General features: G+C 72.6%; 55 protein-coding genes (1 of these 55 running past the window's edge). 30 read left to right on the top strand and 25 right to left on the bottom strand.

Going from position 1 to position 55,385, the window contains the following annotated elements; all coding sequences use genetic code 11:
- From ACFW2G_RS18745 to ACFW2G_RS18735, 3 genes are all read left to right on the top strand, one after another.
- Nucleotides 1-491, top strand: partial view of a DUF2252 domain-containing protein gene (locus ACFW2G_RS18745; RefSeq protein ID WP_384448087.1) — the 3' portion only. It extends 937 nt beyond the left edge of the window; only the last 491 of its 1,428 coding nucleotides appear in the window; its start codon lies off the left edge, out of view; the stop codon is at nt 489-491.
- Nucleotides 492-567: 76 nt separating this feature from the next.
- On the top strand, nt 568-1,431 hold the full coding sequence (locus ACFW2G_RS18740; protein ID WP_384448090.1) for a hypothetical protein: 864 nt from the start codon (nt 568-570) through the stop codon (nt 1,429-1,431).
- Nucleotides 1,432-1,515: 84 nt separating this feature from the next.
- The gene (locus ACFW2G_RS18735; RefSeq protein ID WP_037920524.1) at nt 1,516-1,860 is read left to right on the top strand and encodes a rhodanese-like domain-containing protein; all 345 of its coding nucleotides are present in this window, start codon (nt 1,516-1,518) and stop codon (nt 1,858-1,860) included.
- Nucleotides 1,861-1,900: 40 nt separating this feature from the next.
- Here ACFW2G_RS18735 and ACFW2G_RS18730 read toward each other — a convergent pair whose 3' ends face one another.
- The 6 genes from ACFW2G_RS18730 to paaA all read right to left on the bottom strand — a co-directional run bounded on the left by ACFW2G_RS18730 (nt 1,901) and on the right by paaA (nt 6,771).
- Nucleotides 1,901-3,043, bottom strand: a complete 1,143-nt coding sequence (locus ACFW2G_RS18730; protein ID WP_384448093.1) for an acyl-CoA dehydrogenase family protein — start codon at nt 3,041-3,043, stop codon at nt 1,901-1,903.
- 131 nt (nt 3,044-3,174) lie between these two features.
- Nucleotides 3,175-4,281: a 2Fe-2S iron-sulfur cluster-binding protein gene (locus ACFW2G_RS18725; protein WP_384584726.1), complete on the bottom strand. Its 1,107-nt coding sequence runs from the start codon at nt 4,279-4,281 to the stop codon at nt 3,175-3,177.
- Nucleotides 4,282-4,788, bottom strand: coding sequence for a 1,2-phenylacetyl-CoA epoxidase subunit PaaD (gene paaD, locus ACFW2G_RS18720; protein WP_037920531.1), 507 nt, complete (start codon nt 4,786-4,788; stop codon nt 4,282-4,284).
- Entirely contained in the window at nt 4,782-5,513 is a 732-nt protein-coding gene (paaC, locus tag ACFW2G_RS18715; protein ID WP_384584729.1) for a 1,2-phenylacetyl-CoA epoxidase subunit PaaC, read from the bottom strand. Before paaC ends, paaD begins: the two co-directional genes overlap by 7 nt.
- The gene (gene paaB / locus ACFW2G_RS18710; protein ID WP_030026914.1) at nt 5,510-5,794 is read right to left on the bottom strand and encodes a 1,2-phenylacetyl-CoA epoxidase subunit PaaB; all 285 of its coding nucleotides are present in this window, start codon (nt 5,792-5,794) and stop codon (nt 5,510-5,512) included. Before paaB ends, paaC begins: the two co-directional genes overlap by 4 nt.
- A complete protein-coding gene (gene paaA / locus ACFW2G_RS18705; protein ID WP_384584732.1) occupies nt 5,791-6,771 on the bottom strand; it encodes a 1,2-phenylacetyl-CoA epoxidase subunit PaaA in 981 nt (326 codons plus the stop codon). The genes paaB and paaA overlap by 4 nt, the downstream gene beginning before the upstream one ends.
- Nucleotides 6,772-6,976: 205 nt before the next feature.
- On the opposite strand from paaA, the gene ACFW2G_RS18700 reads away from it, so the two are divergent.
- From ACFW2G_RS18700 to ACFW2G_RS18690, 3 genes are all read left to right on the top strand, one after another.
- On the top strand, nt 6,977-7,639 hold the full coding sequence (locus ACFW2G_RS18700) for a DUF5819 family protein (protein ID WP_384448104.1): 663 nt from the start codon (nt 6,977-6,979) through the stop codon (nt 7,637-7,639).
- The gene (locus ACFW2G_RS18695) at nt 7,636-8,862 is read left to right on the top strand and encodes an HTTM domain-containing protein (RefSeq protein ID WP_052030357.1); all 1,227 of its coding nucleotides are present in this window, start codon (nt 7,636-7,638) and stop codon (nt 8,860-8,862) included. The genes ACFW2G_RS18700 and ACFW2G_RS18695 overlap by 4 nt, the downstream gene beginning before the upstream one ends.
- A 93-nt stretch (nt 8,863-8,955) precedes the next feature.
- Nucleotides 8,956-9,741 (top strand): TrmH family RNA methyltransferase, encoded by a 786-nt coding sequence (locus ACFW2G_RS18690; protein ID WP_384584735.1) that lies wholly within the window; start codon nt 8,956-8,958, stop codon nt 9,739-9,741.
- A gap of 108 nt (nt 9,742-9,849) precedes the next feature.
- On the opposite strand, the gene paaN is transcribed toward ACFW2G_RS18690, so the two are convergent.
- A complete protein-coding gene (gene paaN, locus ACFW2G_RS18685; protein WP_384584738.1) occupies nt 9,850-11,532 on the bottom strand; it encodes a phenylacetic acid degradation protein PaaN in 1,683 nt (560 codons plus the stop codon).
- 124 nt (nt 11,533-11,656) lie between these two features.
- Between paaN and ACFW2G_RS18680 the strand changes: the two genes are divergently transcribed.
- Both ACFW2G_RS18680 and ACFW2G_RS18675 read left to right on the top strand, forming a co-directional pair.
- The gene (locus ACFW2G_RS18680; protein WP_384448116.1) at nt 11,657-13,168 is read left to right on the top strand and encodes a 3-hydroxyacyl-CoA dehydrogenase; all 1,512 of its coding nucleotides are present in this window, start codon (nt 11,657-11,659) and stop codon (nt 13,166-13,168) included.
- Nucleotides 13,165-13,752: a TetR/AcrR family transcriptional regulator gene (locus ACFW2G_RS18675; RefSeq protein WP_384584741.1), complete on the top strand. Its 588-nt coding sequence runs from the start codon at nt 13,165-13,167 to the stop codon at nt 13,750-13,752. Before ACFW2G_RS18680 ends, ACFW2G_RS18675 begins: the two co-directional genes overlap by 4 nt.
- Before the next feature lie 110 nt (nt 13,753-13,862).
- Here the strand turns inward: ACFW2G_RS18675 and ACFW2G_RS18670 are convergent, their stop codons facing one another.
- Nucleotides 13,863-14,432, bottom strand: a complete 570-nt coding sequence (locus ACFW2G_RS18670; RefSeq protein ID WP_370466495.1) for an Lrp/AsnC family transcriptional regulator — start codon at nt 14,430-14,432, stop codon at nt 13,863-13,865.
- Nucleotides 14,433-14,610: 178 nt separating this feature from the next.
- On the opposite strand from ACFW2G_RS18670, the gene pdhA (ACFW2G_RS18665) reads away from it, so the two are divergent.
- From pdhA (ACFW2G_RS18665) to ACFW2G_RS18655, 3 genes are read left to right on the top strand one after another with little or no spacing between them, the layout of a single operon-like run.
- A complete protein-coding gene (gene pdhA / locus ACFW2G_RS18665; RefSeq protein WP_037921358.1) occupies nt 14,611-15,747 on the top strand; it encodes a pyruvate dehydrogenase (acetyl-transferring) E1 component subunit alpha in 1,137 nt (378 codons plus the stop codon).
- Between the two features lie 47 nt (nt 15,748-15,794).
- Nucleotides 15,795-16,763, top strand: coding sequence for an alpha-ketoacid dehydrogenase subunit beta (locus ACFW2G_RS18660; protein WP_172671323.1), 969 nt, complete (start codon nt 15,795-15,797; stop codon nt 16,761-16,763).
- Complete coding sequence (locus tag ACFW2G_RS18655; RefSeq protein WP_384584744.1) at nt 16,763-18,157, top strand: dihydrolipoamide acetyltransferase family protein; 1,395 nt, start codon at nt 16,763-16,765, stop codon at nt 18,155-18,157. Before ACFW2G_RS18660 ends, ACFW2G_RS18655 begins: the two co-directional genes overlap by 1 nt.
- A gap of 140 nt (nt 18,158-18,297) precedes the next feature.
- Here ACFW2G_RS18655 and ACFW2G_RS18650 read toward each other — a convergent pair whose 3' ends face one another.
- The 10 genes from ACFW2G_RS18650 to ACFW2G_RS18605 form a co-directional block, all read right to left on the bottom strand.
- Nucleotides 18,298-19,275: an NAD(P)H-quinone oxidoreductase gene (locus ACFW2G_RS18650; RefSeq protein WP_384584747.1), complete on the bottom strand. Its 978-nt coding sequence runs from the start codon at nt 19,273-19,275 to the stop codon at nt 18,298-18,300.
- Nucleotides 19,276-19,301: 26 nt separating this feature from the next.
- Nucleotides 19,302-20,402 carry a TrkA family potassium uptake protein gene (locus ACFW2G_RS18645; protein WP_037921362.1) on the bottom strand — a complete coding sequence of 367 codons (1,101 nt, stop codon included), beginning with the start codon at nt 20,400-20,402 and terminating at the stop codon, nt 19,302-19,304.
- On the bottom strand, nt 20,390-21,685 hold the full coding sequence (locus ACFW2G_RS18640; protein WP_384584750.1) for a molybdopterin molybdotransferase MoeA: 1,296 nt from the start codon (nt 21,683-21,685) through the stop codon (nt 20,390-20,392). Before ACFW2G_RS18640 ends, ACFW2G_RS18645 begins: the two co-directional genes overlap by 13 nt.
- A complete protein-coding gene (locus ACFW2G_RS18635; protein ID WP_037921366.1) occupies nt 21,682-22,560 on the bottom strand; it encodes an NTP transferase domain-containing protein in 879 nt (292 codons plus the stop codon). The genes ACFW2G_RS18640 and ACFW2G_RS18635 overlap by 4 nt, the downstream gene beginning before the upstream one ends.
- A gap of 158 nt (nt 22,561-22,718) precedes the next feature.
- Nucleotides 22,719-23,258: a bacterial proteasome activator family protein gene (locus ACFW2G_RS18630; protein ID WP_037920550.1), complete on the bottom strand. Its 540-nt coding sequence runs from the start codon at nt 23,256-23,258 to the stop codon at nt 22,719-22,721.
- A gap of 102 nt (nt 23,259-23,360) precedes the next feature.
- Nucleotides 23,361-26,117 carry an ABC transporter permease gene (locus ACFW2G_RS18625; protein ID WP_384584986.1) on the bottom strand — a complete coding sequence of 919 codons (2,757 nt, stop codon included), beginning with the start codon at nt 26,115-26,117 and terminating at the stop codon, nt 23,361-23,363.
- A 101-nt stretch (nt 26,118-26,218) separates the two neighbouring features.
- On the bottom strand, nt 26,219-26,965 hold the full coding sequence (locus ACFW2G_RS18620; protein WP_384448128.1) for an ABC transporter ATP-binding protein: 747 nt from the start codon (nt 26,963-26,965) through the stop codon (nt 26,219-26,221).
- A gap of 25 nt (nt 26,966-26,990) precedes the next feature.
- Nucleotides 26,991-27,638: a PadR family transcriptional regulator gene (locus tag ACFW2G_RS18615; RefSeq protein ID WP_384448131.1), complete on the bottom strand. Its 648-nt coding sequence runs from the start codon at nt 27,636-27,638 to the stop codon at nt 26,991-26,993.
- An 85-nt stretch (nt 27,639-27,723) separates the two neighbouring features.
- Nucleotides 27,724-28,284 carry a hypothetical protein gene (locus tag ACFW2G_RS18610; RefSeq protein ID WP_052030359.1) on the bottom strand — a complete coding sequence of 187 codons (561 nt, stop codon included), beginning with the start codon at nt 28,282-28,284 and terminating at the stop codon, nt 27,724-27,726.
- 159 nt (nt 28,285-28,443) lie between these two features.
- Entirely contained in the window at nt 28,444-30,120 is a 1,677-nt protein-coding gene (locus ACFW2G_RS18605; RefSeq protein ID WP_384584983.1) for a protein kinase, read from the bottom strand.
- Between the two features lie 231 nt (nt 30,121-30,351).
- Between ACFW2G_RS18605 and ACFW2G_RS18600 the strand changes: the two genes are divergently transcribed.
- The gene (locus ACFW2G_RS18600; protein WP_384448140.1) at nt 30,352-31,950 is read left to right on the top strand and encodes a protein kinase; all 1,599 of its coding nucleotides are present in this window, start codon (nt 30,352-30,354) and stop codon (nt 31,948-31,950) included.
- A 245-nt stretch (nt 31,951-32,195) separates the two neighbouring features.
- Here ACFW2G_RS18600 and ACFW2G_RS18595 read toward each other — a convergent pair whose 3' ends face one another.
- Complete coding sequence (locus ACFW2G_RS18595; protein ID WP_037920560.1) at nt 32,196-32,855, bottom strand: response regulator transcription factor; 660 nt, start codon at nt 32,853-32,855, stop codon at nt 32,196-32,198.
- Between the two features lie 326 nt (nt 32,856-33,181).
- Here ACFW2G_RS18595 and pdhA (ACFW2G_RS18590) point away from each other — a divergent pair, with 326 nt between their 5' ends.
- The 5 genes from pdhA (ACFW2G_RS18590) (at nt 33,182) to ACFW2G_RS18570 (ending at nt 38,746) form a co-directional block, all read left to right on the top strand.
- Nucleotides 33,182-34,390 carry a pyruvate dehydrogenase (acetyl-transferring) E1 component subunit alpha gene (gene pdhA, locus ACFW2G_RS18590; RefSeq protein WP_037920562.1) on the top strand — a complete coding sequence of 403 codons (1,209 nt, stop codon included), beginning with the start codon at nt 33,182-33,184 and terminating at the stop codon, nt 34,388-34,390.
- The gene (locus ACFW2G_RS18585; protein WP_384584980.1) at nt 34,390-35,370 is read left to right on the top strand and encodes an alpha-ketoacid dehydrogenase subunit beta; all 981 of its coding nucleotides are present in this window, start codon (nt 34,390-34,392) and stop codon (nt 35,368-35,370) included. Before pdhA (ACFW2G_RS18590) ends, ACFW2G_RS18585 begins: the two co-directional genes overlap by 1 nt.
- A gap of 13 nt (nt 35,371-35,383) precedes the next feature.
- The gene (locus ACFW2G_RS18580) at nt 35,384-36,829 is read left to right on the top strand and encodes a dihydrolipoamide acetyltransferase family protein (RefSeq protein WP_384584977.1); all 1,446 of its coding nucleotides are present in this window, start codon (nt 35,384-35,386) and stop codon (nt 36,827-36,829) included.
- A gap of 125 nt (nt 36,830-36,954) precedes the next feature.
- On the top strand, nt 36,955-37,890 hold the full coding sequence (locus ACFW2G_RS18575) for a GNAT family N-acetyltransferase (protein ID WP_384584974.1): 936 nt from the start codon (nt 36,955-36,957) through the stop codon (nt 37,888-37,890).
- A 91-nt stretch (nt 37,891-37,981) separates the two neighbouring features.
- Nucleotides 37,982-38,746, top strand: a complete 765-nt coding sequence (locus tag ACFW2G_RS18570) for a hypothetical protein (protein WP_384584972.1) — start codon at nt 37,982-37,984, stop codon at nt 38,744-38,746.
- A 59-nt stretch (nt 38,747-38,805) separates the two neighbouring features.
- On the opposite strand, the gene ACFW2G_RS18565 is transcribed toward ACFW2G_RS18570, so the two are convergent.
- Both ACFW2G_RS18565 and ACFW2G_RS18560 read right to left on the bottom strand, forming a co-directional pair.
- Nucleotides 38,806-39,222 carry a PPOX class F420-dependent oxidoreductase gene (locus ACFW2G_RS18565; protein ID WP_384448153.1) on the bottom strand — a complete coding sequence of 139 codons (417 nt, stop codon included), beginning with the start codon at nt 39,220-39,222 and terminating at the stop codon, nt 38,806-38,808.
- A gap of 73 nt (nt 39,223-39,295) precedes the next feature.
- A complete protein-coding gene (locus ACFW2G_RS18560) occupies nt 39,296-40,501 on the bottom strand; it encodes a DUF1266 domain-containing protein (RefSeq protein ID WP_037920574.1) in 1,206 nt (401 codons plus the stop codon).
- Between the two features lie 104 nt (nt 40,502-40,605).
- Between ACFW2G_RS18560 and ACFW2G_RS18555 the strand changes: the two genes are divergently transcribed.
- The 3 genes from ACFW2G_RS18555 (at nt 40,606) to ACFW2G_RS18545 (ending at nt 43,253) form a co-directional block, all read left to right on the top strand.
- The gene (locus ACFW2G_RS18555; protein WP_052030360.1) at nt 40,606-40,878 is read left to right on the top strand and encodes a glutaredoxin domain-containing protein; all 273 of its coding nucleotides are present in this window, start codon (nt 40,606-40,608) and stop codon (nt 40,876-40,878) included.
- A gap of 158 nt (nt 40,879-41,036) precedes the next feature.
- Nucleotides 41,037-42,914, top strand: coding sequence for a C1 family peptidase (locus ACFW2G_RS18550; RefSeq protein ID WP_236647596.1), 1,878 nt, complete (start codon nt 41,037-41,039; stop codon nt 42,912-42,914).
- 15 nt (nt 42,915-42,929) lie between these two features.
- On the top strand, nt 42,930-43,253 hold the full coding sequence (locus ACFW2G_RS18545; protein ID WP_384448158.1) for a hypothetical protein: 324 nt from the start codon (nt 42,930-42,932) through the stop codon (nt 43,251-43,253).
- On the opposite strand, the gene ACFW2G_RS18540 is transcribed toward ACFW2G_RS18545, so the two are convergent.
- Nucleotides 43,225-44,415 (bottom strand): DUF418 domain-containing protein, encoded by a 1,191-nt coding sequence (locus ACFW2G_RS18540; protein WP_384584969.1) that lies wholly within the window; start codon nt 44,413-44,415, stop codon nt 43,225-43,227. The genes ACFW2G_RS18545 and ACFW2G_RS18540 overlap by 29 nt on opposite strands.
- Before the next feature lie 229 nt (nt 44,416-44,644).
- Between ACFW2G_RS18540 and ACFW2G_RS18535 the strand changes: the two genes are divergently transcribed.
- Complete coding sequence (locus tag ACFW2G_RS18535; RefSeq protein WP_384448163.1) at nt 44,645-45,295, top strand: GntR family transcriptional regulator; 651 nt, start codon at nt 44,645-44,647, stop codon at nt 45,293-45,295.
- Nucleotides 45,292-46,695 (top strand): nitrate/nitrite transporter, encoded by a 1,404-nt coding sequence (locus tag ACFW2G_RS18530; RefSeq protein ID WP_384584966.1) that lies wholly within the window; start codon nt 45,292-45,294, stop codon nt 46,693-46,695. The genes ACFW2G_RS18535 and ACFW2G_RS18530 overlap by 4 nt, the downstream gene beginning before the upstream one ends.
- An 85-nt stretch (nt 46,696-46,780) precedes the next feature.
- Here the strand turns inward: ACFW2G_RS18530 and ACFW2G_RS18525 are convergent, their stop codons facing one another.
- Nucleotides 46,781-47,611, bottom strand: coding sequence for a maleylpyruvate isomerase family mycothiol-dependent enzyme (locus ACFW2G_RS18525; RefSeq protein WP_384448168.1), 831 nt, complete (start codon nt 47,609-47,611; stop codon nt 46,781-46,783).
- A gap of 162 nt (nt 47,612-47,773) precedes the next feature.
- Between ACFW2G_RS18525 and ACFW2G_RS18520 the strand changes: the two genes are divergently transcribed.
- Nucleotides 47,774-48,553 (top strand): carbon-nitrogen family hydrolase, encoded by a 780-nt coding sequence (locus ACFW2G_RS18520; RefSeq protein WP_037920586.1) that lies wholly within the window; start codon nt 47,774-47,776, stop codon nt 48,551-48,553.
- Between the two features lie 16 nt (nt 48,554-48,569).
- Here ACFW2G_RS18520 and ACFW2G_RS18515 read toward each other — a convergent pair whose 3' ends face one another.
- Nucleotides 48,570-48,944: a hypothetical protein gene (locus ACFW2G_RS18515; RefSeq protein WP_384448171.1), complete on the bottom strand. Its 375-nt coding sequence runs from the start codon at nt 48,942-48,944 to the stop codon at nt 48,570-48,572.
- Nucleotides 48,945-49,059: 115 nt separating this feature from the next.
- Nucleotides 49,060-49,563, bottom strand: a complete 504-nt coding sequence (locus ACFW2G_RS18510) for an LURP-one-related/scramblase family protein (protein WP_384448174.1) — start codon at nt 49,561-49,563, stop codon at nt 49,060-49,062.
- Between the two features lie 32 nt (nt 49,564-49,595).
- Here ACFW2G_RS18510 and ACFW2G_RS18505 point away from each other — a divergent pair, with 32 nt between their 5' ends.
- From ACFW2G_RS18505 to ACFW2G_RS18475, 7 genes are all read left to right on the top strand, one after another.
- Nucleotides 49,596-50,396: a hypothetical protein gene (locus ACFW2G_RS18505; RefSeq protein WP_384584963.1), complete on the top strand. Its 801-nt coding sequence runs from the start codon at nt 49,596-49,598 to the stop codon at nt 50,394-50,396.
- 29 nt (nt 50,397-50,425) lie between these two features.
- The gene (locus tag ACFW2G_RS18500) at nt 50,426-50,983 is read left to right on the top strand and encodes a DUF4240 domain-containing protein (RefSeq protein ID WP_384584960.1); all 558 of its coding nucleotides are present in this window, start codon (nt 50,426-50,428) and stop codon (nt 50,981-50,983) included.
- Nucleotides 50,984-51,432: 449 nt separating this feature from the next.
- The gene (locus tag ACFW2G_RS18495; protein ID WP_384448179.1) at nt 51,433-52,998 is read left to right on the top strand and encodes a recombinase family protein; all 1,566 of its coding nucleotides are present in this window, start codon (nt 51,433-51,435) and stop codon (nt 52,996-52,998) included.
- A 467-nt stretch (nt 52,999-53,465) separates the two neighbouring features.
- Nucleotides 53,466-53,708 (top strand): hypothetical protein, encoded by a 243-nt coding sequence (locus ACFW2G_RS18490; protein ID WP_223766064.1) that lies wholly within the window; start codon nt 53,466-53,468, stop codon nt 53,706-53,708.
- A 10-nt stretch (nt 53,709-53,718) separates the two neighbouring features.
- Nucleotides 53,719-54,237: a DUF6879 family protein gene (locus tag ACFW2G_RS18485; RefSeq protein ID WP_384448182.1), complete on the top strand. Its 519-nt coding sequence runs from the start codon at nt 53,719-53,721 to the stop codon at nt 54,235-54,237.
- 12 nt (nt 54,238-54,249) lie between these two features.
- Entirely contained in the window at nt 54,250-55,098 is an 849-nt protein-coding gene (locus ACFW2G_RS18480) for a helix-turn-helix domain-containing protein (protein ID WP_384448185.1), read from the top strand.
- Nucleotides 55,099-55,161: 63 nt separating this feature from the next.
- Nucleotides 55,162-55,385, top strand: a 224-nt coding sequence (locus tag ACFW2G_RS18475) for a hypothetical protein (protein WP_384584957.1), incomplete at its 3' end; no start/stop codon positions are given.

Here is a 55,385-nt window from a genome sequence, read left to right as displayed (position 1 = left end):
TGGTCCTGCTGCTGGACCACCGGGGAGAGCCGCTGGTCCTCCAGGTGAAAGAGGCCCGGCCCTCGGTGTTGCTCCCGCACCTGCCGGGACTGGGCTTCACCTCGCCCCCGGAGGCGCACGAGGGCCGCCGGGTGGTGACGGGGCAGAAGCGGATGCAGGTGGTCTCCGACATCATGCTGGGCTGGACCACGGTGGAGGGGCGCCCGTACCAGGTCCGTCAGTTCCGCAACCGCAAGGGCAGCGTGGACCCGGCGGCGCTGGCCCCCGACCAGATCGACGACTACGGGCGGATGACCGGTGCCCTGCTGGCCCGGGCGCACGCGCACAGCGTCGATCCCCGGCTGCTGGCGGGGTATTGCGGGAAGAACGAGGAACTGGACGAGGCGATGGCGGACTTCGCCGTGGCCTACGCCGACCGGACCGAGGCCGATCACGCCGATCTGGTCGCCGCGGTGCGAACCGGCCGGATCGCCGCGGAGAGCGGAGTGTAGGGCGCGCGGGACGCTGCGCAACGGGCGATGTTTCACGTGAAACATCGCCCGCGCGGACGGGCCGTACCCTGGCCGGGTGAGCGAGCAGACCGAGCAGCCTGAGCAGACAGTCCCCGGTGGATCCGGCGACTCCTCCGCCACCGGTGGGGAGAGCGCCGAGGAGCGCCCCGAGGCGCGCCTGGAGCGGGCCGTGCGGGCCGCCGAACAGGCGCTGATCGAGTTCGAGATCGCGGTGGAGACCTTCCGCGTGGAGGTGGAGAACTTCTCCCGCCTGCACCACCAGAAGCTCGGCCCCATGTACACCCGGCTCGACGAGCTGGACGCGCTGATCGCCGAGGCGAGGGCGGCGCGCACCGGTGATGCCGAGGACCTCCGGCGGGCCCAGGACGCGCGCTCGCTGGTCATGCCGATGCCCGGGGTGGACGAGCTGTTCCACGACTGGATGGGATCCGAGGGCATCTCCGACGATGCAGCTGCCATGCTCACCGACCGGCCCGTGCGGCCGCCGGAGCGGGTGCGGCCCTCCGAGGAGGTCCGCCGCCTCTACCGCGAGCTGGTCCGCCAGGCCCATCCCGACCTGGCCCAGGAGGAGGGGGAGCGGGAGCGCCGCGACGCCTTCATCGCGCGGGTCAACGCCGCGTACGGCCGGAGCGACGAAGGGCTGCTGCGCGAGCTGGCCGAGGAGTGGGCGGCCGGGCCGGCGCCCGAGGCGGCCGCGCCCGGCGAGAGCGAGGAGCTGTACGCCCGGCTGGAGTGGCTGGCGCGCCGCAAGGAACTGTTGTCGCTCGTGGCGAAGGAACTGGAGGAGAGCGCGATCGGGTCGATGCTGCGCATGGCTCCCGACGACCCGGACCGGTTGCTGGAGGAGATCGCGGAGCAGCTGCTGGCGCAGGTCTCGGAGCGCGAGGCACAGCTGGCGGCCGAACGCGCCGCCGGGTGAGGGCTGGGCTCGCCGCACGGACGTGGCCGGGGCCGCGGGTCGGATAGGTTGGCAGCAGACCGGTGAAGAGAGAAGGCGACAGTTATGAACTTCGGACCGCTTCCCTCGGTGGATGCCGCCGCGGTGCCCTCCGAAGGCTTTGTCCTCGACGTCCGTGAGGACGACGAATGGGCGGCCGGGCACGTCGAGGGCGCTCTGCACATCCCGATGAGCGACTTCGTGGCCCGCTTCGGCGAGTTGACGGAGGCCGTCGAGGACGGCCGCCGCGTGTACGTGATGTGCCGGGTCGGCGGGCGTTCCGCGCAGGTGACCCAGTATCTGGTGCGTCAGGACATCGACGCCGTGAACGTCGACGGCGGGATGCAGGCCTGGGACGGTGCCGGGCGCCCGCTGGTGACGGACAGCGGAAGCCCGGCCTTCGTTCTCTGAGACCCGCGCGGGAGCCGGGCGGGAGTCCGGGGCCGGGGTTTCAGGCGAGGGGGTATGCGGCGAGCAGATCGCCGAGGGCCTCCTCGTGTGCGGCAGCCGGGCCCAGCTGGAGCTCCAGCTGCTTGGCCCAGGCGTGATAGCGGTGCAGCGGGTAGTCGGTGTCGGCTCCGAAGCCGCCGTGCAGGTGCTGGGCCGTCTGGACGACCCTGCGCACGCCCTCCGAGGCCCAGATCTTGGCGACCGCCACGTCACCTGCGCTCGGCAGCGGACCGCCGGCGGCGCCCGTGGCGGCATCGAGCCGCCAGGCGGCCTGCCACAGGGTGACCTCCATGGCGCGCAGGTCGATGTAGCGGTCGGCGGCCTGGACGGCGACCGCCTGGAAGGTGGCCACCGGGAAACCGAACTGCTCGCGCTTTCCGGTGTATTGGCTCGTCATGCCGAGGACGCGCTCGCCCAGCCCGAGGGCCAGGGCGCAGGTGCCGGTGGTGAGGAGCTGGCGGAGCCGCTCCCAGGCCTGCGGATCGTCGATCAAGTGGGTCGGCTCCACCCGGACGCCATCCAGGGCGAGTTCGGCGAACCGCTCCCCGCTGGTGGAGACCTGCTCGGCGAGGGCGAGTCCCCCGGCGGTGCGCGGGATCACCGCGAGGACGGCCTCGCCCTCACCGGTGTGGGCCGGTACGGCGATCCAGTCGGCGGTGTGCGCCCAGGGGACGGCGGTCTGGGTGCCCTCCAGGAGCCAGGCATCGCCGTCGGGCCGTGCGGTGACGGCGAGTTCGGCCGGATCGTGGCCGGAGCGGCCGTGTGCGGCCGCGGTGAGGACCAGCGTGCCGCGCCCGGCGCCGGGCAGCAGGGCGGCGGTCAGTTCGGGGCTGCCGTGGGCCTGGACGGCCATGGCGGTGGCGCAGTGCTCCAGGAGCGGGACCCGGGCCAGTACCCGGGCGGCCTCGCGCAGCACGAGACACAGGGCGATGGCGTCCAGGCCCGCGCCCCCGTGCTCCTCGGCGAGGACGAGGCCGAGCAGGTCGGAGCCGGCGAGCCTGGCCCACAGCGGACGGTCGAAGTCGTCGGCGACGGAGCCCGGGGTGAGGGCGGGGCTGGGCACGCTGTCGGGCGCGACATCCGCGAACGCGGCCCGGGCCGCCTCGACGACGGCGCGCTGCTCCTCGGTGAAGGTGAAGTCCACTGCCTGTCCTCCCGTTCTGTCCTGACGGGGCGTCAAGATAGAACACGTTCCTGGAAATGGACAGGGAGGGCGGCAAGGCGGTCGTGTGGTCGGCGGGCTCGGGGGCACCCCTCGGCGTCGAGGGGCATCCCTCAGCGGTCGAAGTCGATCTCCACTTCCTCGGTGACCGGGTGCGACTGGCAGGCCAGGACGAAACCGGCGTCGGTCTCCTCGACCTCCAGGGCGAAGTTGCGGTCCATCCGGACCTCGCCCGACACCACGAACGCCCGGCAGGTGCCGCACACGCCGCCCTTGCAGGCGTACGGGGCGTCCGCACGGTTGCGGAGCACCGCGTCCAGCAGCGACTCGCCGTCCTGGACGGGCCAGGTGCCGGAGCGGCCGTCGAGCCGTGCGGTGACCCGGCTGTGCGCGGCCGCCGCCGACGCCGCCGTGCGGGCCGGTGCGGGGGTGCTGTCCTCGACGTGGAAGATCTCCTCGTGGACCCGGGTGCGGGCGACGCCGAGCGAGCCCAGCGCGCGCTCCGCCCCCTGCACCAGGCCGTAGGGCCCGCACAGGAACCAGCCCGTGACCTCCGCCACCGGCAGCAGCGCGGGCAGCAGGGAGGACAGCCGCTCCTCGTCCAGCCGGCCGGAGGGCAGACCCGCCTCCTGCTCCTCCCGGGAGAGGACGGTGACCAGCTGGAACCGCGACGGGTAGCGGTCCTTGAGGTCGGCGACCTCCTCCAGGAACATCGTGGAGGCGGCCGTACGGTCGCTGCGCACGAGGCAGAAGCGGGCGTCGGCCCGCGCGGCCAGCAGGCTCGCCGCGATGGACAGGACGGGGGTGATCCCGCTCCCGCCGACGATCGCGGCGTAGTGCCCGGAGGCGGGGGCCGTGGCGGGGTCCAGCACGAAGCGCCCGGCCGGGACCATGACGTCCAGCACGTCACCGGCCGCGATCTCCTTGTGCGCGAAGGTGGAGAACTCGCCTCCCTCCACCAGCCGCACGCCGACCCGCAGCAGGGCGGGGCCCGGTCCGTCGGCCGCAGGCGCGGGCGAGCAGATCGAGTAGGTGCGGCGGACCTCGGTGCCGCCCTCGCGGGCGGTGCGGCGCAGTGTCAGGTGCTGGCCGGGGGCGTGCCGGTAGTCCTCGCGCAACTCATGGGGAACGCGCAGGGTCAGCGCCACCGAGTCGTCGGTGAGCCGGTCGACTTCCGCCACCGTCAGCGGGTGGAACGCGCCGTGGCGGGGGGCGGCCATCTACAGCTCCTTGAAGTGGTCGAACGGTTCGCGGCAGGCGGTGCAGCGGCGCAGCGCCTTGCACGCGGTGGAGGAGAAGCGGCTCAGCAGCTCCGTCTCGGTCGATCCGCAGTTCGGGCAGCGGACGGACAGCGTCACCGGGACGGGACCGCCGGCCGCGTGCGGCCGGGGCGGGGCGATGCCGAACTCGGCCAGCTTGCGGCGGCCCTCGGCACTGATGTCGTCCGTGGACCAGGCAGGCGCCAGCACGGTGGTCACCCGCACCTCGGGGATGCCGTGGCCGCTCAAGACCCGTTCGATGTCAGCGGACATGGCCTCGATCGCGGGGCAGCCGGTGTAGGTCGGGGTGAGGGTGACCTCGGCGTGGCCGTCCTCGTGCACCCGTACCCCGCGCACCACGCCGAGCTCGCCGAGGGTGAGCACCGGCAGCTCGGGGTCCGGGACGGATCCGGCCAGCTCGGCCAGCTCCGCCTCCAGCCGGGTCGTCGTGACGTCGGCGGTCACCATGACGCCCCCGGATGGCTGCGGTGCAGGTGCTGCATCTCGGCCAGCATCCGGCCGAAGGACTCGGTGTGCAGGCCCTGGCGGCCGGCTCCGGCTGCCCAGGCCCCGGTGCGCGGCCCTTCGGGCAGGGTGAGCCTGGCCCGCCCGACGACGTCGGCCAGCGCGGCCAGCCACCGCTCCTCCAGGGCGGCCCAGTCCACACCGTCGAGTCCCTCCACCGGCTGGAAGAGCTCCCCGGTGTACTTCCACAGGGCCGTCAGCGCGGCCTGCATGCGGGCGCCGCTCTCCTCGGTGCCGTCGCCGAGCCGCAGCGTCCACTGCTCGGCGTGGTCGCGGTGATACGCCGTCTCCTTGACGGCCTTGGCCGCGAGCGGTGCGAACGGGCCGTCCCCGCGGGCGAGTTCCGCGTAGAGCTCGTGCTGGTGGACGGAGAAGTAGAGCTGGCGGGCGATGGTGTGGGCGAAGTCGCCGTTCGGCTGCTCGACCAGCTGGAGGTTGCGGAAGGACCGCTCCTCGCGCAGGAAGGCCAGCTCGTCCTCGTCTCCGACCATGGAGAGCAGGACGCGGGCCTGGCCGAGCAGATCGAGCGCGATGTTGGCGAGGGCGACCTCCTCCTCCAGGACGGGGGCGTGTCCCGCCCATTCGCCGAGGCGGTGGGAGAGGATCAGTGCGTCGTCGCCGAGGGCGAGGGCCGCCGCGTTGACGGTAGCGGTGTCGGTGCCGGTCACAGGTGGCTCACTCCCTCCGGGATGTCGTAGAAGGTGGGGTGCCGGTACGGCTTGTCGGCGGACGGTGCGAAGAAGGGGTCCCGCTCGTCCGGCGAGGAAGCGGTGATCGCGGTGGAGGGGACCACCCAGATCGAGATGCCCTCGTTGCGCCGGGTGTAGAGGTCGCGGGCGTTGCGCAGGGCCATCTCCGCGTCGGGGGCGTGCAGGCTTCCCGCGTGCGTGTGCGAGAGGCCGCGGCGTGAGCGCACGAACACCTCCCACAGGGGCCAGTTCTGCGTCATACCCGTGCCTCCTCGTCCTGTCCGGCGGACTTCGCCGATTGCTGTGCCGCCTGCTTCCCTGCGTACGCGGCGGCCGCGTCGCGCACCCAGGCGCCTTCCTCGTGGGCCCGGCGCCGCTGGCCGATCCGCTGCTCGTTGCAGGGGCCGTTGCCCTTGAGCACGTCCCAGAACTCAGCCCAGTCGATGGCGCCGAAGTCGTGGTGGCCGCGCTCCTCGTTCCACTTCAGGTCCGGGTCGGGCAGGGTCAGGCCGAGGGACTCGGCCTGAGGGACGGCGATGTCCACGAACCGCTGGCGCAGCTCGTCGTTCGAGTGGCGCTTGATGCGCCAGGCCATGGACTGCGCCGAGTGCGCCGACTCGTCGTCCGGCGGGCCGAACATCATCAGCGATGGCCACCACCACCGGTCGACCGCGTCCTGCGCCATGGCGTGCTGGGCCTCAGTGCCCTGGGAGAGGGCCATGAGGAGCTCGAAGCCCTGCCGCTGGTGGAAGGACTCCTCCTTGCAGATCCGTACCATGGCGCGGGCGTAGGGGCCGTAGGAGCAGCGGCAGATCGGCACCTGGTTGGTGATCGCCGCGCCGTCCACGAGCCAGCCGATGGCGCCGACGTCCGCCCAGGTCAGGGTGGGGTAGTTGAAGATCGAGGAGTACTTCTGCTTCCCCGAGTGGAGCTTGTCGAGGAGCTCGTCGCGGCTGGTGCCGAGGGTCTCGGCCGCGCTGTAGAGGTACAGGCCGTGACCCGCCTCGTCCTGCACCTTGGCCATCAGGATCGCCTTGCGGCGCAGCGAGGGCGCACGGGTGATCCAGTTCGCCTCGGGCTGCATGCCGATGATCTCCGAGTGGGCGTGCTGCGCCATCTGCCGGACCAAGGAGGCGCGGTACTGCTCGGGCATCCAGTCGCGCGGCTCCACGCGCTCGTCCGCCGCCACCGCGGCATCGAACGCAGCCGCGAGCTGTGCGCCCAGGTCAGCCGTCATGCCCGTTCCGCCCGTCCCGTCTGTCCCCAGGGCCGTGTCCGGGCCCGTCTCCGGGGTCACTGCCACCATGTACGGCCCCTTGTGAGAGTCTGCCGTCCGCCCGACCGACCGATCGTTCGGTTCTGTCGCTTCAATGGTGAGACTGCGGCCCGTAGGGTGTCAACCTCTGTGGTCAACCCTGTGGACGCCGGACGATCGGGGCGGGATGGATTCGAACGGGCACGAGCTCGCCGAAGAGGCCGCTCCGCCACTCCCGAGGCCGCCCGGAATCGCCGGTCTGTCCACCCCGTATCGGGTCGTGACCGCCCTGGCGCTGGGCGCCGCCGGTCTTGCCGCGTGCACGCACCTCGCGCTGGTCTTCCTGCACGTGGCCCCCTCCAACACGCTGAGCAAGCAGCACGCCCGGACGGTCGACGGCTGGATTTACCCCGAATTCGAACAGAACTGGAAGCTCTTCGCGCCCAACCCGCTCCAACAGAACATCGCCGTGGAGGCGCGCGCCGAGGTGCGGACCGCCGGCGACGAGCTGATCACCACCGGATGGCGGGACCTGAGCGCCGAGGACGCCGCCGCGATCCGGCACAGCCTGCTGCCGAGCCACACCGCCCAGAACGAGCTGCGCCGGGCCTGGGACTTCTACACGGGCTCCCACGACGAGAACGAACAGCCCGTCGGCGAGCGTGGCGAGCTCTCCGAGGAGTACCTGCGGCGGATCACCGTGAACCGGATCGCCCCGCACCACGCGGGCGGGCGCATCCTGCGGATCCAGCTGCGCTCGGCAACGACCGCCGTGCCGGCGCCGAAGTGGAGCACCGAGACCACCGACACCCAGACCTACTACCGGGAGCTGCCGTGGTGGAAGGTGTGAGACGGGTCCGCGCCGCGCTGGCCCGGGCCGTCGCCGCGGTCAGCGGGCAGGCACTGGGCCCCTACCAGAGCGCCGTCGTGCGCATCGGCTTCGCCGGCACCTGGCTCTTCTTCCTGCTGCGAGAGTTCCCCCACCGCGCCGAGCTCTACGGTCCGGACGGGCCGTGGAGCCAGGAGCTGGCACAGCGGCTGATCGACTCCAACGGCGCGTTCACCGTCCTGACGTGGTCCGGGTCGGCCCTGTGGTTCGAGACCGTCTACGCCGTGGCCGTGCTGGCGAGCGCCGGCCTGCTGCTGGGCTGGCGGACCCGGGCGACGTCCGTGGTGTTCATGATCGGCGTGCTGTCCCTGCAGAACCGCAGCGTGTTCATGGGGGACGGCGGGGACAACGTCATCCACCTGGTCGCGATCTACCTGGTGCTCACCCGGTGCGCGCAGGTGTGGTCGCTGGACGCCCGCCGGGCGCGCAGGCGGGGCACCGCGACGGCGGGAGCGGCCGGGCCCCTGCTGTGGGGGGCGCTCGGGGCGGTCTTCGGCTACGGGGCGGCCGCCGGGCGGTTCAGCGACGGCTGGCTCGCAGCGTTCGCCGCGCTGTGGGTGTGCTGCGGTCTGTGGTGGCTGGCCGACCGATACCTGCCCGGGGGCGAGGGGCGGGCGGTCCTGGACGTCCTGGCGAACCTCGTGCACAACGCCACCATGGTGGTGATCATGGCGGAGGTCTGCCTGATCTACGCGACCGCCGGCTGGTACAAGATCCAGGGCTCGCGGTGGCAGGACGGGACGGCGCTCTACTACCCCCTGGGGCTGGACTACTTCACTCCCTGGCCTGCGCTGTCCGAGCTGCTGGCGGGCAGCGGGACGCTGGTGATGCTGCTGTCGTACGGCACGGTGGCGGTACAGGTGGCCTTTCCGTTCACGCTCTTCAACCGGCGGATCAAGAACGTGCTGCTGGCCGTGATGATGGTGGAGCACGCGGGGATCGCGGTGCTGCTGGGGCTGCCGTTCTTCTCGCTGGCGATGATCGCCGCCGATGCCGTCTTCCTGCCGACCGGGTTCCTGGTGTGGCTCGGCGCGCGGGTTGCCTCCCGGAGCCGCGCTGCCGGGCGCGGCCTCGGGGTCCGCCCGCCCGGTGCGGTGCCGGGAGCCCGCGCCGAGCCGGAGCCGCGGGCCGAGCCGGAGCCGCGGGCCGAGCCCGAGCCGGAGGCTGGTGCGGCGCCGCGCTGAGCGTGCCGTGCGGCACCGCCTCCGTGCACCGGCCCCCGCACCCCGGACCCCGGCGGGGCCGGGACCGGGCGTCGCGGGCCGTAGGGTCGGGGGATGGACGAGTGGGCAGGTGCGGACGAGACGGTGCGGCAGTGGCGGGAGGACGCCGGGCGAGAGGGCCTGGTGCTCCTCGACGGGTTCCACGCGCTGAAGCACGCGCTGCGCTTCGGGGCCGATGTGCGCAGGGTGGTCGCCGACGACCCCGGCGCCGTACGGGAACTGGCCCGCGGGCTGGCTCCCGACGTCGAGGCCGACGTGGTCCGCCTGGCGCGGCCGGCCGTGCTCAGGGATCTGCTGCCCCGCGTCCACCCCACCGGCGTCGCAGCGCTGGCGGTACGGCCCGACCGGGCGGCGGGCCTGGCGGACCTCGGCCGGCTGCCCAGGCCCGCGCCCGTCGTCGTCCTCGACAACCCCCGCAACCTCGGCAACGTCGGAGCCGTCGTCCGCCTCGCGGCCGGCTTCGGCGCTACCGGCGTGGTGACCCGCGGCGACCTCGACCCCTGGCACCCGAACGTGGTCCGGGCCGGGGCCGGGCTGCACTACGCCACCACCGTCGAGCGCCTCGCGCTGGAAGAACTGCCGCCGGGGCCGCTCTACGCGCTCGACCCGGAGGGCGAGGACATCCGCGGCCTCACCCTCCCGGACGACGCACTGCTGGCCTTCGGCTCGGAGCGGCACGGGATCTCTCCCGAGCTGCGCGCGCGGGCCGACCACCTGGTGTCGCTGCCGATGCGCCCCCAGGTCTCCAGCTACAACCTCGCCACCAGCGTGGCCATGGCCCTCTTCCACTGGGGCGGCCCCCGGGCGGTCGCCCCCGGACAGGACGGCGCCACGCCTTAGCGGTTGCGCCGTGACGGCCCGGCCCCGGCCGACGTGGTCTTGACGTCCTGCGCGGACGGCTCGCGCGGACGCCGCCGGGTGACGACGCCCGGCGGCCACGCACGGCGACTACGCCTGGCGGCGGACCTCCACCACGCGGAAGCGGTTCGAGACGAAGGCGCCGTCGCACAGCGCGGCGTTGGCCGCGGGGTTGCCACCGGAGCCGTGGAAGTCGGAGAAGGCCGCCGTCTGGTTGACGTAGACCCCGCCGGTCAGGTTCAGGGAGAGCTGCGCGGACTCCTCCAGGCAGACCTCCTCGACGGCCCGCTCGGTGTCCGCGGAGGTGGTGTAGGCGCCTACGGTCATGGCGCCCTTCTCGCGCACGGTCCGGCGCAGCAGCTCCAGCCCGTCCGCGGTGGAGTCCACGGCCACCGCGAAGGAGACCGGGCCGAAGCACTCCGAGAGGAACGGCGCCTCCGGGTCCGGCTTGGCGGCGTCCAACTTGACCATCACCGGCGTACGGACGACCGCGTCGGGGAACTCGGGGTTGGTGACTTCGCGGGAGGCCAGCGCGACCTCGCCGAGCCCGGCCGCCGCCTCCAGGCGGGCCTTGACGTCCGGGTTGACCAGCGCGCCCAGCAGCGCATTGGCCCGGGCGTCGTCGCCCAGCAGGCCGCCGACCGAGGCCGCGAGGTCGGCGACGACCTCGTCGTAGGACTTGTGGCCGGCGTCCGTGGCGATGCCGTCACGCGGGATCAGCAGGTTCTGCGGGGTGGTGCACATCTGGCCGCTGTAGAGCGACAGGGAGAAGGCCAGGTTGGCCAGCATCCCCTTGTAGTTGTCGGTGGAGTCCAGGATGACGGTGTTGACGCCCGCCTTCTCCGTGTAGACCTGCGCCTGCCGGGCGTTGGCCTCCAGCCAGTCTCCGAATTCAGTGGAGCCGGTGTAGTCGATCAGCTTGATCTCGGGGCGGACGGCGAGGTCCTTGGCGATGCCCTCGCCCGGACGCTCGACCGCGAGCGCGACCAGGTTCGGGTCGAAGCCGGTCTCGGCGAGGACCTCCCGCGCCACCTGGACGGTCAGGGCGAGCGGCAGGACGGCCCGCGGGTGCGGCTTGACCAGCACCGGGTTGCCGGTGGCCAGCGAGGCGAACAGGCCCGGGTAGCCGTTCCAGGTCGGGAAGGTGTTGCAGCCGATCATGAGGGCGATGCCCCGCGGGACCGCGGTGAAGGTCTTGCCGAGCTCCAGCGGGTCCTTCTTGCCCTGCGGCTTCGACCAGTCGGCCTGCCCCGGGACGCGGGTCTGCTCCTCGTAGGCGTAGGCCACGGCCTCCAGGCCGCGGTCCTGCGCGTGGGGGCCGCCCGCCTGGAAGGCCATCATGAAGGCCTGGCCGCTGGTGTGCATGACCGCGTGCGCGAACTCGTGGGTGCGGGCCGAGATGCGGGCCAGGATCTCGATGCAGACCAGGGCGCGCGCCTCCGGCCCGGCGTCGCGCCAGGCGGCCATGCCGGCCTTCATCGCGGGCAGCAGCACGTCCGGGTCCACATGCGGGTACTCCACGCCCAGCTCCGGGCCGTACGGGGACTTTTCGGCGCCCGTCCAGCCGTCGGTGCCGGGCTGGCCGAGGTCGATACGGGTACCGCGGAGCGCCTCGAAGGCGGCGAGCCCGTCGGCCGGGGCGGTCTCGCCGTACGCCTTGGGGTGCTCGGGATGCGGGGACCAGTAGGCACGGCTGCGGATCGCCGACAGGGCCTGGTCCAAGGTGGGCCGGTGCTTGGCGGACAGCTGGGGGACGGTGAGCTCGGCGGCCATCAGGGACCAACTCCTCGTTGAGCCGGGCGAAGGAGAGCAGACTGGAGTTAGAGTAACCGAACGATCGGTCGGGACAAGAGGGCCCGGCGGACCTGTGGACAAGTCGGTGCGGGAGGATCAGGACATGACAGCAATCGAGCGGTCCCGCACTGTGGCGGTCGTCGGCGCGGGCACCATGGGCCAGGGCATCGCCCAGGTCGCCCTTCTCGCAGGTCACCGCGTGCTGATCTACGACATCGACGCCGCACTCGCCGCCGACGGCGTCGGCATGGTGCAGGACCGTGTCGAGCGGATGGCCGCGAAGGGCCGTCTGGCTCCGGCCGAGGCCGAGGAGACGGTTGGCCGGATCACGGCCGCGGGCGCCCTCGCGGACCTCGCTGGGGCCGCCCTCGTCATCGAGGCGGTCGTGGAGAACGTCGGGATCAAGCAGACGCTCTTCGCCGCCCTCGAAGAGGTGGTCGGGCCGGACGCGCTGCTCGCCACGAACACCTCCTCCCTCTCCGTCACCGAGCTCGCCGCCGGGCTCGCGCACCCCGGCCGCTTCCTCGGCCTGCACTTCTTCAACCCGGCTCCGCTGCTCCCGCTCGTCGAGGTGGTCAGTGGCTCCGCGACCGACCCGGATGCCGCCGAGCGCGCCCACCGTACGGTCCTCGGCTGGGGGAAGACGCCCGTCCGGTGCGCCGACACCCCGGGTTTCATCGTCAACCGGATCGCCCGCCCCTTCTACGCCGAGGCCTTCGCGGTGTACGAGGAGCAGGGCGCCGACCCGGCCACCATCGACGCCGTGCTCCGCGAGAGCGGCGGCTTCAAGATGGGCCCCTTCGCCCTGACCGACCTGATCGGCCAGGACGTCAACGAGGCCGTGACCCGCTCGGTGTGGGAGTCCTTCTTCCGCAGCCCCAAGTTCACGCCGTCCCTGGCGCAGCGGCGGCTGGTGCAGTCGGGCCGGCTGGGCCGCAAGTCGGGGCACGGCTGGTACCCGTACGGCCCGGACGCGCCCGTCGCTCAGCCGCACACCGCCGGGCCCGAGGAGGCCCCGGACAAGGTGACCGTCGTCGGTGACCTCGGTCCGGCCGCCGAGCTCGCCGACCTGCTGGAGGAGGCCGGGATCGCGGTCACGGCCACCGAGCACGGCGGCCCGTACCTCCAGTTGCCCGGCGAGGGCCAGCTGGTCCTCGCCGACGGCAAGACCTCCGTCGAGTTCACGGACGTCGTCTACTTCGACCTCGCGCTCGACTACCGGGGCGCCACCCGGATCGCCCTGTCCGCCAGCGCGGACACCAGCGAGCGCACCCTCGCCGAGGCGATCGGCCTCTTCCAGAAGCTGGGCAAGCAGGTCTCCGTGATCGGTGACGTCCCCGGCATGATCGTCGCCCGGACCGTCGCCATGCTGATCGACCTCACCGCCGACGCCGTCGCCCGCGGAGTGGCCTCCGCCGAGGACATCGACACCGCGATGCGGCTCGGCGTCAACTACCCGCTGGGCCCTTCCGAATGGCACGGCCGACTCGGCCCGGACTGGGCCTACGACCTGCTGCACCACCTCGACGAGCGCTGCCCCGGCGGCCGGTACGCGCCCTCGCTGGCGCTGTTCAAGCTGGGATACGCGGCGGGCGACCAGGAGGGCGCGCGGTGACCACGGCCAAACGTGACACCTACACCCCCGAGACCCTGCTGTCCGTGGCCGTCCAGGTCTTCAACGAGCGCGGCTACGACGGCACCTCGATGGAGCACCTCTCCAAGGCGGCCGGCATCTCGAAGTCCTCGATCTACCACCACGTCACGGGCAAGGAGGAGCTCCTGCGGCGGGCGGTCAGCCGCGCCCTCGACGGTCTCTTCGCGGTGCTGGAGGAGCCGGGGGCGACCCGCGGCCGGGCCGTCGAAAGCGTCGAGTACGTCACGCGACGCACCGTCGAGGTCCTGGTGTCCGAGCTGCCCTACGTGACGCTGCTGCTGCGGGTGCGGGGCAACACCCGCACCGAGCGCTGGGCACTTGAGCGCCGCCGCGAGTTCGACCACCAGGTCGCGGACCTGCTCAAGGCCGCCGCCGAGGACGGCGACCTGCGGGCGGACGTGGACATCCGGCTCGCCACCCGACTCCTGTTCGGCATGGTGAACTCGTTGGTCGAGTGGTACCGGCCGCACTCGGGCACGGGTCCCGGGCAACTGGCCGACGCCGTCGTCCACATGGCCTTCGACGGCCTGCGCACGGCCCGCTGACCCGACACCGGCCCACCGAGCGCCGGGCGCGGTGCCGGCGCCCCGGGACGGTCCGCACGGGCTCCCCGGGGCGCCGTCGCGTCACCGGGCACCCCGCTCACCCGTAGGGCCTACTCCTCCGCGATCGCGGGGCCCCCGGCCGGGCCGGGGCCCGGGTCGAGCAGGTCCGTCTCCTCGAAGACCAGCAGGGTGCGCGTGGAGAGGACTTCCGGGATGGCCTGCAGGCGGGTGAGGACCAGTTCGCGCAGGGTCCGGTTGTCCGGGGTGTGCACCAGGAGCAGCACGTCGAAGTCTCCGCTGACCAGGGCGATGTGCGCGGCGCCGGGGAGTTCGCGCAGCTGCTCGCGGACCGTGCGCCAGGAGTTCTGGACGATCTTCAGGGTGATGTAGGCCGAGGCGCCCTGGCCCGCCCGCTCGTGGTTGACGCGGGCCGTGAACCCGCGGATCACCCCGTCGTCGATGAGCCGGTTGATCCGCGCGTACGCGTTCGCGCGCGAGACGTGCACCTGCTCGGCCACCGACCGCACGGACGCCCGGCCGTCCGCCTGGAGCAGCCGCATGATCGACCGGTCGATCGGGTCCAGGGGGCGCGGTGCGACGGGCGGGACCGCGGGGGCTCCCGGTGCGGCACCCGGTGGGACCGGTGCGGAACCCGCTGCGGCCATTTGTTCATCTGGCATGGCCCGATGCCTCCCTCTCCTGGACGTCCTGCGTCCATCCCAGGTCCCCGGCGCCAGTTTGTCCACAGCCTGGAGTCGCATGTAGCCAAATTGCGCGGACAACCGAACAATCGGTAGGTGAGGGGCCTCACACCCGGGGCACCCCCTGCCCGCTTCCCACGAGGAGGTGTACGCCGCCATGACGGTCCAAGAGCTGCCCGGTGCCGGTGCGTCCCACCGTTCCACCCCGCCGCCCGCCTGGAGGCCCCGCACGGACGCCGCGCCGCTGCTCCCGGACGCCGAGCCCTACCGGGTGCTGGGCACCGAGGCGGCCGACCGGCTCGACCCCGCGCTGATGCTGCGGTGCTACGCCGAACTGGTGCGCGGACGTCGCTACAACGCCCAGGCCACGGCGCTCACCAAGCAGGGCCGGCTCGCCGTCTACCCCTCCACGGTCGGCCAGGAGGCCTGCGAGATCGCGGCGGCCATGGTCCTTGAGGAGCAGGACTGGCTCTTCCCGAGCTACCGCGACACCCTGGCGGCAGTGGCGCGCGGACTGGACCCCGTACAGGCGCTCACCCTGCTGCGCGGCGATTGGCACACCGGCTACGACCCGCGTGAGCACCGGATAGCCCCGCTCTCGACCCCGCTCGCCACCCAGCTGCCGCACGCGGTGGGCCTGGCGCACGCGGCGCGGCTGCGCGGCGACGACGTCGTCGCACTCGCCATGGTCGGTGACGGCGGCACCAGTGAGGGCGACTTCCACGAGGCGCTGAACTTCGCCGCCGTCTGGCAGGCCCCGGTGGTCTTCCTCGTGCAGAACAACGGCTTCGCGATCTCCGTCCCGCTCGCCAAGCAGACCGCCGCCCCGACGCTGGCCCACAAGGGCGTCGGGTACGGCATCCCGGGTCGGCTGGTCGACGGCAACGACATCGCGGCGATGCACGAGGTGCTGGCCGAGGCCGTCCGGCGGGCCCGGGCCGGCGGCGGCCCGACCCTGATCGAGGCCGTCACCTACCGCATGGAGGCGCACACCAACGCCGACGACGCGACGCGCTACCGCGGTGACGCCGAGGTCGAGGCGTGGAAGGCGCACGACCCGATCGACCTGCTGGAGCGCGAGCTGACCGCGCGCGGGATCCTCGACGAGGCGGGCATCACGGCCGCGCGCGACGAGGCCGAGGCGATGGCGGCGTCCCTGCGCGACGGGATGAACGCCGATCCGGTGGTGGACCCGATGGACCTGTTCGCGCACGTCTACGCGGAGCAGACCGGCCGCCTGCGCGAGCAGGCGGAGATGCTCCGTGCCGAGCTGGAAGCCGAGGACCAGGCGTGACGACGGTGGCGGCGAAGTCCGCGAAGACGGGGGCCAAGCCCGCGACGATGGCGCAGGCCCTGACCCGGGCGATGCGCGACGCGATGGCGGAGGACCCGACGGTCCACGTGATGGGCGAGGACGTCGGGACGCTCGGCGGTGTCTTCCGGATCACGGACGGCCTCGCGAAGGAGTTCGGCGAGGACCGCTGCACGGACACCCCGCTCGCGGAGGCCGGGATCCTGGGCACGGCCGTCGGCATGGCCATGTACGGGCTGCGGCCCGTCGTGGAGATGCAGTTCGACGCCTTCGCCTACCCGGCCTTCGAGCAGCTGATCTCGCACGTGGCGAAGATGCGCAACCGCACCCGCGGCGCCATGCCGCTGCCGATCACCATCCGCGTGCCCTACGGCGGCGGGATCGGCGGTGTGGAGCACCACTGCGACTCCTCGGAGGCCTACTACGTGGCCACCCCGGGCCTGACGGTGGTCACTCCGGCGACCGTCGAGGACGCGTACGGGCTGCTGCGCGCGTCGATCGCGAGCGACGACCCGGTGGTCTTCCTGGAGCCGAAGCGGCTGTACTGGTCGAAGGCGGACTGGTCGCCCGAGGCGCCGGCCACCGTCCCGGGCATCGGGAAGGCTCTGGTCCGGCGCACGGGCACGAGCGCCACCCTGATCACCTACGGGCCTTCGCTGCCGGTCTGCCTGGAGGCGGCCGAGGCGGCCCGCGAGGAGGGCTGGGACCTGGAGGTCGTGGACCTGCGCTCCCTGGTCCCCTTCGACGAGGAGACGGTCGTGGAATCCGTACGCCGCACCGGTCGAGCGGTCGTCGTCCACGAGGCCGGCGGCTTCGGCGGGCCGGGTGCGGAGATCGCCGCCCGCGTCACGGAGCGGTGCTTCCACCACCTGGAGGCCCCGGTGCTCCGGGTCACGGGCTTCGACATCCCCTATCCGCCGCCGATGCTGGAGAAGCACCACCTGCCCGGAGTGGAACGGATCCTGGACGCCGTGGCCCGCCTGCAGTGGGAGAACTGATGGCGCAGGTAATGGAATTCAAGCTGCCCGACCTCGGCGAGGGCCTGACCGAGGCCGAGATCGTGCGGTGGCTGGTGGCGGTGGGCGACGTCGTCGCCATCGACCAGCCGGTCGTCGAGGTCGAGACGGCCAAGGCGATGGTGGAGGTGCCCTGCCCGTACGGCGGTGTGGTCACCGCCCGCTTCGGCGAGGAGGGCGAGGAGCTGCCGGTCGGCGCCCCGCTGATCACCGTCGCGGTGGGCGCGCAGTCGCTGCCCGCCGGGGCCGCGGAGGGTGCGGAGGGAGCGGAGGCCGAGGGTTCCGGCGAGGCGCCCCGGCCGCTGATCGGCTACGGCTCGGACCACTCGCGCCCGGCGCGTCGGCGGCGGGTGCGACCCGTCACCGCCGCGGTGTCGGCGCCCGCCCCGGCCTCCGCCCCGGCCTCCGCCCCGGCCTCCGCCCCCGCCCCCGCCCCCGCCCCGGCTCCGGCCTCTGCCCCGGCTCCGGTCGCGGTGGCTCCGGCCGCTCCCGCGGCCCCCGCCGGGCCGGTGCCGGTCATCTCGCCGCTGGTGCGCAAGCTGGCCAGGGACGGCGGGGTGGACCTGCGCGCGCTGCACGGTTCGGGGCCGGAGGGCCTGATCCTGCGGGCCGACGTCGAGGCGGCCCTCGCGGCGCTGCGGGCGCCCGCCCCGGCTGCCGCCCCCGCGACGGCTCCGGTGGCGGCGCAGGGCGAGCGGATCCCGCTGAAGGGGCTGCGCGGTGCGGTCGCCGAGAAGCTGTCGCGCAGCCGCGCCGAGATCCCGGACGCCACCTGCTGGGTCGACGCCGACGCCACCGAGCTGATGGCCGCCCGGGCCGCGATGAACGCCGTGGGCGGACCCAAGATCTCCGTGCTCGCGCTGCTGGCGCGGATCTGCACGGCCGCGCTGGCCAGGTACCCGGAGCTGAACTCCACCGTGGACCTCGCGGCCAGGGAGATCGTCCGGCTGCCGGCGGTGCACCTGGGCTTCGCCGCACAGACCGAACGGGGCCTGGTGGTTCCGGTCGTCCGGGACGCGCAGGACCGCAACCCGGAGTCCCTGTCGGCGGAGTTCGCGCGGCTGACCGAGCTCGCCCGCGCGGGCAGGCTGGCCCCGGCCGACCTGACGGGCGGCACCTTCACCCTGAACAACTACGGGGTGTTCGGGGTCGACGGCTCCACGCCGATCATCAACCACCCCGAGGCGGCGATGCTCGGTGTCGGCCGGATCATCGACAAGCCGTGGGTCCACGAAGGCCAGTTGGCGGTCCGCAAGGTGGTCCAGCTGTCGCTGACCTTCGACCACCGGGTCTGCGACGGCGGTACGGCGGGCGGCTTCCTGCGCTACGTCGCCGACTGCGTGGAAGCCCCGGCGGTGCTGCTGCGCAGCCTGTAGGGAGTGGGCCGGGGGCGGGCTCGAAGATCGGGGATCCGGCCCCCGCGTCCCCGCCCCCCCGGCCTCCCGCCCCCGGCCCCGGTCCGCGAACCCCGGAGGGGCCGGGAGACGGGCCCGCCGGCGTTCGCGGCGCGCGGGGTTCACACCGTGAGCAACAGCTTGCCCACGTGGGTGCTGGATTCCATGACCCGGTGGGCCTCGGCGGCCTGCGCCATCGGGAACGACGCGTGCACCACCGGCCGGACGCGCCCCGCGGCCACCAGCGGCCACACGTGCTCCCGGACGGCGGCGACGATCGCCGCCTTCTCCTCCAGTGGCCGTGCCCGCAGCGAGGTGGCGGTGATCGCGCCCCGCTTCGCCAGCAGTGCGGCGAGGTTCAGTTCGGCCTTGATCCCGCCCTGCAGGCCGATCACCGCGAGCCGGCCGTTGACGGCCAGGGCGTCCACGTTCCGGGCGAGGTACTTGGCGCCCATGATGTCGAGGATCACGTCCGCCCCGGCCCCGCCCGTGGCGGCCCGCAGCGCCTCCACGAAGTCCTGCTCGCGGTAGTCGATGAGGATGTCCGCGCCCAGCTCCTTGCAGCGGGCCAGCTTTTCCGGGCCACCGGCCGTGACGGCGACCGTCGCGCCGACGGCCTTGCCGAGCTGGATCGCCATGGTTCCGATGCCGCTGGACCCGCCGTGCACCAGCAGGGTTTCGCCGGGGCGCAGTCCGGCCACCATGAACACGTTGGACCACACCGTCGTGACGACCTCCGGCAGCGCGGCCGCCGTCACCAGGTCCACTCCGGCCGGAACCGGCAGCAGCTGGCCGGCCGGTACGGCGACCCGCTGCGCATATCCGCCGCCGGCCAGCAGGGCGCAGACCTCGTCGCCCACCGACCAGCCGGACACCCCTGCCCCGAGCGCGGCGATCCGCCCGGAGCACTCCAGGCCCGGATGACGTGAGGCGCCGGGCGGCGGATCGTAGAAGCCCTGCCGCTGGAGCACGTCGGCGCGGTTCACGGCGCTCGCCGCGACCTCGACGAGGACCTCGCCCTCGCCCGGTACCGGATCGGGGACGTCGGCCCAGACGAGGGCCTCGGGGCCGCCGGGCTGCTCGATGGTGATCGCATGCATGGCCCGGAGGCTACGCCACGGCGCGGCTACTCGGCAGGACCCAACGTCGACTTCGGAGCGGTGGGCGGAATCGCTCGCACGATGGTGATGAGACGGTCCGTCAGCTGGAGCGGGCTCGCGTGCGGATCGTCGTACGGGAGCAGCCGGTGGCCGCGCAGCACGTTCACGACGAGGTCGTCGGTGTCGCGCACCGACTTGCCGACCTCCGACTTGCGGACGGGCCGTTCGATCAGGTCCAGGCCGCTGCCCTGCTGGATCAGGTCCTCCATCACGGTGCCCGCGCTCGGGCTGAGCACCGACAGGCCCAGCAGCCGGCCGGCCGCGCTGGCGCTCGTGATGACCGCATCCGCCCCGGACTGGCGCAGCAGCGGGGCGTTCTCCTCCTCGCGCACCGCGGCGACGATCTTCGCTCCGCGGTTGAGCTGCCGGGCCGTCAGAGTGACCAGGACCGCCGTGTCGTCGCGCTGGGTGGCGATGACGACCTGACGGGCCTTCTGGAGCTCGGCACGGAGCAGTACGTCCGAGCGGGTGGCGTCGCCGACCACGCCCGTGAACCCCTCGGCGTTGGCCATGTCGATGACCTTGGCGCTGGGGTCGACGATGACCACCTGCTCCCTGGAGACGCCGGTGGCCAGCAGTGTCTGGAGGGCCGAGCGGCCCTTCGTGCCGAAGCCGACGACGACCGTGTGTTCGCGCAAGTTCTTCCTCCAGCGCTTCAGCCGCCACTCTTCCCTCGTCCGTTCCGTCAGGACTTCGAGGGTGGTACCGACGAGGATGATCAGGAACAGCACGCGCAGCGGTGTGATCAGCAGGATGTTGATCAGCCGCGCGCTGTCGCTGTAGGGGACGATGTCGCCATAGCCGGTCGTCGACAGCGTCACCGTCGCGTAGTAGAAGCAGTCGAGGAGATCGACCGTCTCGTTGGCGTTGTCGTGGTAGCCGTCGCGGTCCAGCCACACGATGAAGACCGTGAGGAAGAGCACGAACAAGGCCATCAGGAGACGCTTGGCGACCTGCCGCAGCGGATGCTCGACGATGCGTTTGGGCAGCTTGATGCGCCGCGAGACGAGCTTCTCGTCCGCGCCGCGGGCCATGGCGTCCTGTCCGGGCAGTTTCACGTGAAACATCCTCCAGCGGCCCACGGCAGATCGAGGACCTCAAGCTCCTGTCCGGACCGGGCGCCCCCCGGTGGTACGACGGCCAGCGCGTCCGCGGCCGCCACGCCGCGCAGCATCGCGGGGCCGTGGTAGCGCAGCGGTACGGCCTGCTCGTCGTCGAGCCGGACCGGGACCAGCCGGGTGTCGTAGGGGTGCCCCTGTACGGCGCCCTGCACGGTCGCCGTGTAGCGCGGACGCGGGCGGCGCCCCGCGAGGGCGCGCAGCAGCGGCTCGGCGAGGGTCAGCAGCCCGGATACGGCGGCGAGGGGGTTTCCGGGCAGCCCGACCACGTGCCGCCCGTCCGCCCGGTCGCCGATCCGTGCCAGCAGCATGGGGTGCCCGGGCCGCACCGCCACTCCGTCGACGAGCAGCCGGGCTCCGGCCTTCTCCAGTACGGGGCGGACGTGGTCGACGGGTCCGGATGCGGTACCGCCGGTGGTGACCAGGACGTCGGCGGTGGTGGTGGTGACGGCCTTCAGCAGGGCGGCCGCACCGGCCGGGTCGTCGCCGAGCGTCCGGGTGCCGATGACCTCGGCCCCCAGGCGCGTGAGCCAGGGGGCCAGCATCGGGCTCAGGGCGTCACGGATCAGCCCGTCGTGCGGGCGGCCCTCGGTGAGCAGTTCGTCGCCGAGTACCAGGATCTCCACGCGGGGGCGGGGCCGAGTGGTCAGCTCGTCGTAGCCCGCGGCCGCGGCGAGTCCGAGCACCGCGGGCGTGACCAGCGAGCCGGCGGGCAGCAGCAGGTCACCCGAGCGGCACTCCTGCCCGCGCGGGCGGATGTCCTGGCCGGTGACGACGGGCCGGCCGGCGAAGAGCTGTCCGCCCGCCTCGCGGCAGTGCTCGCTGCGGATGACGGCGGTGGTGTCGGCGGGGATCCGGGCACCGGTGGCGATCCGGACGGCCTCGCCGTCGGCGAGGGGCTCTGGAAGGCCGGAGCCGGCCAGTACGCCGTCGCCCTCGCTGACGTGCCACGGGCCGGGGCCGGCCACGGCCCAGCCGTCCATGGCGGAGGTGTCGAAGGACGGCAGGTCGGTCAGCGCCTCCAGGGAGGCGGTGAGGACCTCGCCGAGGGCGTCCGCGAGGGGGACGTCATGGCTGCGGGCGCGCATCTCGGCCCCGGCGTGGGCGGCGGTGTCCCGGGCGCGCGGCCAGGCGGCGGCCCGGTGGCTGCCGCCGGCGCCGCCCCCGGGGGCGCGGCTGACCAGGGCCAGGGCCTCCTCCAGGGCCTGTTCGGCGGAGTTCGCGGGGGTCATGCCGAGCCGTTCTCTCGGGGGGCGGCGCCATCGGCCTCCGCCTCGGCTGCCCAGCGCAGCGCCAGGTCCGCGGCCCTGCGGGAGGCCTCGGCCACGGCCTGCGCGGGGTCGGCGCCGGTGGCGGCCGCGTGGGCGGCGGCGTACCCGACCAGGAAGGTGGTCAGGGGCGCGGCGGGCCGGGCGACGCCGTGGGCCGCGTCCCGGGCGAGGTCGAGCAGGGTCGTGGTGTCGACGGCAAGGTCGATGCCCAGCTCGTTCTTGACTGCGGTGATCCATTGGTCCAGCACGGTTCCATGCTCCCTGATCCGGGCGCGGGCGGCGGCGAGATCCTCCCAGGTGTCGCAGTCGAACGCGGCGAGTGGCTGGGCCGCGACGGGAGCCAGCCGCAGTTCCGCAGTGAGCGCGCGCAGCGGGAGCCCGGCGAGGCCGCCGTGTTCGGCGGCGAGCAGCGCGACCTCGCGGCGCAGGGGTTCGGCCCGGTAGGCGGCGACCAGTGGCTGGTCGCGCCCACCGGGGTCCCGCAGCATCGCCCCGTCCGTGCCGTGTTCGTCGGGCGCGGCCAGCAGGGCCGCCACGGTCTCCCGGTCCAGGAACGGCAGGTCCGCGGAGAGTACGAGGACCAGCCCCGCGGTGGTCCCGCGCAGGCCGGCGTCCAGCGCGGCCACCGGGCCGCTCCCGGGCGGGTCCTCGCGGGCCCACTGCACGGGACGCGCGGTGGGCCTCCTGCCACCGACCACGACGGTGCGCAGGGCATCCGGGCAGGCGTCGAGGACGCGGTCGAGGAGCGCTCGCCCGCCGACGCTCAGCGCGGGCTTGTCCGCCCCGCCGAGTCGCCGCGCGGCGCCGCCGGCCAGCACGATCGCGTCGTAGCTCATGCCCATGAGTATGCGCGGACGGTGTTTCCGACGAGGAGCCGCCCTTGCCCGGTGCTTGTTTCCGCCGGTGCTTCGTCCTGGCGGCGCCGGGGAAACGGGCGGGCCCGCGCCCCTGGGGGCGCGGGCCCGGACCCGTGGTTCGTGCGGACGGTCGGAGGCTAGAGGTAGGGGCCCGAACGGATCGCGCCGTGGCCGCCGTCATCGTCGTCGTCGTGCGGACCCCCCGCAGGGAGGGCGCGGCGCATCTGCTCCAACTGGGCCCGCGCTGCCATCTGCTGCGCGAACAGTGCGGTCTGGATGCCGTGGAAGAGGCCCTCAAGCCAGCCCACCAACTGGGCTTGTGCGATCCGCAGTTCCGCCTCGGAGGGGATGGTCTCCTCGGTGAACGGCAGGGACAGGCGCTCCAGTTCCTCCACGAGCTCCGGGGCCAGGCCGTCCTCCAGCTCCTTCACGGAGGCTGCGTGGATGTCCTTGAGCCGGACCCGGCTCGCCTCGTCGAGGGGCGCGGCGCGTACCTCTTCAAGGAGTTGCTTGATCATGCTGCCGATCCGCATGACCTTGGCGGGCTGTTCGACCATTTCCGTCACCGGGACCTCGCGCGACTCGTCATCGGCGTCGCCGACCGCCGACCCGTCCTGTCCCACGATCAGGACGTGCGGGGGACTGTCCTGCGACCGTTCACTCCTCGGCATCTCCATGCCGTCATTCTCTCGCACACCTTCGTTCTCACACGGTGTGCCCCCGTACCGTCGTGATCCACCCTGTACGGGGGCACCGGACCGGGGAAATCCCCCCCCTGCTCAGCCCGCGGCCCGGCGGGCCAGCGCGCCGCTGGAGCGGGTGACCAGCGCCGCCAGGAGGGCCGCGCCCAGCGGGACGATGACGAGCAGTCCGGCGAGGGTCTCCCACGGCACGGCGATCGGCACGAACGGCACGGACTCGCCCGCCGCGGAGTAGCCCTCCTCGACGGCGCGCTGGGCGAGCGCCTCCAGTTCCCGTCGCTGCGTCAGACGCAGGCCGATCGCGGGCAGGATCCCGGCGGCCGAGCCCAGGACGACGCCCATCAGGGCCACCACCCCGCACTGGAAGCCGCTCAGCGTCCGGCGCACCCGCGGCGGGGCGCCCACCGCTGCCAGCGTCTTCAGGTCGGCTTCGGCGTCGGCCTGGGACAGTCCGGTGGCGATGCCGGCCGCGCCGATGGTGACCAGGCCGGCGAACACGGACAGGGCGAGCAGGGCCAGGCTGTCGTTGCCCTGGTAGCCCGCTTCGATCCGCAGAGAGGCGTCCACACCCATCCGGTCGATGTCCGCGGCGATCCTCTGCAGCTGCTCGGAGGCCGGCGTCCCGTCGAGGGCGAAGTACGAGCCGACCGGGGCCGTGGTCAGCCCCGTGGCCTGCACCGCAGCCGGGGGCAGGACCAGTTCGATGCCCCATCCCTCGGTGCCCTCCGGGACCAGGTGGACGGGGATGACCTTGTCCACGCCGACCGGTTCCCTCGCCGGACCGGCGATGCCCTCGGCCTCGTCCGGCCCGGTGATGATCCGCAGGGTGAGTGTGCCGTCCTTGACCTGCCTCTTGTCGAAGGCGACCGCCCGGCCCTGCCGGAGAGCGGACACGGAGCCCGGGTCGGTGACCGCGAGCACGCTCAGCAGCTTCTCGTCAGCGACGACCGTGGAGTACTGGGTGCCCCGCGTGGCGCCCTGGCAGCGCCAGTCCTGGCGCAGTCGGCGGGCCTCCTCCGCGCTGAAGGCCTCGGGGTCGGGGCTTTCGTAGAGCGGGCACCGCTGGTCCTTGGGGGTGATGATCTCGGCGCGGCCGCAGGCCGGGTCCCGGGAGAACGGCTCGCAGCCCGGCTTGCCGACGACCAGCCGGTCGACGTCCGCCCGGCGGGCGACCGGGAGCTGCTTGGTGAGGGACTCGCGCAGGGCGGGCACGTCCCGGTAGGCGCCGTTCTCGGAGGTCAGCAGCGAGCCGGTGCCGTGCGGGAGGTCGGCGACGTACTCGTGCCGGCTCTGGATGTCGCTGCTGTGCTGGTACGTGGCCACCGCCACGGTGCCGGCGACGGCGGCCAGCACCGCTGCCACGGCGGGCGCCGTACGGCCCCGGTTGCGCACGGCGTCGCGCAGCGCGAGCCGCGGGGAGAGCGGCAGCCGGCGGCCGAGCCGTCCGAAGACGCCGACCAGGACCGGGGTGAGGGCGACGATGCCGAGCTCGGCGAGCGCGCTGCCGCCCGCCACGACGGTGGAGCCCAGGTCCGACACGCTGCCGTAGAGGGCGATCCCGGCACCGGCGGCGACGGCGACCAGGCCGACCACCGGCAGCACCCGGTTGGACCTGCGCACACCGCGGCGGCCGGTCAGTGAGGCCAACACCGTCTGCCGGGAGGCGGTGACCGCGGGGACGATCGCGGACAGCAGTCCGGTCACCACCGCGAGCAGGGCGATGCCGACCAGTTCGAGCGGGCGGAAGTCCAGGTCGCCGAAGCGGTTGCCGAGCTGCTCCTCCAGCACCGGCTGGAGGGCGACGGTCAGGGCGATGCCGATCGCGGTACCGGAGACGGCGGCCGCGGCGCCGATGACCAGACCGCCGGAGAGCACGATGGAACGGACGTGACGGCGGTCCCCGCCATTGGCCCCCACCAGGCCGAGCTGGCGGCGCGAGCGGCGGGCACCGACGGCGAAGGCCGGTCCGGCGAGCAGGCAGATCTCCAGCATGGCGAGGCCCACGACCGTGGCCAGGATGGCCATTTCGGTGGCGCTGCCGGAGCCCCGCTCGAACTGCTCCTTGGGTTCCTGGCGGTAGAGCGGTACGTCGGCGTCGGCGGGCGGGTGGTTGGCGACGGCACGGGAGACGACGACCAGGGACCTGGCGTTGGCCGCCTGGACCATGTTCCACGTGAAACCTTCACCGCCCACGGTGACCAGATAGGAATCATCCGGGTGCAACCCGGTGCCCCCGGAGGCCTGGAGTGCCTGGTCGAGGGGGGCGATCAGGCTCCCGGGCGGGCCGATGACCTGCACCTTGCCGAGTTCGCTCGGCAACTCGTACGCACCGACGATCTTGTAGGCGGAGGTGGCGCCGCGCGGGGTGACCGAGGAGCCGACGAACAGGCCGGAGTTGTCCAGGAAGGCGTTCGTCGCGACGACCTCGCCCGCCCGCTCGGGCAGCCGGCCGCGGTCGAGCGTGACCAGGCCCTTCGCCAGCGGGTCGTGCAGGTCGATCTCGCGCAGGTCGGTGTCGAGCAGCCCGTGCCGGGTGCGGACCTTGCCGTAGCCGGCCGAGTCCTTCAGGATCCTGCTTCCGGGCGGGAACCCGGCGGCCACCTGCTCCGGGGACTTCTTCTCGGGTTCCGTCGGAACGTCGGCGCTGTCGTAGCCGCCGACCGGTACGTAGCGTGACCCGTCGGGCAGTTGGTAGATGGCCTTGCCCGCGTACGAGGTGCTGACCCGGGCGTCGGAGGCTCCGACCACGCGGCTGACGGCCTGGTCGGGGGAGAGCTCGGCGCTGCGCAGGGTGAGGTCGGCGGCGCTGACGCCGACGATCGGCAGGGCGATCATCGCGAGGACCAGGGAACTGCGGCCCTTGGCGCGCCAGGCGTCGCGGCGCGCGATGCGCACGGCGGCGACCCAGGAGTGGTACCAGCCTTGGAGCGAGGAGATCACTGGCCGCCCGCCTGCCCGGACAGGAGGGAGTCGGCGTGGCTGCGCGTGGTCTCGTCGACCACGGTGCCGTCGCGGAGGAAGACCACGCGGTCGGCCCACGCGGCGAAGCGCGGCTCGTGGGTGACGAGGACCCCGGCCGCGCCCGCGTCGCAGCGGGAGCGCAGCAGGCCGAGGACGGACTCGCCGGTCTCGGAGTCGAGGGCGCCGGTGGGCTCGTCGGCCAGGACGAGGCGGCGGTCGCCCACGAGGGCGCGGGCGATGGCCACGCGTTGCTGCTGGCCGCCGGACATCTCGTCGGGGAAGCGGTCGGCGAGGACGCCCAGGTTCATCTCCGCGAGCGCCGCGAGGGCCGCCCCGCGGGCCTTGCGGGCGGAGGTCCCGTCGAGTTCGAGCGGCAGGGCGACGTTCTCCGCGGCGGTGAGGGCCGGGATCAGGTTGTAGTCCTGGAAGACGTAGCCGATGCTGCGGCGGCGCAGCGCGGCGAGCTGTGTGCGGCTCGCCGTGGTGATGTCGGTGCCCTCGACCAGTACTCGGCCGCTGGTGGGGACGTCGAGGCCGCCGGCGAGGGTGAGCAGCGTGGACTTGCCGGAGCCGGAGGGGCCCATGACGGCGACGAGTTCGCCGGGGTGGACGGCGAGGTCGATGCCGCGCAGGGCGTGCACTTCGGTGGCGCCGCTGCCGTGGGTGCGGACGAGCCGCTCCAACTGCAGAACGGGTTGCCGGGGTTGGCGCTGGTCGGGCATGGAGGATCCCCCCTGGGAAGGCGGTTCAGGCGCGCCGCGTGCGGGCGGTGCGGGAACGGGCGGTGGTCGGGGCCGGGTTCTCGGCGGCGGCCTGGGGCGGTTCGGGCGCGGCGGCTCTCCGGTCGGCCGGCAGGGAGAGCCGGACGAGCCGGGCCTCGCAGTGGTCGAGCCAGCGCGCCTCGGCCTCGGTCTGGAAGATGAGCTGTTCCAGGACGAGCAGCCAGGCGACGTCGTCGCGTTCGCCGGACCGGCCGCTCTCGACCGCCGCCAGGGCGGTGGCCTTGAGCCGGGTGTAGTCCTGCATCGCGCGGATGGTGGCGTGCCGCTGGGACTGGATGACGGCGCGGATGTCCACGCCCGGGGCGCCCACGGCCATGGCGAGCTTGATGGACAGTTCGTCCCGGGGCGGGTTGGCGCGGTCGACGGGGCGTTCGTACCACTGGCGCAGTTCGGTGCGCCCGGTGTCGGTGATGGCGTAGAGCGTGTGCCCCGCGGCGTCCTCGCCGTCGGGTGCGACGAGGCCGTCGCGTTCGAGCCGGGCCAGGGTCGTGTAGACCTGCCCGACGTTGAGGGGCCAGGTGGAGCCGGTCCGGGATTCGAACTCGGTGCGCAGCTGGGAGCCGTACCGAGGGCCCCGTTCCAGGAGGGCGAGCAGCCCGTGACGGATCGACATACTCGGTATGTATACCGAGTATGTTCACGGTGGGCAACCATCCCGGGGCGTACGCCGGAAGGGGGACGGAGGAAGGAGGACGGCGCTACGCTCCCCGCCGCAGCCGCACGCCCAGATATCCCAGCCCCAGCCCCATCAGGGCGAATCCGGTGCCCAGCGGCAGTATGTGCGCGGCCAGGTCGGCGGCGCGGTCGTTGGGTTCGGTGCCGAGGGCGGTGACGGCGTCACGCGCTGTCGGGGCGGCGGTGGGGCGTGGCGGCACGGGCGGCGAGGGCGGGGGCGGCGCCGGCGGCGTGGGCTCGGTGCGGGGGTGCACCGGCAGTGGCCGGGAGGCGATCAGCAGCTCCGGGTCGGCGGGCTCTCCGGCCGGCCGGCCGGGCCGTTCGCGGCCGACCCCGGCGGCGCTCCCCGCAAGCTCCTCGCGGGCGTCGTCGCCCCCGTCGGCCTCCTCGGTCCGGGCGGCCGCGAGGTGCGCCGCCCGGTCCGTGGACGGTGCGACACGGTGGACGGGCGTGCGGTGGACGGGGGTGCGGTCGGGGTGGGCCGGGGCGGGCGGGCCTGCGTACGCGGAGGCGGCGGGCGCGAGGGCGGCGGCGGCCAGCGCGGCGCACGCCAGCCAGCGCGAAGGACGGAAGCCTTGGATCACGGGGAGCCCCTCCCGTCCCGAGCGCCGGCGTGCTCGCTGGGGTCAGCGATACGCGCTCAGATTTACATAGTGGGGCAAAAACGGCATCCCGGGCGCCCTGGTGGGTGCTCGGGATGCCGGTGTGTCGTGCGGGCCGGTTGTCCCGCGGTTGCCGCGGGCCTACTCCGGATTGCCGGTGGACACGGTGAGCGTGTACTCCGTGCCCTCCTTGTCGATCTTGTCGCCGGCGGCCGGGGACTGGCTGAGCACCGTGTCCTTGCCGTACACGGCCTCGTCCTTCTCGACGATCGTGTACTTGCCACCCGAGGCCTGGATGCAGGCCTTCACGGACAACACGTTCTTGTACTTGAGGTCCGGCGCCTGGTACTTGCCGGCCTCGCTGTAGTGCTTCGTGGGCTCCGAGCACTTCTTCGGGTCGATCGTGCGGGTGACGTCGGGGCCCTTGTAGCCGGCCTTCGCGGACGCGGACGCCGAGCTGCCCGGATCGGCGGTGGTGTCGCCCTTGTCGTCCCCGTTCATCGAGATCGCCGCGATCAGGCCGCCGACGGCCAGCACCGCCACCGCGATCGCCCCCACGACCACGGGCGTGTTCCGCTTGCCGCCGCCACCGGAGCCGGACGTGCCCGCCCCGCCCGCCGGGGAGATCGTGTACGGGGGCGGCGTCTGCGGCGCGTAGCCCTGCTGCGGCGGGGCCGCGTGCGGGTAGGCGTAGCCGCCCTGCGCGTGCGGCTGCGGGGCCGGCGTCGGGGCGTGCGGGGCCGGCGTCGGGGCGTGCGGGGCGGGCGTCGGGGCGTGCGGAGCCTGGTACGGCTGCTGCAGCGACTGCGGCGGGGCCTGGAAACCGGACTCCACCGGCGGGAACACGGCGGAGGACACCCCCGCGCCGCTGCTCAGCGGCCCCTGGCCCGGCACGATGACCGGAGCCCCGGTCTGCCCGGAGCCCAGCACCCGCGCGACCTCGTCGCCCATGGCCGCTGCCGTGGGGAAGCGCTCGTTCGGGTTCTTCTTCAGCGCCCGCGCCACCAGCGCGTCCATCGCCGGGGTCACCGACCGGTTGATGGAGGACGGCGCGACCGGCTCCTCCTGCACGTGGGCGTACGCGATGGCGAGCGGCGAGTCCGCGTCGAACGGCAGCCGTCCCGTCAGCAGCTGGAACAGCATGATGCCCACGGAGTACAGGTCGGAGCGGGCGTCGACACCGCGCCCGAGGGCCTGTTCGGGCGAGAGGTACTGCGGGGTGCCGACGACCATGCCGGTCTGGGTCATCGAGGTGACCCCCGACTGCATGGCGCGGGCGATGCCGAAGTCCATCACCTTGACCACGCCGCGCTTGTTCACCATCACGTTGCCGGGCTTGATGTCGCGGTGGACCAGGCCCATCTCGTGGCTGGTCTCCAGGGCGGCCAGTACGTCGGCCGTCACCTTCAGCGCCTTCTCCGCGGGCATCGCGCCGTACTGCCGGATGTCCGCGTCCAGCACCGAGCCGAGCGGCTTGCCCTCCACGTACTCCATGACGATGTACGGCATCACGGCACCGTCGTCCGGGCGGCCGCCGCCGAACGTCACCTCGCCCTCACCGGTGTCGAAGACCGAGACGATGTTCGTGTGCGACAGTTTCGCTACAGCCTGGGCCTCGCGGCGGAAACGCTCGCGGAAGGACTGTTCCCGGCCGAGGTCGCTGTGCAGGGTCTTGATGGCCACCTGCCGGTCGAGGGCGGAGTCGTACGCGAGGTACACGGAGGCCATGCCGCCGGCACCCAGCAAGTCCCTTAGCTGGTAACGGCCACCGGCCAGAGAGCCGCCCGCGTACTGGCCCTGAGTGCCGTCCTGGCTCATGACTGTTGCTTCCCCTCGGAATGTGCCGTCCACGCCTCCGGCCGGGCGCATGTGGCGCCCAGTCTGCCCCAGGGCAAGCACACGTCAAGCCGGGTGCCCGTTCCGTGACCACACGTGCACAGGGTGGCCTTGTCCGAACGGTGACCGGTTCCGAGGCTGTAGCGTTCACCGGAGCACCAATAAAGAGGACTACCGCTGAGCGGCGGCCGAGAGAGACGACGGCGAGGACTGATGGCACCCGAACCCGAGGGAAACGGCGCCGGGATGACCGACGGTCCTGAGCACTGGGGCGACGGCGGCCTGGTGGGCGACGGCCGTTACCGGCTGACGCACCGGCTGGGCCGCGGCGGCATGGCGGAGGTGTTCGCCGCCGAGGACGTGCGGCTGGGCCGCACCGTCGCGGTGAAGCTGCTGCGCGCGGACCTCGCCGAGGACCCGGTGTCCAAAGCCCGCTTCACCCGCGAGGCGCAGTCCGTCGCCGGGCTCAACCACCACGCCGTCGTGGCCGTGTACGACTCGGGCGAGGACCGGGTCGGCCCGAACACCGTCCCGTACATCGTCATGGAGCTGGTCGAGGGCCGCACCATCCGGGACCTGCTGATCAGTGCCGAGGCCCCGGGCCCCGAGCAGGCGCTCATCATCGTCTCGGGCGTGCTGGAGGCCCTCGCGTACTCGCACCAGCACGGCATCGTCCACCGCGACATCAAGCCGGCGAACGTCATCATCACCGACGCCGGCGCGGTGAAGGTGATGGACTTCGGCATCGCCCGCGCCCTGCACGGCGGTCAGGCGACGATGACCCAGACCGGCATGGTCATGGGCACCCCGCAGTACCTGTCGCCCGAACAGGCCCTCGGCAAGGCGGTGGACCACCGCAGTGACCTGTACGCGACCGGCTGCCTGCTCTACGAACTCCTCGCGCTGCGACCTCCGTTCACCGGCGAGACCCCGCTCTCCGTGGTCTACCAGCACGTCCAGGACGCGCCCGTGCCGCCCTCGCAGCTGCCGGAGGGCCACCACATCCCGCAGGAGCTCGACGGGCTCGTCATGCGCTCCCTCGCCAAGGACCCGGACGACCGGTTCCAGAGCGCCGAGGAGATGCGCGGGCTGGTCCAGTACGCACTGCAGATGCTGCACGACCAGGGCCCGAACACCGGTACCTGGAACACCGGCCCGATCACCATGTCGCTGCCGCACGGTCGCGGCGGCGTCGCCGCCACCACGGCCATGCCGCCGGTGGGCGGAAACGGCGGCGGGCCGCGCTACGGCTCGAACGCCTCGACCTCGCAGTTCCAGCAGCCGATGGTGCCGCCGCTGAACCCGGACGACGGCGCGGCCTTCCCCGGCGCCCCGGGAGGCCACTCCGGCGGTCACAGCGGCGGCTACGAGGTCTACGACGACCGGCGCGGCAACGGCGGCGGCCGCTGGAAGATGTGGCTGTTCGCGGTCCTCGCCATCGTCGCGATCGCGGGCGGCGTGGCCTACGCGGTCAACGGCGTGGGCGGTGGCAAGGGCGGCGAGAAGCAGGACCCGGGAACGACCCAGACCGTCCCCAGCGACCAGCCGAGCGCGTCCGACTCGCCGGACCCGACGCACTCGCGCCAGCCCACGGACAACACGCCGACGAGCAACGAGACCCAGCCGCAGCCGGTCCGTACCCGCACACAGACCGCCAGCCAGTCCCCCACGGCGACGGCGACGCAGTCGCCGACTCCCACGGCGACCAAGAGCGCCACCGCCACCGCCACCGCCACGGCGACGAAGACGGCCACGGCGACCGCGACGGCGACCAAGTCCGCGCCGCCGCCGGGCCCCGACAGCGCGGAGTGAGCGCGGGGCGAAGACGCAACGGGCCCGGCGGAATCGACTTCCGCCGGGCCCTTTCGCATGGATGCCCCGTCAGCGGGCGGGCCGGCGGGGGCGGTCGGGATTCGGGTTCTCGGCGAGCGGGCTAACCGTTCTGAGCCGGGAGTTCGATTCGCGTGGGGGCGGAGTCGAACGCCCCGCTGTGGCGAACCGAAGCGAACCGACCGGACCCGGGCATAAGGGGAATTGAAATTGCCGGCCCGCCCGCCCTAGCGCTTCTCGGCCTGGAGGCGGGCGACGTAGGCGGCGGCCTGGGAGCGGCGCTCCATGCCCAGCTTGGACAGCAGGCTGGAGACGTAGTTCTTGATCGTCTTCTCGGCCAGGTGCAGCCGCTCGCCGATGACCCGGTTGGTCAGGCCCTCGCCGATCAGGTCGAGGATCTTGCGCTCCTGCTCGGTCAGGTTGGCGAGGCGGTCGTCGCCCCTGCCCCCCTTGCCGTCGCGCAGCCGCTCCAGCACCCGGGCAGTGGCCACCGGGTCCAGCAGCGACTTGCCGGCGGCGACGTCACGCACGGCGTTGAGCAGCTCGTTCCCGCGGATCGCCTTCAGGACGTAGCCGGAGGCACCGGCCATGATCGCGTCGAAGAGGGCCTCGTCGTCGGCGAACGAGGTCAGCATCAGGCACTTGACGTCCTCGGTCTGCGAGCGGACCTCGCGGCACACTTCCACCCCGCTGCCGTCCGGCAGCCGGACGTCCAGGACGGCCACGTCGGGGCGGGTCGCGGGGATCCGGACCAGTGCGTCGGCGGCCGTGCCGGCCTCGCCGACGATCTCGATGTCCTCTTCGACCGACAGCAGCTCGTGGACGCCCCGACGGACCACTTCGTGGTCGTCCAGGAGGAATACCTTGATTTTTCCGTCTTCGCGCACGAAGTCAGTTTCACACACCAACCCCTTCCCTGCCGGAGTTACCCGGGATAACGTGCCGTTGTTCCCGGCCCCTGCAAGGCTGTGACCAGTGGTTGTTCCCGCTCCTGCGGATTTACTTGGAAATCCAAGCAAAAACGCAGGTCAAACGGGGTTTCGCAGTTATGCGGCGCACTGGGTAACGTGCATTGCGCAGGGCACTCGCCGGGACGCCTGTCACGCCTGAATCCCGAACGCGATGCGCACCCACCCCGTGCGCTCGTCACGGACGCAGGTGAGCCGCACTGGACCCCGGAGAACCCGGGTGCCGGACCGACGGAGGAGCACAAGTGACCGTGGAGAGCACTGCCGCGCGCAAGCCGCGACGCAGCAGCGGCACCAAGCGGGCGGCAGGTGCGGCGAGCGCCGCCAAGCCCGCCGCTGCCACCGCGCAGACGCAGGACGCTGAACCTCAGCTCGTACAGCTGCTGACGCCCCAAGGGGAGCGGGTCGACAACGCGGAGAACGCGGAGTTCGCCCCCTTCGTCGCAGACATCACCACAGAGGACCTGCGCGGCCTGTACCGCGACATGGTCATGACCCGCCGCTTCGACGGTGAGGCGACCGCCCTGCAGCGCCAGGGCGAGCTGGGGCTGTGGGCCTCGCTCCTCGGCCAGGAGGCCGCGCAGATCGGCTCCGGCCGGGCGCTGAACGACGCGGACTACGTCTTCCCGACCTACCGCGAGCACGGCGTCGCCTGGTGCCGCGGGGTCGACCCGACCAACCTGCTCGGGATGTTCCGCGGTGTGAACCACGGCGGCTGGGACCCCAACCTCAACAACTTCCACCTCTACACGATCGTCATCGGCTCGCAGACGCTCCACGCGACCGGGTACGCGATGGGTGTGGCCAAGGACGGCGCGGACGCGGCCGTGATCGCTTACTTCGGCGACGGCGCGTCGAGCCAGGGCGACGTGATGGAGGCCTTCAACTTCTCCGCCGTCTACAACTCCCCCGTGGTGTTCTTCTGCCAGAACAACCAGTGGGCGATCTCCGAGCCGACCGAGCGCCAGATGCGCGTGCCGCTCTACCAGCGCGCGCAGGGCTTCGGCTTCCCCGGTGTCCGCGTCGACGGCAACGACGTCCTGGCCTGCCTGGCCGTGACCCGCTGGGCACTGGACCGGGCGCGCCGGGGCGAGGGCCCGACCCTCGTCGAGGCGTACACGTACCGCATGGGCGCGCACACCACCTCCGACGACCCGACGAAGTACCGGCGGGACGAGGAGACGGCGGCCTGGGAGTCCAAGGACCCGATCCAGCGCCTGAAGGCCCACCTGCTGGCCACCGGCGGCGCCGACGAGGCGTTCTTCGCCGAGCTGGAGGCCGAGAGCGAGGCCATGGGCAAGCGCGTGCGCGAGGCCGTGCGCGCCATGCCCGACCCGGACACCATGGCGATCTTCGAGAACGTCTACGCGGACGGGCACGCGCTCGTCGACGAGGAGCGCGCCCAGTTCGCCGCCTACCTCGCGTCCTTCGAGTCGGCCGAGGAGGGTCACTGATGGCTGCCCAGAAGATGTCGATCGCGAAGGCGCTCAACGAGTCGCTGCGCAAGGCCCTGGAGCAGGACCCGAAGGTCCTGATCATGGGCGAGGACGTCGGCAAGCTGGGCGGTGTCTTCCGGATCACCGACGGCCTGCAGAAGGACTTCGGCGAGGAGCGGGTCATCGACACTCCGCTGGCCGAGTCGGGCATCGTCGGCACCGCCATCGGCCTGGCCCTGCGCGGCTACCGGCCGGTCGTGGAGATCCAGTTCGACGGTTTCGTCTTCCCCGCGTACGACCAGATCGTCACGCAGCTCGCGAAGATGCACGCGCGCGCCCTGGGCAAGATCAAGCTGCCGGTCGTCGTGCGCATCCCCTACGGCGGTGCCATCGGCGCGGTCGAGCACCACTCGGAGTCCCCGGAGGCGCTGTTCGCGCACGTCGCGGGCCTGAAGGTGGTCTCCCCGTCGAACGCCGCCGACGCCTACTGGATGCTCCAGCAGGCGATCCTCAGCGACGACCCGGTGATCTTCTTCGAGCCGAAGCGCCGCTACTGGGACAAGGGCGAGGTCGACACCGAGGCCATCCCCGGCGAGCTGCACACGTCGCGCGTGGTGCGCGAGGGCACCGACCTCACCCTGGCCGCCTACGGTCCGATGGTGAAGGTCTGCCTGGAGGCGGCCGCCGCGGCCGCCGAGGAGGGCAAGTCGATCGAGGTCCTGGACCTGCGCTCGATGTCCCCGGTCGACTTCGACGGGATCCAGGCGTCCGTGGAGCGGACCCGCCGGCTCGTCGTCGTCCACGAGGCGCCGGTCTTCCTCGGCGTGGGATCGGAGATCGCCGCCCGCATCACGGAGCGGTGCTTCTACCACCTGGAGGCGCCGGTACTGCGCGTGGGCGGCTTCCACGCCCCGTACCCGCCGGCCCGCCTGGAGGACGAGTACCTGCCGGGCCTGGACCGGGTGCTCGACGCCGTCGACCGCTCGCTGGCGTACTGAGGAGCCACGTTCCATGACCATCCGCGAATTCAAGATGCCCGATGTGGGCGAGGGCCTCACCGAGGCCGAGATCCTCAAGTGGTACGTCCAGCCGGGTGACACCGTCACCGACGGCCAGGTCGTCTGCGAGGTCGAGACGGCCAAGGCCGCAGTCGAGCTGCCGATCCCGTTCGACGGTGTCGTGCACGCCCTCCTCTTCGACGAGGGCACCACCGTCGACGTCGGCCAGGTGATCATCTCGGTGCAGACCGGTGACGCCGGCGCCGAGGCCCCGGCCGCCGCCGAGGCCGCTCCCGCGGCCACCGCCCCCGCCGCCGAGGAGGCCGCCCCGGCGGCCCGCCAGCCCGTCCTGGTGGGCTACGGCGTCGCCGAGTCGTCCACCAAGCGGCGCCCCCGCAAGGCCGCGCCGGCTCCCGCCGTCGCCGCGCAGAACGGCACCGCAGCGCCCGCGGCGGCGCCCGCCGCCCCCGCGGCTCCGGCCGCGCCGGTGCAGCCCGCCGTCCCGGCGCAGCCGACCGGTGAGCGTCCGCTGGCCAAGCCGCCGGTGCGCAAGCTCGCCAAGGACCTGGGTATCGACCTGGCCTCCGTGGTGCCGACCGGTGACGGCGGCGTGGTGACCCGGGAGGACGTCCACGCGGCGGCCGCCGCGGCGATCGCCCCGCAGGCCGCCCCCGCGGCCGCGGCCCCCGCCGCGGCCCAGGTCCCGGCGGCCGAGGCCGTCGCGGCGGTGTCCACCGTCGCGCTGGCCGAGCCGTCGGCGCGGGAGACCCGTATCCCGGTCAAGGGCGTCCGCAAGGTCACCGCCCAGGCCATGGTCGGCTCGGCCTTCACCGCGCCGCACGTCACCGAGTTCATCACCCTCGACGTGACGCGCACCATGAAGCTGGTCCAGGAGCTCAAGGACGACCCGGACCTCGCCGGTCTGCGGATCAACCCGCTGCTCCTGATCGCGAAGGCCGTCCTGGTGGCCATCCGTCGCAATCCGGACGTCAACGCGTCCTGGGACGAGGCGGCCCAGGAGATCGTGCTCAAGCACTACGTCAACCTGGGCATCGCGGCGGCCACCCCCCGCGGGCTGATCGTCCCGAACATCAAGGACGCCCACGCCAAGACCCTGGGCGAGCTGTCGGAGTCCCTGTCCTCGCTGGTCGCCACGGCCCGCGACGGCAAGACCTCCCCGGCCGACATGCAGAACGGCACCATCACCATCACCAACGTCGGCGTCTTCGGCGTCGACACCGGTACGCCCATCCTGAACCCGGGCGAGTCCGCGATCCTCGCGGTCGGCGCGATCAAGCTCCAGCCGTGGGTCCACAAGGGCAAGGTCAAGCCGCGCCAGGTCACCACGCTGGCGCTGTCCTTCGACCACCGCCTCATCGACGGTGAGCTCGGCTCGAAGTTCCTCGCCGACATCGCGGCGGTGCTGGAACACCCCCGCCGGCTGATCACCTGGTCGTAGCGGACACGAGGACGAAGCCGACGGCCGGTCTCCCCCGAGGAGGCCGGCCGTCGGCCTTCTGCGCGCCCGCCTCCACGGGCGGCAAACCCCTGGCCGTGCCGTGCGCCCCGTGTGATCATCTGCGCATGCTTTTCCGTGCCGCCACCGCAGGTCCCGCAGACCTGGCCCGTGCCGTCGCCCACCCTGCGGCCGGCCCCGTCCCCGCCCTCACCGCCGGAAGGATCCGCGAGGAGCTCGCCGGGAACCGCATCCGCCCCGAGTGGATCTGGACCGCCGAGGATGAGGGCGGGCGGATCCTGGCCCGCGCCCTGTGGTGGGGGCGGGCCGACAGCGAGCGGCCCATCGCGCTCGACTGCCTCCAGGTGGCCGCCGGCGTGGCCGACCCGGCCGGGGTCGCCGCCGGGCTGCTGGACGCCGGACACAAGGCCTTCGGCGGGCTCCCCGGCTACACCATCTCCCTGCCCCGGGGCTGGCGGGACGCCCCGGAGCTGGCCGCGGCGGTCGGCTGGCGCCAGGAGGCCGCGTACCGCACGGGACTGACCCGCGAGATCGAGCGCCTGCGCTACGAGTGGACCCCGGCCGCCGGGACGCCCGCGCCCACCGACCGGCTCGTCTTCCGCGAGGGCACCGACGAGGAAATGCTGGAAGCCTTCGCCCGGCTGTCCCGGGGCAGCCTCGACCTCGCCACCCGGCACGAACTGGAGGTGATGGACGCCGAGCAGCTGGCCCGCGAGGACTTCGACTTCTACTTCGACTGCCCCGGCGAGCGCTCCTGGTGGCGCCTCGCCCACCTGCCGGACGGCCGCCTCGCCGGTCTGGCCGTGCCCTCGGCGACCCCGTACCACCGCAACGTCGGCTACCTGGGCGTCGTACCGGAACAGCGCGGCCGGGGGCTGATCGACGAGATCCTCGCCGAGATCACCCGCTTCCACGCCTCGCAGGGCGCCGAGCGGATCACCGCGACCACGGACACCGTGAACAAGCCGATGGCCGCGGCCTTCGACCGCGCCGGCTACGAGGTCACCGAGATCCGCCTCGTTCTGGAAGCGCCGGGGCGGTGAACCGGGCCGGCCCGCGAGCACCGGGGCGCGCCGGGGTCGGTACGGCTCCCTTCCCCGAGGGGTAACCTGCCGCCCGGGGAAGGGGGCCGGGGTGTCCATCGCCGAACTGCAGGTCTACTCCGTCGAGGAGGTCGACGTCACCGGTGGCGTGTGCGTGGTCCGCTGCATCGGCGGGGTGGCCCGCGCGGGGCAGGTCTACGCCGTCGGGGCGTCGCGGATGGGCCTGCGCCACATCGAGCGGTACGGACGGACCGTCGGCTCCTTCGACGCCGGTCACACGGCGAAGGTCCACTTCAGCGGCGCCATCGTCGCACTGCTCTCCCGCGGACAGGTGCTGACCTCCGTGCCGCCCGGCGGGCACGCGCTGGAGGATCTGGAGGCCTGGCTGGCCGCTGACCCGCCGCTGCGGGACGAACCCCATCCGCGGACGCTGCGCGTCCTGGCCGGGGTGCGGATGCGCGACGAACGGCTGCCGGACGGGATCCGGCTGCGCTGGGGCCGGGTGGCACTGGCCGCCACCTACCGCTGCGCGGCGGCCGAAGGCACGGCGGAGCTGGTCCGTGCCCCCGAACTGGCCTGTGTGCGGGCCTACTTGATCGAACAGTTCGGCCCGGACCGCGGCGGTGACCCGGCCGCCCTGTGCCGGGACCTGTTCGCGCTGATCGACCTGACCCCGGAGCAGGCGGCGGCCCAGGGCCGCGTCTGGCGCGACCTCCCGCACCACCGCATCCGCCACCTGCGCCGTATCAAGGCGCTGATCCCGTGGCTGACGTCCCTGCGCCGCCACCTGCCGGACGGCACCCCCGCGGCGACCGCGGTCGACGCCTGGACCCGGGTCAGGCCCCTGCTTCCTTAGGCGGCGCAGCCCCGGCCCGCACGCATCGCGGGCCGGCGCGGCCTTCCGTACGCCGGCGGTCAGCCCTGGCGGGCGGCGTTGCCGAGGACCCTGGTCGGGGTGATGCGGACGACCACGCGGACGTTCTCGGGCGGGGCGTCCTGGTACTCCTTGCCGGCGCCCGGTCCCATGTACTCCTCGGCGATGCGGACGGCCACCGCGCGGCCGACGTCCTCGGTGACCGTGGCGGTGCCGCGGATCTCCGCGTACAGGAAGGGGTTGGCCAGGTCGAAGACGGTCAGCCCGACCCGGCCGTCGCGGACGATGTTGCGCTCCTTGCGGCGGCCCTGCTCGGTGGAGATCAGCAGGTCGCCACCGTCACGGGTCACCCAGATCACGGAACTCTGCGGGCTCCCGTCCGGGTTGATGGTCGACAGGACGGCGGGGTGCGGTGCGTCGAGCAGCCCGCGCACGGTTTCGTTCATCTCGACAGTCATGGGAACGAGGCTAGTTCGGCCGGGTGCGGTCCGCGGGCGGATGTCGGCCGGGCCGCCGACTACCCGAGGTCGCTCACTTCCACGGGATGTTGCGCCAGGGGCTGGCGGGGTCGGTGGTCAGCGTGACGTGGGCGGCGAGGGCGCCCGTGTACCAGGTGCCGAACTCCTCCTCGTCGAAGTGCAGGCACCGGCCGAGGACGTACCCCGCGGAGAACTCCTGCCACGAGCGATAGGTCTCGCGGGCGGCCTCCCCGGCGCGGAGCACGGCCCTCTCCGCCTCGTGCAGGGTGCCGTAGCGGCAGCCGATGCCCCAGCGGGCCATCTGGGAGGCGCGGCCGAGGTCCCAGGCCTCGACCGAGCGGACCCAGCCGTCCTCGGGGAGGAGGCCGTCGGCCCGGAAGCGCTGTTCGTAGCGGGCGATCCGGCCTATGAGGCGCTTGACGCCGGCTATCTCCCCCTCGACCTCGGCGCTCGGGCGCGGCCGGGCGACGGTGACGCCGTCCGGGGTGAGCTGCGGTTCGGCGGAGCGTTCGGCGTTGCGGCGCAGGCTCGCCTCGGCGGCGTGCCGCCAGTGCTCGACGTCGACGGGCCCCGCGAAGTCGGAGGCGAGGACGCGGCGGACCCGGAGCGCGAATTCCCAGACGGGGCTGACGACCGAGGTGCTCAGCAGCTCTTCCAGGACGGCGAGCCAGTCGGCCCGGTCGGTGATGCCCCAGCTCTTCGCGACGCGGCGGCGCTCGTGCCGGTAGCCGCTGCCGTGGTAGGCGAGGGCGTTCCAGAACTCGCCGTTCGTGACGGCGAGATGCCCACCGACGGCGAGCCCGTGGGCGATGTCGCCGTGCAGCGGCCCGCCGGTGAAGAGGGCGTGGACCCGTCCCTCGGGCAGGCCGTAGTGCGGTGCGGCGTCCGCGTGCGCGCGCCAGCGGGCCAGGTCGGCTGGGGTGGTGGTGAGGTACGCCTCGGCGGGGGAGCCCGGGTTCACGGCGAGGAAGGCGGGGTCGTCGGCGGCCCACACCTTGGAGAACCAGCCCAGGCTGCGGGACTCGAAGACCGTCTCCGGGCTGGGCGCGGGCAGCATCCCGGCGGTGAGGACGACGAGCATGCGGTTCGCGGTGGGGTGGAAGAAGACCGCATCGGGGTGCGCGTCGGACTGCACGCGGGGCTGCACCAGGTAGAGCTGGGAGCGTGCGAGCACCTCGAAGTACGCGGTCCAGTCCCCGGCGCCCTTGGCCTCGTACAGCTCTCTCTCGATGACGCTCGGCGCGATCCAGGTGCCCATACGGGGACCCTATACGGACCCTCCGGCGGGCGAGTCGGCCCGTTCTGCCTTCCCGCGGGTACTGTCGTCCGGGTCGGGCGGGGGTCGGGCAAAGGGGTTGTGACATGGAGAGGTTCGTTTCGAAGGGGTCCGGCCGTGGTGCCGTCACCGTGTACTGGCGGCCCGGATGCGTCTTCTGCATCAAGCTCTTCACCCAGCTCCGGCTGGCGCGGATCCCCTACCGGAAGGTCGACATCTGGCGGGACCCGGACGCGGCGGCCTTCGTCCGCGGCGTGGCCGACGGCAACGAGACCGTCCCGACGGTGGTCGTCGCGGACCACCCGCCGATGGTGAACCCGTCGCTGGCCCGGATCAGAGCGGCCCTCGCCGACGACTGACCGGTAGGGGGCGACCTCTGTGGGAACGCCCCCTCGTGCCACCGCGCGACCGTGCGGACCCCCTTGACGGTCCCCGGCGGCGGAGGGAAGCTCCCCGGATCTCTGATCCGCACGGGTGCAGCCGGGGGGCCGCCATGCCGCAGGAGTCCGTTCAGACGGTGGGGGAGCTGCGAGCGCAGCTGATCGCGCAGGGGGCGCGCTGGTCGGTCCTGGAGGACCTGGCCGACGAGGAGCCGGTGCCGCGGCCGGCACTCGGTCTGGAGCCGGGGGCGAACCTGACGCCCGCCGAGGACGTGGGCACGATCGACCTGCGGGGGATCATCGAACACCCCAGCGGCAACCCGCACCTGACCCGGCGCCGGGCCGCCCACGGACTGCTGGCCGGGGCCCCGGCAGGGGAACCGGCCCGCCGGGCGAGGCCGGCCGCCGTGGACTGGCGCAACCGCTGGGGCCTGCCCTGGATCACCAAGGTCAAGGACCAGAACCCGTGCGGTTCCTGCTGGGCCTTCGGCGCCACCGGCCTGGTGGAGTCCATGACCCGCATCGAGCACGACGTGTGGGCGGAGCGCTCCGAGGGGGACGTCCACGACGGCCTGCGCTTCACCTGCGGCCAGGGCAGCAATCCGGAGACCGCCCTCGACTGGATCAAGGCCAACGGCGGGCTCGCCGACCCGGACTGCTGGCCGTACAGCACCCCGCCCGCCGGGCTGCCGGCCGCCCGCCGGGACGCCTGGCGCGCCGAGTACAGGCCCAGCTGGGACCGGTCCGGCCGGACCGTCCGGATCTCCGACTACGTCCGGCTCGGCGACGTGGAGCAGCAGAAGGTGTGGCTGGACACGGTCGGCCCGCTGACCGCCTGTTTCGACGTCTACGACGACTTCTTCGGCCTCGGCGCCGGGGTCTACCACCGCACCAGCGACCGCCTCGCGGGCGGCCACTGCGTCCTGGTCGTCGGCTACGACGACGCGGCGGGCTGCTGGCTGTTCAAGAACTCCTGGGGCACCGGCTACCACGTCGGCGGCTACGGCCGGATCGCCTACGGCGAGGTGAACGTCGACCACTGGGCCAAGTGCGGACTGCGCGGCACCAACCCCGATCCGTGGACCAAGCGCCGCCTGCACACCGGCAACGTCTACGAGAGCGGCAACGGCCGCGCCCACCGCAACTTCGAGCTCCTCGCGACGACCACGGGCGCCCGCCTCCAGCACTGGTGGCGCGAGGGCGACGCGCCCTTCGCCTGGGCCCGCGCGGGCACGTTCGCGGGCGACGCCTCGGGCCAGCCGGCGTTCACCGGGACCACCTACAACCGGAACATGGAATCCCTGCACGTGACCACGGGCGGCAGGCTGCGCCACTGGTACTACGAGCAGTCGGCCGGGGTGTGGCGCGACGGCGGCGTCTTCGGGCCGGGGGACGCGGCCGTCGGCTCGACCCCGGCGTTCATCCAGAGCGACTACGGCAAGCCCGGCAACTTCGAGGTGGTCGTCCGCACCGCCGACGGCCGGCTCAACCACTGGTGGCGGATCAACGGCGCCCCCTGGACCTGGAACGACGGCGGCCGCTTCGCCTCCGGCATCGCCCACTACGGCCCGGCCCTCGTCCAGACCCGCTCCCGTCACCTCGACCTGGTCGCCGCCCGTACCGACGGCCGCATGCAGCTGTGGTGGCGCGACGACCCCAACGGCTTCGTCTGGCGGGCCGGGGAGGTCTTCGGCAGCGGTGCGCCGGCCACCTCCGCGCCCTGCCTGATCGAGGGGCAGTACGGAGCCGCGGACGAGGACACCGCCGGGAACTACGAACTGTGCGTGGCCGTGGCCGGCGGGCAGGTGGAGCACTGGTGGCGCGGCAACGCGGGCGGTTCCCCCTGGCGGCGCAGCGCGGTCTTCGGCCACGACGTCACCGCGGTCACCGGGATGCTCCAGGGCAGCTTCGGGTTCAACCTGGAAGTCGTCGTCCTGCGCACCGACCGCCGCTTGCAGCACTACTGGCGCGACGGCGCGGGCTGGCACGAAGGGCCGGTGATCGGCCCCGTCTGAGAGGACCGGGCGGGCGTGGAGGTACGCAGGGTCGTGCTGGGCCCCGGTGAGCGCTACGAGCTGCGGCTCACCGGGCGAGGGGCGCGCGGATACGTGTGGACCTGGCAGGTCACGGGCGACACGGACGCGGTGTCGGTGGCGCCGGGGCCGACCGTCGCGGGCGCCGCGATGCCCGGGGCGGCGGTGGAGCTGAGCTACGTCGTCAGGGCCCTGCCCCCGGGCGGCGGCCGGGCCGGGATCCGCTTCGCCCAGGTCAGGCCGCCCTACCCGGACGAGGCGCCGTACGACGAATTCCTGCTGGAGGTCGAGGTCACGCCGGGGAGCGGCGGGGCGGGCTGAGTACCGCGTGCTGCAAGCCCTCCAGGGGGCCGCGGTCGAAGCGGCGCAGCCACAGCCACGACCCGGCGGCCAGCGTCAGGCTCACGCCCGCCCACAGGCCCATCACCCACCAGGGGCCGCTGCCGCCGAGCCGGGCGGCCAGGCCGAGCCCGAAGCCGTAGCAGAGCAGCACGCAGAGGAGGTTCTGGGCGACGTAGCAGGACAGGGCGGTGCGGCCGATGCGGCCGAGGGCGCGGGTCACGGGTGCGGGGACCCACAGCCGGTCCAGGGCGATGCCGATCAGGCCGATGTAGCCGAGGGCGAGCAGCGGCGCCGCTCCGTAGCGGCCCAGGAGGTAGAAGTCGCCGCCGCCGAGGGTGGTCGCGCAGTTCAGCGGCAGTCCGAGGCCCAGGCCCCAGCCGGCCAGCCGGATCCTGATGCGGCGGCCCTCGGCGGTGGCGGTGAAGGCGCCCGCGCGGTGGAGCCGTACACCGAGGAGGAAGAGGAAGACCAGCAGCCCGAAGGAGATGACGGGCTCGATGCGCAGGGCGGCGACATGCTCCAGGCGGAAGGCGGCCTGCGCCGGCCAGCTCCCGTGGGCGTACAGATCGACGGCTGCCGGGTCCGGGGCCTTCGGCGCGCCGTCCGGCCGGCTCAACGCGTCGAGGGTCAGCAGGCCGACGAGCGCCAGGTGCATCCCGGCCGCCGTCCACAGGGCCGCCCGCCGGACCTTCTCCGAGCGAGCCAGCAGCCAGGCGACGAGCAGGGCGGTCACGGCGTACCCCATCAGCACGTCCCAGGCGAAGACGAGGACGAAGTGGACGGTTCCCTCGACGAAGAGGAAGGCGGCGCGCTTCGGGTAGCGGCCGGGCCACCGCTCGCCGCGCCGGGCGGCGGCATCGAACTGGATGGCCAGGCCGACCCCGAACAGGACCGTGAGCAGAGCCAGGAACTTGCCGTCCGCGAGGAAGCGGAAGACGGCCTCGGCGAGGGTGGCGGCGGAGGGGTCGGCGAGGGCGTCGGGCGCCTTCATGCCGCCCTGGAGCACGCTCCACTCCGAGCCGGGGGAGGCGAAGATCCAGACGTTGGTCATCAGCGTGCCGAGGATGGCGGCGCCGCGCAGGATGTCGAGCAGGGGGAGCCGGGTGGTCGTGCGGACCACCGGGGCGAGGGTGTCGGCCATGACTCCAGGCTTCCGGCGCGGCGGACCGGGTACGTCCTGCGGCCGGACGAAGACGCCGTACATCCTTCGGTGCAGGCGGTACCGGGCGGGGTCGGAGACGGGCCGCTGCGGCCTCCTGCCCGGGGCGGATGTCCCGCAGCGGCCCTCCTCGCAGCGGTCCTCCTCGCCGGGAGGTCCACATCCCGGACCGGTCCGCCGGTTGCACCCCTGTTGTATCTATGCTGTGCGCATGCCTGCCGTCACCAGCACCGCGACCGCCGCCGAACGCGTCTACCGGCACGTCAAGCACGGTGTGCTCGACCGGCACTACGAAGGAGGCACCCTCCTCACCGAGGGCGAACTCGCCGAGGCGGTGGGGGTGTCCCGGACCCCGGTCCGCGAGGCGCTGCTGCGCCTGGAGACCGAGGGGCTGCTGAAGCTGTACCCGAAGAAGGGTGCGCTGGTCCTGGCGGTCTCCGCGCAGGAGATCAGCGACGTCCTCGAAACCCGCCTGCTCGTCGAGGAGTTCACCGTGCGCAGGGCCGTGCCCGCGCCCCCCGGCCTGCTGGACCGGCTGGAGGCGCTGCTCGGCGAACAGCGCCGGCACGCCGCCGCAGGCGATCTCGCCGCGGTGATGGCGGCCGACCGGGGCTTCCACGCCGAGATCGTGCGCAATGCCGGCAACCAGATCCTGAGCCGGCTCTACGACCAACTCCGCGACCGGCAGCTGAGGATGGGCGTGGCTCTGCTGCACGCCCACCCCGACCGGCTGGAGCGGACGCTGGCCGAGCACGCCGAGATCCTGGACGCGCTGCGGGTCGGGGACGCAGCCGCAGCCGCAGCCGCGGTGCGCGGGCACATCGGCCGCGTCGAGTCACTGGTGCGGGGGCCGGGCCGGTGAGCGCCGGCCCGCCGAGCACGACGCCGGGGGCGGCGGGGGCCCGGAGCGCCGGGCCCGGGGACCCGCGGGGCGGCGGGAGGGCCGTCGCCGTCTGGGGCATCGGCGTCGCCGTCTACTTCGTGGCCGTGATCTTCCGCACCAGCCTGGGCGTGGCCGGTCTGGAGGCGGCGGACCGCTTCCACGTCAACGCCTCGGCCCTCGCCACCTTCTCCCTGCTCCAACTCCTCGTCTACGCGGGCATGCAGGTCCCCGTCGGCCTGATGGTGGACCGGCTCGGCACCAAGAAGGTGCTGACGCTGGGCGCGGTGCTCTTCACCGCGGGGCAGCTCGGCTTCGCGCTCTCCCCCTCGTACGAGACGGCCCTCGCCGCCCGGGCGCTGCTCGGCTGCGGCGACGCGATGACCTTCATCTCCGTGCTGCGGCTCGGCACCCGCTGGTTCCCGGCCCGGCGCGCGCCGTTGATGGCGCAGCTCGCGGGTCTGGTCGGCATGGCGGGCAACCTCGTCTCCACCCTCGTGCTCGCCCCCGTGCTGCACGGGGTCGGCTGGACCGCGGCCTTCGCCGGCAGCGCGGCGGCCGGGCTGGTGGTCCTGCTGCCGCTGGTGCTGTTCCTGCGCGACCACCCCGAGGGGCACGAGCCGCCACCGGCGGCGGCCCGCAGCGGCGGCGCGGGCTTCGTGCGCCGCCAGATCAAGGCCTCCTGGAGCGAACCGGGCACCCGGCTCGGGCTGTGGGTTCACTTCACCACGCAGTTCCCGGCGATGGTCTTCCTGCTGCTGTGGGGCATGCCCTTCCTCATCGAGGCGCAGGGGCTGACGCGGAGCACGGCGGGCGGGCTGCTGACCCTGGTCGTCGCCTCGAACATGGCGCTCGGGCTGGTCTACGGCCAGATCATCGGCCGCCGCCAGGCCGCGCGGATACCGCTCGCCCTGGGGACGGTGGGCCTGACGGCCCTCATGTGGGGGGCGGTCCTCGCGTATCCGGGCGGGCACGCGCCGATGTGGCTGCTGATCACCCTGTGCGTGGTGCTGGGCGGCTGCGGCCCGGCATCGATGATCGGCTTCGACTTCGCTCGCCCGGCCAACCCGGCCGAACGCCAGGGCACCGCCTCCGGGATCACCAACATGGGCGGCTTCATCGCCTCGATGACGACCCTGCTGACGGTGGGCGTCCTGCTGGACGCCACCGGTGACGACTACCGCATCGCCTTCTCCACGGTCTTCGTGCTCGAAGCGATCGGCGTCACCCGGATCCTGAGCCTGCGCAGGCGCGCGCTCTTCCGGGAAGCGGCCCGCGGCCGCGTCGCCGTTCCCGCGCAGGCGAGCGGGCCGGAGGCGGACCCGCGGCCGTGGTCCGCCGTGTGTCCGCTGCCGGGGACGACGGCGCGCGAGACGTCGTAGGCCGCTTCCGGGGGTCGGGGAGTCAGGGGGTCGGGGAGTCAGGGGATCAGGGGGGCAGGGGTTCGCAGGGGCAGTGGGGCCCGGCTCACGGGGTCACGGCGAACTGGGTCAGGATGGCCTCCGCCAACTGAGCGTCGCCCTCCACTTTCACCCGGTCGGCGACCGCGTGCGCCCGCACCCGGCCCGCCGCGAGCCGGACGTAGGTCTCCCAGTCCAGGGCCAGCGTCACCGCCGGACCGAGCGAGGGGGACTTGTCCACCGTGCCGCGGCCGTCCGCGTCCACCCGAACGGTCCGCATGAACTCCAGCTGACCGTGCACGTCGATCACCACGGCCGAGCCGGCCGGGGCACCCGCACGCTTCGCCACCACCTTCGGTAGCCCGGCCAGCAGGAGGTCCTGCGCCACGTACGCGCCCGGCGAGTCCCAGTTCCCCGGCGCACCCAGCGCCCAGCGCAGGTCCTGCTCGTGGATCCACACGTCGAAGGCCCGCAGCCGCAGCGCCTGCTCCAGCGTCACCTGGTCGCCCAACGGCCCCCGCACCATCGTGCCGGGATCCCGCTTCTCGTTGCGCAGTTGCCGCGCGCGGCGGATGACCGTGTACTCCAGCTCCGAGGTCATCTCCGGCGCGGTGTGGTGGCGCCGTACGTCGACCTGGACCTCCATGTACCGGCTGAACTCGTCCACCACGTGCCGCAGGTCCCGCGCCACGGTGTGGATCGGCCGGGGGTCCCCGAGCTGCTCGCACTCGATGCCGATGATGTGGGAGACGACGTCACGGACCGACCATCCGGGGCACGGGGTCGCCCGGTTCCACTCGCCCTCCGCCAGGGGGAGGACCAGCTCGGATATCGCCTCGATCGAGTGCGTCCACGCGTCGGTATAGGGCTGAAGACTGGGATGCGGATGGACGGTCAACGGGACCCCTCGCGGTGCTGTTCAGTGGCGTCGTTCAGTGGCGCGTTTCGGAAGCGGTGGACTCAGTTTCCAAAACTACGCTGCCCGTGAGCACCCCGGCAGTGCTTTCGTGTGACGATTCATAGGCCGAGTTGACGGCTTGAACACCAGGACGGTGGTAGTGTGCGCGCCTCGCTGATCCAAATCGCAGTGAACGAGGGCGAGTCGGTGTCTTCCCGACGCGCCCGCGTGGCCGATCTCGTACGGGAGCAGGAGGAGTCGGACCTCGTCGTGCTGCCCGAGCTGTGGACGGTCGGCGCCTTCGCGTACGAGCAGTTCGAGACCGAGGCCGAACCACTGGACGGGCCGACCTTCGAGGCCCTGTCCAAGGCCGCGCACGATGCCGGGGTCTGGCTGCACGCGGGCTCGCTCGTGGAGCGCGCGGGCGACGGCTCCCTCTACAACACCGCCCTGGTCCTCTCCCCGGCCGGCGAGCTGGCCGCCACCTACCGCAAGATCCACCGATTCGGCTTCGACCAGGGCGAGGCGGTCCTCATGTCCGCCGGGGACTCCCTGACCACGGTGGAGCTGCCGGAACAGACCCTCGGCATCGCCACCTGCTACGACCTGCGCTTCCCGGAACTGTTCCGCGGCCTGGTCGACGCCGGGGCCACCACGATGGTCGTCGCCGCCGGCTGGCCCGCCCGCCGGCGCTCGCACTGGACGCTGCTGAACCGGGCGCGCGCCGTCGAGGACCAGTCCTACGTCCTGGCCTGCGGGCTGGCCGGCACCCACGCGGGTGTCGAGCAGGCCGGACACAGCCTGGTCGTGGACCCGTGGGGCGAGGTCCTGGCGGAGGCCGGCCCCGGCGAGGAGGTCCTCACGGTGGACCTGGACCCGGCCAGGGTCGCCGACACCCGCGCGCAGTTCCCTGCGCTCAAGGACCGCCGCCTGGGCCGCTGACGGTCGCCCCGGCGGGTCAGCCGGTGAGGAACCAGAGCCACACCGCGAGGACGGTGGGGACGGGGCAGGCCAGCGCACCGAGCAGGAGCACCCGCGCGGACCCGGTCAGCCTGCGGACACCGGGCGCGCGGGCCAGCGCGGTGAGCCCGAGGGCGCCCGCCGGGAGGGGAAGGAACCACAGGAGCAGCTCGCCGATCGGCTGCCCCGCCGCCGCCCCCCAGACCAGCGCGACCGACAGCAGGCCGCCCACCCAGGCGACCGACAGGACGGTGACCGCCCACACCAGGGCCGCGAGCGCGACGACGCCGGGCCGATCCCTGCCGACGGGGACGTGGACCTGCTGCGCGGGCTGCCACCGCCCGTAGAGGGCCGCGTAGGCGTCAGGGCGCACCGTGGGGTTCCTTCCGTGGTTGCCGAGGGGGGACGCCCACGATCCTCGCCGCCGGCTGCCGCCCCGGCATGAGCGCGGATGCTCAGTCTCCGATGGGTCGCGTACTCACGTCCGCTCAGTCCTGCGGGGAGTCCTCCCGCTCCTTCTCCGCCATCCGGATCACGCACACCGCGACCGCGACCAGCAGCGCCGCGTCCGCGTCCTCCCGGACCACGTCCACCGCGTACGTCTCCCGCACCCGGTACCACTGCCGGGAGACCAGCGCGAGCAGCTCGCCCTCGTACTCGACCTTGAACTCCCGGTCCAGGATCCGCCCGCTCACGTCGAGCTCCGTGCCCTCGACCAGCGTCACCCGGAAGTGGTTGCGCAGCAGCGAGAAGCGCTTCCTGCGGATCACCGCGAGCCGCTGCTCGTCCCGCTCCAGGGTCATCGCGTCGCGGAACCCGAAGAGCTTTTCCCGCAGCGTGATCAGGATCCGACCGTCCGGGTCCTTCAGCTCCAGCGTGTCCCGGAACCGCAGTGCCTTCCCGTCGACGAGGAAGGCGTGCCGCCCGTCTTCGTCCTCGATCCAGTAGTCGTCCCCAATGGCAAGCATTTTGTCCCGAACGAGGTATTTCATGCCCTCATCAGTGCCCGCGATAGGTTGCCCTCATGCCCCTGCTCTACGTGACCGACCTGGCGTACCCCGCACGCGGCCGCCGCTACTGCGACGAGGACATATTCCTCACCTCGCGCCTGCGCGAGCACTTCGACCTGGCCCTGTGCCATCCCGCCGACGCCCGCACCCTGATGCCCGGCTTCGACGCGGTGATCGTCCGCAACAGCGGCCCGGTCCTGCACTACCAGGAGGAGTACGACGCCTTCCGGGCCGCCGCCCTCGCCGCCGGCACGCCCGTCTACAACCCCCTCACCGGCCGCGCCGACATGGCCGGCAAGCAGTACCTCCTCGACCTCACGGCCGCCGGCCACCCGGTCATCCCCACGATCGACGACCCGGCCCGGCTCGCCGAGCTGCCGCAGGTGCCCGAGTACGTGGTCAAGCCGAAGCAGGGCGCCGACTCCATCGGCCTCACCTTCACCGCGACACCGGGCGGTGAGGCCGGGGCCGTGCTGATCCAGCCGCGCATCGACTTCGCGTACGAGGTCTCCTTCTACTTCGTCGACGACACCTTCCAGTACGCGCTCCACGCCCCGGACCCGGCCCGCCGCTGGGAGCTGCGCCAGTACGAACCGACCGGCGAGGACCTGGCGTTCGCCCGCGCCTTCGTCGAGTGGAACACCCTCTCCCACGGCATCCAGCGAGTGGACGCCTGCCGCGCGCCCTCCGGCGAACTGCTCCTCGTCGAACTGGAGGACCTCAACCCGTACCTGTCCCTCGGCCTGCTCCCGGCGGAGGTCCAGGACGCCTTCGTCACCTCGCTCACGGCATCCCTGCGCTCGTTCCTGGGCTGATGTCAGTGCCGGGTGCCAGGCTTCTCCCCATGGACCAGCAGACGTTCTGGCAGTTGATCGAGACGGCCCGCGCGGACGCGGCGGCGGCGCCGACGGCGGGCACGGGCGAAGCGGAGAGCGCGGTGGCGCGGCGCGCCGCGGAGCTGCTCGCGGCGCGCCCGCAGGCGGAGGTGGCCGCGGCCCAGCAGGTGCTGTGGGACCTGCTCGCGGAGTCCTACCGCAGCCCGCTCTGGGCAGCGGCCTACATGATCAACGGCGGCTGCTCGGACGACGGTTTCGACTACTTCCGCGGCTGGCTCCTCACGCAGGGCCGGGCGGTCTTCGACGCCGCCGTGGCCGACCCGGACTCCCTCGCGGAGCACCCGGCGGTCCGAGAGGCGGCGGCGGAGGGCCTGGAGCTGTGGGACGAGGAGGCCCTCTCCATCGCGTGGACCGCGTACGAGAGCGCCACGGGCCGCGAGCTCCCGGCGGAGTCCTTCACGATCGGCTACCCGCCTCTGGATCCCGCCTGGGACTTCGACTTCGACGACGAGGCCGAACTGGCAACCCGGCTGCCGCGCCTGAGCGCCCTGTTCGGGCCGGCGTAGCCATACGGCGGCGCCTCGCGTTCCCCGGCCTTCGCAGCGGGCGGCCGGAGCCCGTCGGCGTCGGGACCGGTCCCGACCGGGAACGCGGACGTGTGCACCGCCCTGTGCATCCCACACACCGGCCGGACCGGTCACATGACCTTCCTCCGGGAGTTTTCGGAAGTCGCCGTGCTGGAGCGCATTGCCCTGAGCAGGCGCTTCGTACGGGCGTGATGGGTCGTCCACGGGCGGATGGCAAGCTGTGAGGATGAACGATGCTGCCCCGGCGCCCACCCCTGCGCCCGCGCCCCGCCGTGCCCGTGTCCGTGCCCCTGAGCTGATCGGCAAGGGCGGCTGGCTCAATACCGGTGGGAAAGAGCTCACCCTCGCCGACCTGCGAGGTAAGTGCGTTGTTGTGGATTTCTGGATTTCCTGAACCAATGTGAGCACTTCTCGCTAGCGTTGGGAAGGTGCACCAACACACCACTGCTGACCTGTACTTGCGCCTGTCTCTGGACCGGGAGGGCAAGACGGCGATCGACCGCCAGGAAGCCGACTGCCGCGCATGGGCGGAGCGCAACGGACTGACCGTCCGCAAGGTCCACATCGACCGTGGACGTTCCGGTTACAAGAACGTCAGCCGCAAGGGGTTCGATGCAGCGATCACAGCAGCCACGGCCGGCGTCGTGGGCGTTCTGATCGTCTGGAAGCTCGACCGCCTGTCCCGCAAGGGCATCGGCGAGGTCGGCAAGGCGCTGGACGACATAGGCCGGGTCGGCGGACGGCTGGTCTCCGTCATGGACGGCCTCGACACGAAGAACGACAGCGCCCGCGTCACCATCGCGATGCTGGCGGAACTGGCGCGCAACGAGTCCCGCAACCTTGGGATGCGCGTCGGCAACGCCAAGCGGTACCTACGCCAGCGGGGCCAGTGGATCGGGGGACAGCCGCCTTACGGGCTGCTGGTGGACCCGGAGGCGAAGAAGCTCGTCCACGACCCCGAGACCGCCGTCTACGCCCGCCTGATCGCCGACGAAGCGCTGTCCGGGAAGGCGCTCGTCCACATCGCCCGGCTGCTGAACGAGCACGGGGTGGAGTCCGCCCGTGGAGGCGAGTGGAACTCGTCCAGCGTCATGCAACTCCTTCGTTCACCGGCCTTCGCCGGTCTCATGCCGCAGACCGAGTACGAGGAGCAGCCGGACGGGACACGCAAGTACATGAACCGGGTCTCTCCCTACCGAGACCCGGAGACGCTGGAGACCGTGAGCATCGGTGAGGGGATCATCACGGTCGGGGAGCGTGAGCTCATCCTCCGCCAGCTCGAAGCGCGCACGTTTCCTCTGGCGGGGAAGCGGCACGGCCACAAGCAGGGCAAGTCACTGCTCACTGGCATAGCGCGTTGTGGGCTCTGTGGAGCTCGGATGAGCAAGGCCGGCACGTCGTACCAGTGCTCCAGCCACCGGATGGGGCGAGGATGCTCGGGCGTATCGGCTCGGGTGGAGAGCATCGACGACTACGTGACCCGGGCGTTTCTCACACGCCTGCCGTCCCTGGAGCCCCAGGACCCGCTGCTCGCCGTGATCGCCGATCGCTGGGTACAGAGGGAGGACCCAGAGGTTTTCGCGAAGCGGGACGCGATCGAGGCGGAGATCGCGGACGAGGGGGCCCGTCTGGCTGACCTGGAGGAGGCCAGGTACGTCCGTGGAGAATTCACCGGCGCAGACGCGATCGACCGGTACAACCGGCTCGCCGGACGACTCAGTACCCGGATCGAGGGGCTGCGCGCGGATCTACTGCGGATGCCGACCCCTTCCGTGGACATCTCTCCTCTCCTGGATGCGGGCCTGCTACGTGAGGCTTGGGAAGCCGACGATGCGGCCGGAAGGCGTGAACGTCTTGGCCTCGCAATCGATCGCGTGGAAGTCCGGCGAGGCAGGGTGGGCGTGAGGTTCGATGGCGACGAGCGCTGCCGGATCGTCTGGGCGACGAGAAGCGGTGCTGGGGAGGAGTCAGCGGGTGACGAAGTGACGGAATGACGGTCGGAGTCCATTACCTCCTTAAGAGATGTTCTGAGTCTCTATGGATGGAATAGAACTAAACGTCATTCCGTCACTTCGTCACTGGGGCGGCCCGAGGGTCGGCGCGAAGTTGCGCTGTGGTCACCATCCCGGCCCCGGCCCCAGCTCGGAAGGCGCACGCTGGGTGTGACTCCGTTTTTCGGGCCTATCGTGGCTCTGACCAGCGCATATCGACCGCCGAAGGCGCGAGAGCGGCACAGTTAACGCCCTGCGAAGCCCGCCGAAGGCCCCACGGAGCCGCCCGGTGGGCCGTGGAACACCATGAGCCCCCGTGCTCGTCGGCCCCGATGGGTGCGGTGGGTGCGGGGGCTTTGGTTCGTTCGATGGCAGCCCAACCGCCTTGTGCAAAGGCCCTCTTGCGCGACTCAGCCGCAAGGGTGAGGCTCGTGCACGCCGGTGCAACCCACTCGACGGCGGGAGCGACCATGACCCTAAAGTTCCTCGGCATCATCCCCAACACGCCGACTGACGAGTCCCCGACGATCTGGCTCCACGAGGAGACCGGCGACCTTCTGATCCAGTCGTACAAGGCGACCGAGGACGAAGTGAGGGCGTGCCAGGAGATCGGTTCGATCCCGGGTCACTCCACGGACGTGCCGGACCACGAGACGATCATCCGGCTGCCCGCAGTGATGCTGAAGTACATCCCCCGCCCGGACGACAACTGAGAGGCAGCAAGTGCAGCCACCTGCCCGTCATGCACTGGCACGAGCACAGCACTCGGCGGTGCACCTTGAGTTGCGTGACAGCTACATGCTCGATGACCCCGAGTTCATCGCGTGGCAGCGGGGGAAGCGCCTCGACCCCGCTGATCGGTCTTCGTGGTGGGGCGGCTGGCACGACGCGGTGAAGGAGGCGACGACCCGCGGGGTCGTGGTCCGTCGGGTCCGGATCGTGTCGGAGCCGATCAGCGATTACGTGCGGTACGAGTACGACTGCACCTTCACGAACATCGCGGCGGGTGAGCTGGTCCGGTGGCTGCCCCGGCGGCAGACCACGGACTTGGCCTTGCCGGGTACCGATTTCTGGCTGTTCGACAGCGCGCAGGCGCTGTTCCACCACTTCACCGGGAACGGGCAGCTCGACCAGGACGGGCGGGAGTACACGGAGGAGCCCGAGCGGGTGAAGCTGTGCGCCGTCGCCTTCGAAGCAGCCTGGCAACGGGCCGTTCCGCACGAGGAGTACCGACCGCGCTGAGCTGTCACCACCATGGCCGTCTCACCCTCATCAAGCGCACAGCAGGCCCGGCAGGCTCTGGCGAATCGACTCGCTGAGCTGTGCCGGGATGCCGGCCTCACCGGACGGGACATCGCCCGTTTGTGCTCCTGGCATCCGTCCAAGTCGTCACGGATCATGAACGCCCGTACGCCTCCGTCCGCTGATGACATCCGGGCGTGGTGCCGGGCATGTGGCTCGGAAGATCAGACGGAAGACCTGTTGGCCTCGCTGCGTACCGCCGAAGGCATGTGGGTCGGGTGGCGGCGAATGGAGCGCGCCGGGCTCAAGCAGGCCCAAGAGGCCCGTCTCCCGCTCTTCGAACGAACCCGTCGGTTTCGCGCGTACTCCTCGTGGTTCGTTCCGGGCCTGATCCAGACCTACGGCTACACGGAAGCCGTCTTGCGCGCGGTCCAGCGCAGACGGGTCGAAGTGGACGACGTTGCCGATGCGGTCGCCGTCCGCATGGAGCGTCAGCGCGTGCTCTACAAGGGTGATCGGCGGTTCGCGTTCCTGGTTGAGGAATCGGTCTTGCGGAACGGGCTCGGAGGGGCGGAGGTGCAGGAGGAACAGCTCCGCCACCTCCTCACGGTCGGCTCGCTGCCCAGCGTCAGCCTGGGCGTGGTCCCCACCCGTACCGAGCGATCGCGGATGCCGGTGGAGGGCTTCTGGATCTTCGATACAGCGCAGGTCAACGTCGAGTTGGTCTCGGGCTACCTCACGCTGACCCAGCCCAGTGAGGTTGCCGCGTACGCGGACACGTTCAGGGAGCTGGCCGACATGGCGCTCTACGGGGCGAAGGCCCGAGCGCTGATCACGAGGGTCATTCAGACCCTGCGGTGATAGCCGTGCAACCTCATGCAATCTCATGGGAAGTGCGACCTCGGCGTTCCTAGCGTGGTCACCATGCGGACGACACGAGATCGGGCCGTGAAGCCGATCACCTATGCGCAGCCCCCGGTAGAGCTGCCGCTGCGAACAGATCCGGAGCCCGTACCGGCAGCCGGCTGCGGAGTCTGCGCCGCCCTGGCCGCACAGCGCCGGGAGGCCCGCTTTGAAGGCGATGGCTCCACGGTCAGCGACTGCAACGTGGAGCTCCGGAACCACCCGCACACCGGGGGGGGGGGGGG

Origin of the sequence: Streptomyces sp. NPDC058880, from assembly GCF_042742535.1 — a bacterium.
In the GTDB taxonomy this organism is placed as follows: Bacteria; Actinomycetota; Actinomycetes; order Streptomycetales; family Streptomycetaceae; genus Streptomyces.
This window is presented reverse-complemented; position numbering and strand designations above follow the sequence as displayed.

Coding starts and splice junctions, on each gene's coding strand:
- ACFW2G_RS18735 (WP_037920524.1), top strand. CDS start 1,516: ATGAACTTCGGACCGCTTCCCTCGGTGGATGCCGCCGCGGTGCCCTCC.
- ACFW2G_RS18725 (WP_384584726.1), bottom strand. CDS start 4,281: ATGGCCGCCCCCCGCCACGGCGCGTTCCACCCGCTGACGGTGGCGGAA.
- paaD (WP_037920531.1), bottom strand. CDS start 4,788: ATGGTGACCGCCGACGTCACGACGACCCGGCTGGAGGCGGAGCTGGCC.
- paaB (WP_030026914.1), bottom strand. CDS start 5,794: ATGACGCAGAACTGGCCCCTGTGGGAGGTGTTCGTGCGCTCACGCCGC.
- paaA (WP_384584732.1), bottom strand. CDS start 6,771: ATGACGGCTGACCTGGGCGCACAGCTCGCGGCTGCGTTCGATGCCGCG.
- ACFW2G_RS18700 (WP_384448104.1), top strand. CDS start 6,977: ATGGATTCGAACGGGCACGAGCTCGCCGAAGAGGCCGCTCCGCCACTC.
- ACFW2G_RS18690 (WP_384584735.1), top strand. CDS start 8,956: ATGGACGAGTGGGCAGGTGCGGACGAGACGGTGCGGCAGTGGCGGGAG.
- paaN (WP_384584738.1), bottom strand. CDS start 11,532: ATGGCCGCCGAGCTCACCGTCCCCCAGCTGTCCGCCAAGCACCGGCCC.
- ACFW2G_RS18680 (WP_384448116.1), top strand. CDS start 11,657: ATGACAGCAATCGAGCGGTCCCGCACTGTGGCGGTCGTCGGCGCGGGC.
- ACFW2G_RS18670 (WP_370466495.1), bottom strand. CDS start 14,432: ATGCCAGATGAACAAATGGCCGCAGCGGGTTCCGCACCGGTCCCACCG.
- pdhA (WP_037921358.1), top strand. CDS start 14,611: ATGACGGTCCAAGAGCTGCCCGGTGCCGGTGCGTCCCACCGTTCCACC.
- ACFW2G_RS18660 (WP_172671323.1), top strand. CDS start 15,795: ATGGCGCAGGCCCTGACCCGGGCGATGCGCGACGCGATGGCGGAGGAC.
- ACFW2G_RS18655 (WP_384584744.1), top strand. CDS start 16,763: ATGGCGCAGGTAATGGAATTCAAGCTGCCCGACCTCGGCGAGGGCCTG.
- ACFW2G_RS18650 (WP_384584747.1), bottom strand. CDS start 19,275: ATGCATGCGATCACCATCGAGCAGCCCGGCGGCCCCGAGGCCCTCGTC.
- ACFW2G_RS18645 (WP_037921362.1), bottom strand. CDS start 20,402: ATGTTTCACGTGAAACTGCCCGGACAGGACGCCATGGCCCGCGGCGCG.
- ACFW2G_RS18640 (WP_384584750.1), bottom strand. CDS start 21,685: ATGACCCCCGCGAACTCCGCCGAACAGGCCCTGGAGGAGGCCCTGGCC.
- ACFW2G_RS18635 (WP_037921366.1), bottom strand. CDS start 22,560: ATGAGCTACGACGCGATCGTGCTGGCCGGCGGCGCCGCGCGGCGACTC.
- ACFW2G_RS18630 (WP_037920550.1), bottom strand. CDS start 23,258: ATGGAGATGCCGAGGAGTGAACGGTCGCAGGACAGTCCCCCGCACGTC.
- ACFW2G_RS18625 (WP_384584986.1), bottom strand. CDS start 26,117: ATGATCGCCCTGCCGATCGTCGGCGTCAGCGCCGCCGACCTCACCCTG.
- ACFW2G_RS18620 (WP_384448128.1), bottom strand. CDS start 26,965: ATGCCCGACCAGCGCCAACCCCGGCAACCCGTTCTGCAGTTGGAGCGG.
- ACFW2G_RS18615 (WP_384448131.1), bottom strand. CDS start 27,638: ATGTCGATCCGTCACGGGCTGCTCGCCCTCCTGGAACGGGGCCCTCGG.
- ACFW2G_RS18605 (WP_384584983.1), bottom strand. CDS start 30,120: ATGAGCCAGGACGGCACTCAGGGCCAGTACGCGGGCGGCTCTCTGGCC.
- ACFW2G_RS18600 (WP_384448140.1), top strand. CDS start 30,352: ATGGCACCCGAACCCGAGGGAAACGGCGCCGGGATGACCGACGGTCCT.
- ACFW2G_RS18585 (WP_384584980.1), top strand. CDS start 34,390: ATGGCTGCCCAGAAGATGTCGATCGCGAAGGCGCTCAACGAGTCGCTG.
- ACFW2G_RS18580 (WP_384584977.1), top strand. CDS start 35,384: ATGACCATCCGCGAATTCAAGATGCCCGATGTGGGCGAGGGCCTCACC.
- ACFW2G_RS18575 (WP_384584974.1), top strand. CDS start 36,955: ATGCTTTTCCGTGCCGCCACCGCAGGTCCCGCAGACCTGGCCCGTGCC.
- ACFW2G_RS18565 (WP_384448153.1), bottom strand. CDS start 39,222: ATGACTGTCGAGATGAACGAAACCGTGCGCGGGCTGCTCGACGCACCG.
- ACFW2G_RS18560 (WP_037920574.1), bottom strand. CDS start 40,501: ATGGGCACCTGGATCGCGCCGAGCGTCATCGAGAGAGAGCTGTACGAG.
- ACFW2G_RS18555 (WP_052030360.1), top strand. CDS start 40,606: ATGGAGAGGTTCGTTTCGAAGGGGTCCGGCCGTGGTGCCGTCACCGTG.
- ACFW2G_RS18540 (WP_384584969.1), bottom strand. CDS start 44,415: ATGGCCGACACCCTCGCCCCGGTGGTCCGCACGACCACCCGGCTCCCC.
- ACFW2G_RS18535 (WP_384448163.1), top strand. CDS start 44,645: ATGCCTGCCGTCACCAGCACCGCGACCGCCGCCGAACGCGTCTACCGG.
- ACFW2G_RS18510 (WP_384448174.1), bottom strand. CDS start 49,563: ATGAAATACCTCGTTCGGGACAAAATGCTTGCCATTGGGGACGACTAC.
- ACFW2G_RS18505 (WP_384584963.1), top strand. CDS start 49,596: ATGCCCCTGCTCTACGTGACCGACCTGGCGTACCCCGCACGCGGCCGC.
- ACFW2G_RS18500 (WP_384584960.1), top strand. CDS start 50,426: ATGGACCAGCAGACGTTCTGGCAGTTGATCGAGACGGCCCGCGCGGAC.
- ACFW2G_RS18490 (WP_223766064.1), top strand. CDS start 53,466: ATGACCCTAAAGTTCCTCGGCATCATCCCCAACACGCCGACTGACGAG.
- ACFW2G_RS18480 (WP_384448185.1), top strand. CDS start 54,250: ATGGCCGTCTCACCCTCATCAAGCGCACAGCAGGCCCGGCAGGCTCTG.